60 protein-coding genes (1 of these 60 running past the window's edge) are annotated in these 54,908 nt (G+C 66.9%); 48 read left to right on the top strand and 12 right to left on the bottom strand.

Annotation, left to right across the window (positions count from 1 at the left end; all coding sequences use genetic code 11):
• Both BLQ14_RS14230 and BLQ14_RS15325 read right to left on the bottom strand, forming a co-directional pair.
• Positions 1-1,264 carry the 5' end (the start) of a DEAD/DEAH box helicase gene (locus BLQ14_RS14230; RefSeq protein WP_092501240.1) on the bottom strand. Its footprint begins 3,350 nt before the window's first position, so the window shows 1,264 of its 4,614 coding nt (coding positions 1-1,264); its start codon is at positions 1,262-1,264; its stop codon lies off the left edge, out of view.
• Complete coding sequence (locus BLQ14_RS15325) at positions 1,261-4,539, bottom strand: hypothetical protein (RefSeq protein WP_143004505.1); 3,279 nt, start codon at positions 4,537-4,539, stop codon at positions 1,261-1,263. Before BLQ14_RS15325 ends, BLQ14_RS14230 begins: the two co-directional genes overlap by 4 nt.
• Before the next feature lie 131 nt (positions 4,540-4,670).
• Between BLQ14_RS15325 and BLQ14_RS14210 the strand changes: the two genes are divergently transcribed.
• From BLQ14_RS14210 to BLQ14_RS14110, 20 genes are all read left to right on the top strand, one after another.
• Positions 4,671-4,997, top strand: coding sequence for a helix-turn-helix domain-containing protein (locus BLQ14_RS14210; protein ID WP_092501236.1), 327 nt, complete (start codon positions 4,671-4,673; stop codon positions 4,995-4,997).
• 10 nt (positions 4,998-5,007) lie between these two features.
• Positions 5,008-5,727 carry an ImmA/IrrE family metallo-endopeptidase gene (locus BLQ14_RS14205; protein ID WP_092501235.1) on the top strand — a complete coding sequence of 240 codons (720 nt, stop codon included), beginning with the start codon at positions 5,008-5,010 and terminating at the stop codon, positions 5,725-5,727.
• A 109-nt stretch (positions 5,728-5,836) separates the two neighbouring features.
• Positions 5,837-7,024 (top strand): hypothetical protein, encoded by a 1,188-nt coding sequence (locus tag BLQ14_RS14200; RefSeq protein ID WP_092501234.1) that lies wholly within the window; start codon positions 5,837-5,839, stop codon positions 7,022-7,024.
• Positions 6,999-7,943 (top strand): hypothetical protein, encoded by a 945-nt coding sequence (locus BLQ14_RS14195; RefSeq protein ID WP_092501233.1) that lies wholly within the window; start codon positions 6,999-7,001, stop codon positions 7,941-7,943. The genes BLQ14_RS14200 and BLQ14_RS14195 overlap by 26 nt, the downstream gene beginning before the upstream one ends.
• Before the next feature lie 168 nt (positions 7,944-8,111).
• Positions 8,112-8,321, top strand: a complete 210-nt coding sequence (locus BLQ14_RS14190; RefSeq protein ID WP_092501232.1) for a helix-turn-helix transcriptional regulator — start codon at positions 8,112-8,114, stop codon at positions 8,319-8,321.
• Between the two features lie 10 nt (positions 8,322-8,331).
• Positions 8,332-8,817 (top strand): hypothetical protein, encoded by a 486-nt coding sequence (locus tag BLQ14_RS14185; protein WP_092501231.1) that lies wholly within the window; start codon positions 8,332-8,334, stop codon positions 8,815-8,817.
• Positions 8,817-9,605 carry an ATP-binding protein gene (locus BLQ14_RS14180; protein ID WP_092501230.1) on the top strand — a complete coding sequence of 263 codons (789 nt, stop codon included), beginning with the start codon at positions 8,817-8,819 and terminating at the stop codon, positions 9,603-9,605. Before BLQ14_RS14185 ends, BLQ14_RS14180 begins: the two co-directional genes overlap by 1 nt.
• Before the next feature lie 24 nt (positions 9,606-9,629).
• On the top strand, positions 9,630-10,136 hold the full coding sequence (locus tag BLQ14_RS14175) for a DUF669 domain-containing protein (protein ID WP_092501229.1): 507 nt from the start codon (positions 9,630-9,632) through the stop codon (positions 10,134-10,136).
• A 68-nt stretch (positions 10,137-10,204) separates the two neighbouring features.
• Positions 10,205-10,570 carry a hypothetical protein gene (locus BLQ14_RS14170; RefSeq protein WP_092501228.1) on the top strand — a complete coding sequence of 122 codons (366 nt, stop codon included), beginning with the start codon at positions 10,205-10,207 and terminating at the stop codon, positions 10,568-10,570.
• A complete protein-coding gene (locus BLQ14_RS14165; RefSeq protein WP_092501227.1) occupies positions 10,570-11,574 on the top strand; it encodes a PD-(D/E)XK nuclease family protein in 1,005 nt (334 codons plus the stop codon). Before BLQ14_RS14170 ends, BLQ14_RS14165 begins: the two co-directional genes overlap by 1 nt.
• On the top strand, positions 11,568-13,307 hold the full coding sequence (locus BLQ14_RS14160) for a DEAD/DEAH box helicase (protein WP_092501226.1): 1,740 nt from the start codon (positions 11,568-11,570) through the stop codon (positions 13,305-13,307). Before BLQ14_RS14165 ends, BLQ14_RS14160 begins: the two co-directional genes overlap by 7 nt.
• Positions 13,304-13,528: a DUF6511 domain-containing protein gene (locus tag BLQ14_RS14155; protein WP_092501225.1), complete on the top strand. Its 225-nt coding sequence runs from the start codon at positions 13,304-13,306 to the stop codon at positions 13,526-13,528. The genes BLQ14_RS14160 and BLQ14_RS14155 overlap by 4 nt, the downstream gene beginning before the upstream one ends.
• Positions 13,528-15,807 carry a PriCT-2 domain-containing protein gene (locus tag BLQ14_RS14150; RefSeq protein WP_092501224.1) on the top strand — a complete coding sequence of 760 codons (2,280 nt, stop codon included), beginning with the start codon at positions 13,528-13,530 and terminating at the stop codon, positions 15,805-15,807. The genes BLQ14_RS14155 and BLQ14_RS14150 overlap by 1 nt, the downstream gene beginning before the upstream one ends.
• A gap of 392 nt (positions 15,808-16,199) precedes the next feature.
• Positions 16,200-16,721 (top strand): crossover junction endodeoxyribonuclease RuvC, encoded by a 522-nt coding sequence (locus BLQ14_RS14145; protein WP_211295365.1) that lies wholly within the window; start codon positions 16,200-16,202, stop codon positions 16,719-16,721.
• A 189-nt stretch (positions 16,722-16,910) separates the two neighbouring features.
• The gene (locus tag BLQ14_RS14135) at positions 16,911-17,339 is read left to right on the top strand and encodes a DUF6362 family protein (protein ID WP_092501223.1); all 429 of its coding nucleotides are present in this window, start codon (positions 16,911-16,913) and stop codon (positions 17,337-17,339) included.
• 166 nt (positions 17,340-17,505) lie between these two features.
• Positions 17,506-17,730 (top strand): AbrB/MazE/SpoVT family DNA-binding domain-containing protein, encoded by a 225-nt coding sequence (locus tag BLQ14_RS14130; RefSeq protein WP_092501222.1) that lies wholly within the window; start codon positions 17,506-17,508, stop codon positions 17,728-17,730.
• Positions 17,727-18,119 (top strand): type II toxin-antitoxin system death-on-curing family toxin, encoded by a 393-nt coding sequence (locus BLQ14_RS14125; RefSeq protein ID WP_092501221.1) that lies wholly within the window; start codon positions 17,727-17,729, stop codon positions 18,117-18,119. Before BLQ14_RS14130 ends, BLQ14_RS14125 begins: the two co-directional genes overlap by 4 nt.
• A gap of 254 nt (positions 18,120-18,373) precedes the next feature.
• The gene (locus BLQ14_RS14120; protein WP_092501220.1) at positions 18,374-19,708 is read left to right on the top strand and encodes a site-specific DNA-methyltransferase; all 1,335 of its coding nucleotides are present in this window, start codon (positions 18,374-18,376) and stop codon (positions 19,706-19,708) included.
• Positions 19,708-20,682, top strand: a complete 975-nt coding sequence (locus tag BLQ14_RS14115) for a DNA cytosine methyltransferase (RefSeq protein ID WP_092501219.1) — start codon at positions 19,708-19,710, stop codon at positions 20,680-20,682. The genes BLQ14_RS14120 and BLQ14_RS14115 overlap by 1 nt, the downstream gene beginning before the upstream one ends.
• 22 nt (positions 20,683-20,704) lie before the next feature.
• Positions 20,705-20,929 (top strand): DUF7220 family protein, encoded by a 225-nt coding sequence (locus tag BLQ14_RS14110; RefSeq protein ID WP_092501218.1) that lies wholly within the window; start codon positions 20,705-20,707, stop codon positions 20,927-20,929.
• A 54-nt stretch (positions 20,930-20,983) separates the two neighbouring features.
• Here BLQ14_RS14110 and BLQ14_RS14105 read toward each other — a convergent pair whose 3' ends face one another.
• On the bottom strand, positions 20,984-21,499 hold the full coding sequence (locus BLQ14_RS14105) for a DUF3489 domain-containing protein (RefSeq protein WP_092501217.1): 516 nt from the start codon (positions 21,497-21,499) through the stop codon (positions 20,984-20,986).
• Positions 21,500-21,595: 96 nt separating this feature from the next.
• Positions 21,596-21,901 (bottom strand): hypothetical protein, encoded by a 306-nt coding sequence (locus BLQ14_RS14100; protein ID WP_092501216.1) that lies wholly within the window; start codon positions 21,899-21,901, stop codon positions 21,596-21,598.
• Between the two features lie 109 nt (positions 21,902-22,010).
• Here BLQ14_RS14100 and BLQ14_RS14095 point away from each other — a divergent pair, with 109 nt between their 5' ends.
• The 16 genes from BLQ14_RS14095 to BLQ14_RS15690 all read left to right on the top strand — a co-directional run bounded on the left by BLQ14_RS14095 (position 22,011) and on the right by BLQ14_RS15690 (position 33,132).
• Complete coding sequence (locus BLQ14_RS14095; RefSeq protein ID WP_092501215.1) at positions 22,011-22,574, top strand: hypothetical protein; 564 nt, start codon at positions 22,011-22,013, stop codon at positions 22,572-22,574.
• A complete protein-coding gene (locus tag BLQ14_RS14090; protein WP_092501214.1) occupies positions 22,525-24,522 on the top strand; it encodes a phage terminase large subunit family protein in 1,998 nt (665 codons plus the stop codon). The genes BLQ14_RS14095 and BLQ14_RS14090 overlap by 50 nt, the downstream gene beginning before the upstream one ends.
• A gap of 3 nt (positions 24,523-24,525) precedes the next feature.
• Entirely contained in the window at positions 24,526-24,738 is a 213-nt protein-coding gene (locus tag BLQ14_RS14085) for a phage head-tail joining protein (protein WP_092501213.1), read from the top strand.
• A complete protein-coding gene (locus BLQ14_RS14080; RefSeq protein ID WP_092501212.1) occupies positions 24,739-26,190 on the top strand; it encodes a phage portal protein in 1,452 nt (483 codons plus the stop codon).
• Between the two features lie 4 nt (positions 26,191-26,194).
• Positions 26,195-27,463 (top strand): S49 family peptidase, encoded by a 1,269-nt coding sequence (locus tag BLQ14_RS14075; RefSeq protein ID WP_092501211.1) that lies wholly within the window; start codon positions 26,195-26,197, stop codon positions 27,461-27,463.
• An 8-nt stretch (positions 27,464-27,471) separates the two neighbouring features.
• Positions 27,472-27,861 carry a head decoration protein gene (locus tag BLQ14_RS14070; RefSeq protein ID WP_092501210.1) on the top strand — a complete coding sequence of 130 codons (390 nt, stop codon included), beginning with the start codon at positions 27,472-27,474 and terminating at the stop codon, positions 27,859-27,861.
• Between the two features lie 20 nt (positions 27,862-27,881).
• Positions 27,882-28,904, top strand: a complete 1,023-nt coding sequence (locus tag BLQ14_RS14065) for a major capsid protein (RefSeq protein WP_092501209.1) — start codon at positions 27,882-27,884, stop codon at positions 28,902-28,904.
• Positions 28,904-29,215, top strand: coding sequence for a head-tail joining protein (locus BLQ14_RS14060; protein WP_092501208.1), 312 nt, complete (start codon positions 28,904-28,906; stop codon positions 29,213-29,215). Before BLQ14_RS14065 ends, BLQ14_RS14060 begins: the two co-directional genes overlap by 1 nt.
• A 41-nt stretch (positions 29,216-29,256) precedes the next feature.
• A complete protein-coding gene (locus BLQ14_RS14055) occupies positions 29,257-29,724 on the top strand; it encodes a hypothetical protein (RefSeq protein WP_092501207.1) in 468 nt (155 codons plus the stop codon).
• Positions 29,725-29,741: 17 nt separating this feature from the next.
• A complete protein-coding gene (locus tag BLQ14_RS14050) occupies positions 29,742-30,371 on the top strand; it encodes a DUF6441 family protein (RefSeq protein ID WP_092501206.1) in 630 nt (209 codons plus the stop codon).
• Between the two features lie 59 nt (positions 30,372-30,430).
• Positions 30,431-30,688 (top strand): type II toxin-antitoxin system ParD family antitoxin, encoded by a 258-nt coding sequence (locus BLQ14_RS14045; RefSeq protein WP_092501205.1) that lies wholly within the window; start codon positions 30,431-30,433, stop codon positions 30,686-30,688.
• A complete protein-coding gene (locus tag BLQ14_RS14040) occupies positions 30,685-31,020 on the top strand; it encodes a type II toxin-antitoxin system RelE/ParE family toxin (protein WP_245657122.1) in 336 nt (111 codons plus the stop codon). The genes BLQ14_RS14045 and BLQ14_RS14040 overlap by 4 nt, the downstream gene beginning before the upstream one ends.
• Positions 31,021-31,049: 29 nt before the next feature.
• The gene (locus tag BLQ14_RS14035; RefSeq protein ID WP_092501204.1) at positions 31,050-31,469 is read left to right on the top strand and encodes an acyl-CoA transferase; all 420 of its coding nucleotides are present in this window, start codon (positions 31,050-31,052) and stop codon (positions 31,467-31,469) included.
• Between the two features lie 24 nt (positions 31,470-31,493).
• Positions 31,494-32,432, top strand: coding sequence for a phage tail tube protein (locus tag BLQ14_RS14030; protein WP_092501203.1), 939 nt, complete (start codon positions 31,494-31,496; stop codon positions 32,430-32,432).
• A 2-nt stretch (positions 32,433-32,434) separates the two neighbouring features.
• The gene (locus BLQ14_RS14025; RefSeq protein ID WP_092501202.1) at positions 32,435-32,872 is read left to right on the top strand and encodes a hypothetical protein; all 438 of its coding nucleotides are present in this window, start codon (positions 32,435-32,437) and stop codon (positions 32,870-32,872) included.
• Positions 32,873-32,940: 68 nt separating this feature from the next.
• Positions 32,941-33,132, top strand: a complete 192-nt coding sequence (locus tag BLQ14_RS15690) for a DUF7697 family protein (protein WP_425412116.1) — start codon at positions 32,941-32,943, stop codon at positions 33,130-33,132.
• Here BLQ14_RS15690 and BLQ14_RS14015 read toward each other — a convergent pair.
• A complete protein-coding gene (locus BLQ14_RS14015; RefSeq protein WP_092501200.1) occupies positions 33,104-33,484 on the bottom strand; it encodes a type II toxin-antitoxin system VapC family toxin in 381 nt (126 codons plus the stop codon). The genes BLQ14_RS15690 and BLQ14_RS14015 overlap by 29 nt on opposite strands.
• Complete coding sequence (locus tag BLQ14_RS14010) at positions 33,484-33,696, bottom strand: AbrB/MazE/SpoVT family DNA-binding domain-containing protein (RefSeq protein WP_092501199.1); 213 nt, start codon at positions 33,694-33,696, stop codon at positions 33,484-33,486. Before BLQ14_RS14010 ends, BLQ14_RS14015 begins: the two co-directional genes overlap by 1 nt.
• A gap of 70 nt (positions 33,697-33,766) precedes the next feature.
• On the opposite strand from BLQ14_RS14010, the gene BLQ14_RS14005 reads away from it, so the two are divergent.
• The 11 genes from BLQ14_RS14005 (at position 33,767) to BLQ14_RS13960 (ending at position 45,126) form a co-directional block, all read left to right on the top strand.
• A complete protein-coding gene (locus BLQ14_RS14005; protein WP_092501198.1) occupies positions 33,767-35,911 on the top strand; it encodes a phage tail tape measure C-terminal domain-containing protein in 2,145 nt (714 codons plus the stop codon).
• A 3-nt stretch (positions 35,912-35,914) separates the two neighbouring features.
• Positions 35,915-36,541 carry a DUF2460 domain-containing protein gene (locus BLQ14_RS14000; RefSeq protein WP_092501197.1) on the top strand — a complete coding sequence of 209 codons (627 nt, stop codon included), beginning with the start codon at positions 35,915-35,917 and terminating at the stop codon, positions 36,539-36,541.
• Positions 36,538-36,885, top strand: coding sequence for a Clp protease/crotonase-like domain-containing protein (locus BLQ14_RS13995; protein WP_092501196.1), 348 nt, complete (start codon positions 36,538-36,540; stop codon positions 36,883-36,885). Before BLQ14_RS14000 ends, BLQ14_RS13995 begins: the two co-directional genes overlap by 4 nt.
• Positions 36,878-37,009 (top strand): hypothetical protein, encoded by a 132-nt coding sequence (locus tag BLQ14_RS15645; RefSeq protein WP_281220858.1) that lies wholly within the window; start codon positions 36,878-36,880, stop codon positions 37,007-37,009. Before BLQ14_RS13995 ends, BLQ14_RS15645 begins: the two co-directional genes overlap by 8 nt.
• Positions 37,010-37,013: 4 nt before the next feature.
• Positions 37,014-37,655: a lysozyme gene (locus BLQ14_RS13990; protein ID WP_092501195.1), complete on the top strand. Its 642-nt coding sequence runs from the start codon at positions 37,014-37,016 to the stop codon at positions 37,653-37,655.
• 5 nt (positions 37,656-37,660) lie between these two features.
• Positions 37,661-37,891 carry a hypothetical protein gene (locus BLQ14_RS13985; RefSeq protein WP_092501194.1) on the top strand — a complete coding sequence of 77 codons (231 nt, stop codon included), beginning with the start codon at positions 37,661-37,663 and terminating at the stop codon, positions 37,889-37,891.
• Entirely contained in the window at positions 37,881-38,126 is a 246-nt protein-coding gene (locus BLQ14_RS13980) for a hypothetical protein (RefSeq protein ID WP_092501193.1), read from the top strand. Before BLQ14_RS13985 ends, BLQ14_RS13980 begins: the two co-directional genes overlap by 11 nt.
• A gap of 126 nt (positions 38,127-38,252) precedes the next feature.
• The gene (locus BLQ14_RS13975; RefSeq protein ID WP_092501192.1) at positions 38,253-39,137 is read left to right on the top strand and encodes a DUF2163 domain-containing protein; all 885 of its coding nucleotides are present in this window, start codon (positions 38,253-38,255) and stop codon (positions 39,135-39,137) included.
• Positions 39,134-39,595: a C40 family peptidase gene (locus BLQ14_RS13970; protein WP_245657121.1), complete on the top strand. Its 462-nt coding sequence runs from the start codon at positions 39,134-39,136 to the stop codon at positions 39,593-39,595. The genes BLQ14_RS13975 and BLQ14_RS13970 overlap by 4 nt, the downstream gene beginning before the upstream one ends.
• On the top strand, positions 39,595-44,043 hold the full coding sequence (locus BLQ14_RS15565) for a baseplate multidomain protein megatron (protein ID WP_245657120.1): 4,449 nt from the start codon (positions 39,595-39,597) through the stop codon (positions 44,041-44,043). The genes BLQ14_RS13970 and BLQ14_RS15565 overlap by 1 nt, the downstream gene beginning before the upstream one ends.
• A gap of 9 nt (positions 44,044-44,052) precedes the next feature.
• Positions 44,053-45,126, top strand: a complete 1,074-nt coding sequence (locus BLQ14_RS13960) for a DUF2793 domain-containing protein (protein WP_425412115.1) — start codon at positions 44,053-44,055, stop codon at positions 45,124-45,126.
• Between the two features lie 24 nt (positions 45,127-45,150).
• Here the strand turns inward: BLQ14_RS13960 and BLQ14_RS13955 are convergent, their stop codons facing one another.
• On the bottom strand, positions 45,151-45,615 hold the full coding sequence (locus BLQ14_RS13955; RefSeq protein ID WP_092501242.1) for a very short patch repair endonuclease: 465 nt from the start codon (positions 45,613-45,615) through the stop codon (positions 45,151-45,153).
• 67 nt (positions 45,616-45,682) lie between these two features.
• Between BLQ14_RS13955 and BLQ14_RS13950 the strand changes: the two genes are divergently transcribed.
• On the top strand, positions 45,683-47,215 hold the full coding sequence (locus tag BLQ14_RS13950; RefSeq protein WP_176759553.1) for a DNA cytosine methyltransferase: 1,533 nt from the start codon (positions 45,683-45,685) through the stop codon (positions 47,213-47,215).
• Positions 47,216-47,226: 11 nt separating this feature from the next.
• Here the strand turns inward: BLQ14_RS13950 and BLQ14_RS13945 are convergent, their stop codons facing one another.
• The 5 genes from BLQ14_RS13945 to BLQ14_RS13930 form a co-directional block, all read right to left on the bottom strand.
• Entirely contained in the window at positions 47,227-48,912 is a 1,686-nt protein-coding gene (locus BLQ14_RS13945; protein WP_092501189.1) for a nuclease-related domain-containing DEAD/DEAH box helicase, read from the bottom strand.
• Positions 48,912-50,771: a DUF1998 domain-containing protein gene (gene drmB, locus BLQ14_RS13940; RefSeq protein ID WP_092501188.1), complete on the bottom strand. Its 1,860-nt coding sequence runs from the start codon at positions 50,769-50,771 to the stop codon at positions 48,912-48,914. The genes BLQ14_RS13945 and drmB overlap by 1 nt, the downstream gene beginning before the upstream one ends.
• Entirely contained in the window at positions 50,761-53,955 is a 3,195-nt protein-coding gene (locus BLQ14_RS13935) for a helicase-related protein (RefSeq protein ID WP_092501187.1), read from the bottom strand. The genes drmB and BLQ14_RS13935 overlap by 11 nt, the downstream gene beginning before the upstream one ends.
• Positions 53,956-53,963: 8 nt before the next feature.
• Positions 53,964-54,401, bottom strand: coding sequence for a hypothetical protein (locus tag BLQ14_RS15320; protein WP_143004504.1), 438 nt, complete (start codon positions 54,399-54,401; stop codon positions 53,964-53,966).
• A 196-nt stretch (positions 54,402-54,597) separates the two neighbouring features.
• On the bottom strand, positions 54,598-54,908 hold a 311-nt coding region (locus BLQ14_RS13930; protein ID WP_143004503.1), incomplete at its 5' end, for an integrase core domain-containing protein.

The following is a 54,908-nucleotide window of genomic DNA, read 5'->3' as shown; positions in this document are numbered from 1 at the left end:
TGGCCACGTCGCGCACCTGCTTGATGCGAGCGAGCCGCTCGATGAGCCCCTCTCCGAAGGGCTGGGAAGCGTCGAGGGTCAGCGCTTCGAGGCCAGCCTCCCTTACGGCCTCGTTCCAATCTTCCGTCAGGTAGTCGGCGTTGTCGGGCGCAAGGCATCCTTGCTCTCGCAATGAAGAGAGCACTCGTCCAGCTTCAACCCAATCCGAAGCGGCGAGCACAACAAGCTCCGCGTCATCGCACAAGGCTGGATGCAGCTTTCGCTCGGCGGTGATCACTGCGCCGTCGCCGCTGGGAAACGGCTCGCCGAACAAATCTTCGGCAAAGCGGGCCAACTCTTCGCGCCGAGCCGGGTCAAGGCTTGCGGAGGTGCCTACACAGCGGATCTGCCCTTGGGGTATTCCGAGACGCGCCTTCAACTTTCGCAGAAGAAAGGCCACTTCAATGGCTTGAGCGCCCGAATAGGTATGCACCTCATCGAGCACTAGCCAGCGCAGGTCCGCTCCGGCCAGGAGGGCACGATTGCGCGGCAAGAGCAAAATATGCTCGAGCATGGCATAGTTGGTGACAAGGATATGCGGCGGCTTTTCAAGCATCTCGCCCCTGGCGAGAAGCCAGTTGCGCGGTGCATGGCGGGCATCCGGGAAATCCGCCTGAAAGGTGGGTGTGGCAATCAGATGGGCTTCTTCGTCGGCTCGTGTTGCGTTGGAGCGAACCTGTCCGGTGAAGCGCCCGAGTGTGATTCCAGGATCACCCAGATCTCGAAACAAGAGCCGAGCAATACGGTGCATCTGGTCATTTGCGAGAGCGTTGAGTGGATAAACCAGGATTGCGCGGACACCAGGCCGCTCCAATTCTCCTCGGCGCAGCAAATCGTCGATCAGCGGAAAGAGAAACGACTCCGTCTTGCCCGAGCCGGTGCCCGTGGCCACGAGGTAGTTTTCCTCGCGCCCAATGGCAGCGGCCTGGTGCAGATGGAGTGGTCGATGCCACAACGACCGGCCCTCCGCGCTTTCGGAAAGCGCTGACCAGGCGCCGTGCAGCGCTCCGTCTGCAACCAGTTCTTCGATGCTTCCGCCCTTCTCAAAGTCAGGCAAGCTCTCGACAAATGGGCCGCGAACCAATGCCGCGCGCGCGCAGGCTTCAGCGACAGCACGCGACAGCCTTGGGGCCCGCGCGGCAGAGACAGCGGCGGCCGTTGTGATATAGCGCGCCAGTGTCGCACCAAGGTCTTCCTTGAAACGCATTGGATCGAGTTCGGTCATGGACGCTCCTTGGCGATCTGCCAGAGTAACAGATGGAATGCGAAAAGTTCCGGCGCGAGGCGTAGCATGAAGGCGATGCTGGTCAGAGCTTGCTCAGGCGACATCTCTGCTCGAGCGGAAATGGCATCAACATATTGCGCCACCTCATTGAACCGGCTTGCCTTGGCAAAACCGCACAGCAGCGCCGAGGCCCACAGATCGACCTGGTCTGGTTCCTGTGCTTCTTGTCTCCGCCGTGGAACCGGTGGGCGAAGGGTCTCGGGCGCAAACTTCCAGGCGGCATGCATCAATCGCTGCAAGGATTGCTGGCGCCGGCTGTTCGGCCCCTCCTCGGCCGTGTCTTCGACAAACAGCCCAGCGGCATCAAGGCGCTCGATAAGCCGGATATGTGCCGCCCGCCAATGGTCAGGCCCCAGCAATGGTGTCCCGCGCCAGAACCAACCCGCCGATGGATCCGTATCGAAGATCTGAAGAAACTGGAAATATCGACCTGGACTGAACCTTTCCAAACGAGCCCCGGTTTCATTTGCTTGCTTCCAGTTTTCGAAGCCAGGGAAGATGGCTGCATGAAGGTGAGACAGATCGCGCAGGCGCGCTGTATCGAGCGTCGCCAGCGCGGCCATTTCGGCAATGCCGTGGTCGCTGGAGGCCGCCAGAGTCGCGAATGCCCGAGGGGCGGCGGCGTAAAGATCGGGTGCGAAGCACAGAGGGTGCAGGATCGGCACCCAGCCGGGAGCTGCGTGATCAGGAGGGGGTATTGAAGCTGCGCGCATTATGGCGCTGTCACCGCCGGGCAGCGCACGCAGGCGAAGTCCGAGCGCCTTCCAGCGCGACACAATCGTACGCTCCAGCGTTGGCCAGCACTCTACCGCATAGCAATCGGACAGCCAGCGACAGAGGGTCTCGAAACGACGCTGAATCTCGTCGTCGCGCACGAATTTGTCCGCCGCCGGGTTGGAAATGGCGATCGCAAAGCTGTCGCCTCTAGAATTGCGAAGCGGACGCCAGCCTTCACGCCCTTCGGGGCGAATCAAAAGTTGGGCGAGGCGCGGCCCATCATCAAGCCAATCCGTGTCAATGGTGAGATCGACCGCGTGCGCGTTGTTGTCACGCACATCGGCGTGAAACCATTCTGGTCGGCGCGTTGCCACCGGCCGATAACGCAGCGCGGCCTCGGCGAGAACGATCTCCCCGATTTCATTCTCAATCTCAACCGCCACCGCATCGACTGGCTCGGCAAATTTCAACCGTAGCCGAATTGCGTCGCTAGCGGGCAGAAGATTGATTTCAAGAGGGGCAAGTGCCGCGACGAGTTCGAACAGCAAGACCTCCGAGCCATTGCTGCGCCGCAACATCACGCGTTCATCGGCCGAAGGCGTCAGAAGATCGCGAACAGCGAGATTGCGGGTCAGACCGCCGATGAACGGTGCCTCTTCCCGTCTTCCACGGATGATCAATTGCGCCTTTTGGTCGGGGCATCGAACGCAAATCGTATCGAAACGATCATCTTCACCAACCGAGAGCCGGGTACCCAGCGGGAGCGGGGCAACGCTTCCATCCGCGCGTCGCCACACGACAGTGACGTCTGGCCAGGGCAGATCGAATGGAACGTGAACGCCTTCGATGTCGAATACGGCTCGGGCAATGCTGTATCCACCGCCCGGCTCAAGGCAAAGTTGTCCGTGGTCGTCGCGACCAACGTGAAGGCATTCGTCCTGGACAAGATTGCTGACGGCACTCTCACTTTCGAGCACTATGCCGTCCGTGCCGCGGAATCCCGGCCAAACCCATGCGGACAGACCGATTCCCGAGCCATGAACATCGGCACTCCCTGCGTTTGGCGCCATCAACTCAGCCCTGAGGCGAATCGGGTCTTCGGCTTCGGCCCCTTCGAATTCGGTCAGGATTTCCCCAATGCCGATATCTCCAAAACCATCAGCCGAAATGGGGATCTGTATAAGTCGCGATTGCGCGCCGAGGGTGACGCGTACTGCACGTATTTCGGAACGTCCCAATCCGGTTTCGACACGAAGGCGTGAGGAACGCCCATAAAGCGGCCCCCGTGGTCCGTCCGCGATTGGAGAGCCCGTTAGCAAAAGACGTCTTCTCGGACGGGCTTTGAGACCGGTCTGCGTGCCATCGTGGTCGACCGTTACAGCGTGCGGTCCAAGAGTTGCGAAGCCAACAAAGCTATCGGATTCCGGTTCAAAAGCGGCTTCTCCAGCTACCGAAAAGGGCTCGCGCGCCAGGATTATGATGTCTCTTGAGTCGATTTCGACGTCGCCTGCGCCGCGCGGGATCTCGCGCAGATAATGGCCGGTGATCCTGTCGAAAACCGCGCAACCTCCGCGCGCGAGGAACTCAAGCTGACCTGTCTGCCCGGAGATTTCCCAACGTATCTCACTTGGCCACGGCTGCGGGAGTGGCCAGTCTTCACCGCCACGTAACCGCAGAGGACGTTGCGCGCCATCGAAACAAAGGCGAATACGTCCCTCGGTTCGGGGCAGCCGCAATACAAGCCCACCGGACTGCCAATGCAGCTTCGGTCGCGGTGCGAGCGCCTCTCTTCCTCGCCGGCTTGGTGCCGAATTCGTCTCCTTCAACCGTTCTTCAAGAACTGCCTTGAACTGCCTCTCGAATTCTATCGCAGGAACAAAGCCCTCTGGGTCTTGGCGTAACCGCGCGAACAAAGCGGCATGCCAAGCGGTTTCATCCCAAAGGATTGCTCGGCGAAGCACGTTGACCGACGGAGGGAGAAAATAGAGGGCGTCGTCCTCCCAACGATTCAGCTCTGCTGTCGACTCGGTTGGTGGCGGGCCGAAAGCTTTCTCCTGCCTCAAGAATGCGTCAACCAAGTGCGGAAGTTGTGCCTGACTGACGCCGGCATGAAGAAGGTAGACGTCGACATCGCGTTCAAAGCCCCGCGTGGGCAGGCCGAACCGCTCGCATGTCGTGCAGAAGGAATTGAACAAAGCTTTCCGATGCTGCTGGTATTGCAAAGGTACGCAGAGCGTATTTTCGATGTGCGGATAGACCGCATGTCCATCGTCGCCATAGCCTTCGCTCAGGGAGTGCGTCACCAACCAGGTCGCCAAGTTGGGAAACTTTCGAAAGAACGCGTCGATCCGATCCGCTCGACGGTCCAGAAATTGCCGCGCCTCATCAAGTGCTCGCTTGAATGCCCCATCCTCCAATGGCAGCAATCCGATGAATGGCGGCGCGCCTACGGATCGTCTGCGAGTGCTGAGCAAAAAGTCGGCTGTTCTGCAGCTCATTGCCCCCCCTTGGACAATTACGCACCGAGAGGTTGATTCTCTGCGAAGTTGCTTCTCTCCGCATTCATGGGTAACAATTCGCCTATCCGCGAACAAGCGGATTGACAGGGGAATGCAGCGATGATCCGGCCATGTCCAGCGACGGGATGACCTTCGGGCGCGCTATCGCGCAGGCGCGCAAGGCGGCTGGCATGAGCCAGAAGGAGCTCGCTGCGCGGGTGATGAAGGAAGAGGGGGGCGGGTCTATCTCCCCGCAGTACCTCAACGACATCGAGCATGACCGCCGCAGCCCCAGCTCCAGCCACCTGATTCGGCAGTTTTCCGGCATCCTGAACATACCGGAGGACTACCTCTTCGCGCTCGCGGGGCGGCTGCCGGACGACCTGCGCCGGGAAGCGTCGGATCCCGAGAAGGTGGTCAGGGCCTTCGCGAACTTCAGGAAGACGCTTAAGGAGTGAGGGCGGGGCCATGGTGCGGATGATCCCGGACAACACCGGGCGCTTTCCGCGGCGCCCCTACTTTGAAGCACGCGAGCTCGACGCCGAATGCGAACGGCTGATCCAGGAGTTCCTGCTCTCCCACAAGAAGAGGGTCGCCTATCCGGTCAGCACCGATGACCTGACTGTGCTCGTCGAGGCGCATGTCGAGGATCTCGACACCTATGCCGACCTTTCCGGCTACGGCGACGATGTCGAAGGGGTGACCGAATTCTTCGCCGACCGGATGCCGAGAGTGGCGATCTCGGAACGCATCTCGGCCGATGATCGGCGCGAGAACCGCTTCAGAACGACGCTCACCCACGAATTCGGCCACGTGAAATTCCACGGGCCGCTCTGGGCCGAGAAGTTCGCGACCGGCGACCTGCTAGACCGCGACCCGAACGCCAACAAGGCCATCTCCAGGCGCGACAACATTCTCGGCGCACCGCAGACCGACTGGATGGAATGGCAGGCCGGATACATCAGCGGCGCGATCCTGATGCCGGCCACGCCGTTGCGGCGCCTGGTTTCCGACTACTGCGCGCCGCGCGAGCTGCACGGCAACATCCACGTGGCCTCCGAACACGCCGCGGAGCTGATCCGAAGGGTGATGGCGCAGTTCGCGGTCTCCGAGGAGGCGGCGCGCGTGCGGCTGCTTAAGCTCAACCTGATCACGACGGTGCAGGGCCAGCCGTCGCTTTTCGACTGATATACGCCAATCCGCGGTGGCGCGTATTTTTGCGATTGACTCCCTTCTGGTGCGATATACGCTGATTAGCAGATCAGCCGACAATGGAATCGCCAGAAAGGAGAACCCGGTGACCGCACTTTCCACTTTCCTTCGCAAGACGCCGGGTGAGGCGCTGCGCGACTATTTCGACCGGCCGGAAATCGGCCTTCCCGCCGGCTTCGACTGGAGCCTGCCCGAGACGGAGCTCCCGAGGCCGTTGCTTGGCGCCATCGAGGAGATGACCCGGTCCCAGCGGGACCGCATCTCGAACGATGCCGAGCGTGTGAACGCCCTGGCGGACGAGGCGGGGCAGGCGGCCATCTACAGTGTTGCCGAGAACCCCGCCGTGCTCGACGGGCTCTCGAATGCCCATGCCCGAGCGCTCTGGATGTTCCTGAATGCGCCGGAGCGTTTTCGCCATGCCGAGGAGGTCCGCTTCACGGAGGACCGCCGGCGCGGACGGATGTGGGCAGGCTTCATGACGGAAGCCGGCCGCGCCGTGCGGCGCGAGGAGGGCGCGATCGAGGCGTTCGTCTCAGCGCTCAAGGCATTCTCGGGCGCCACGCATGTCCATGTGGACATCTTCGACCGCGTGCGCACGACCCTCGAAGGCGACGAATGCGACCTGGTGCAGGTGACGATCTACCGCGAGGGACGGCCCGACGATCTGCTCCGCTTCGACGACAAGGGGTCGCTTGTCCGGCAGGCCTATCGTCCGGTGTTCGAGGCCGCGGTGACCTATGAAGCGGCAACCGGCGGCATCGAGGTTGTCGCCGGCGACAGGGCGACGCGCAGCGAGATCGTCAAGGCGACGGTCACGCATCTCCTTGGGATCGCGTTCGAGGAAAACCGCCTGCCGCTGCGGTGTTATGACCTGTCCGTTCTGCTCTCGCACCACGAATTCCCCGTCGATCCGGAGGACGGGATCGAGGCGGTCGAGGTGCGTGAGCTGCGCGTGATGCCGATCGACGACAGCGATTTCAGGGTGACGCTGGAGAAACCCGCGCGCGCAGACGAGACGATCTGGATGAAGGCGGAGGAGCGCTTCGGTGATCGCACGCCGCTGAGCGACGCCTACGTCGCCACGCGCGCGAGGATCGCCGTGAAGCTCGCCCGGCGCCCGGGGAGCGGACGGCGACGGACGCTGAGCTTCACCGTCACCTGGCCGCATGGCTGCGATCTGAAGGATCGGACCGCGACCGAACAGCTGATCGGCGAGAAATACCTGCGGCGCTGGGGGATCCTCGTCGATGACCCGCAACTCTTCGAGGATTGATCGCGCCGCCCGTCGGCTGCTCTCGTCCATCGCCGGGACCCGCGGCGCGCGGGTCTCGGCCTTCGCGCTGGCGCAGATGGGCGGCGCGGGCGAGGCGCTGATGGAAGCGGGGCTGCTCGTGCCGCATGGCAGCAGCACATGCATCGTCGCGTCGGACGATCTTGACGACACGCCCGTGGCGGTGATCACCCACCCGCTCACCGGGCGTGCGGGTCACCTGGGCAATTGGGCCTGGCAGGACGAGCGCACGAGCGAGCGCCGCCGCGTCCATGCGTTGGACATGGCGGCAGGAGCTCGGCGAGTTGTCGCCAAGCTCGATTGTTCGCTCGGAAATGACCCGGTGCCGTATCTCGACGACGCGGCGCTGGATTTCGGGACGGCGCGGCTGCCAAGGCGTGCCGCTCGGGTGGGGATATGGGTGGCGCGGGGGCTGACCAGGCCGGAGGGTTTCGCGGCCTTTCGCGAACTCGTCCAGCGTCGGCCATCCGACGGTCTTCGCGTGGTCATCGTTCTCGACCCGCCGGGACGAATGCCCGTTCCGTTCATCCGGGGTCACGAGCTCGTCGCGCTGGAGGATGTGGTCGAACACGAGGACGGGCTTGCGGTCGCCCCCGAAATCCTTGCGGCACGGCTGCTCAAGGGCCCGTCGCACCAGGGGCCCGTCTGGGTCTCCGGCGATGGCGGTGTGCTGATTGTCCACGGCAAATGGCACGAGTTCACCGGCGGCAAGCAGAAGATCGCCGTCGCCATGCTGGCCGAGGCCTGGCTTGACGGCGACCCGGTCCTGCCGGTTGCACGCATTCTCGAGGAAGCCGAATGCGGGCCTTCGGTGAAGAGATTGAAGGACCTCTTCGGGGGCCACCCGACATGGCGGGAGGTCATTCGGGAAAGCGGCTCCAACTGCTGGCTCGAAGTCTGACGCCGCACAATCCCGGCGATCCGGCCGCCCTTCGGGGCGGCCGTTTTCGTTTTCGGGCGCCTCAAGCCGCATTCCTCCCGTTCCCGCTCCCTCTGACCTCCCCATCTCCTCCCCGCGCATGCCCCAGTCTCCTTCGCAGGCATTCGGCTAATCGCGAAGGAGACGACGATGTCAGTCACACATCTCAACCAGGTCGAGCTGGCGGCTCGATGGAAGATCAGCCCGCGCACGCTGGAGCGCTGGCGTTGGAGCGGCGAAGGTCCCGCCTTCATCAAGATCGGGGGCCGGGTCGTGTACCGGCTCGAGGATGTCGAGGCCTACGAGGCCAACCGGCACTGCTCGAGCACGGCCGACAAGCCCACCGCGAAACTGGCGTGAGGGGGCGGCCATGACGATTTCCAACCGCATCACCCTCGACGACCTTCCCACCCTGCCGGTGGGCGAGATCGCCGCGCTGCCGGGCGATCAGCTGGCGCTCCTGAAACATGACGCCGACGAGCGGCTGCGCTCTGCGAAGACCCTCTGCGACTGGCTCGATGGCGCGATCGCCCTGAAATACGGCGACCGGGCACAGGCCGCCCGCCGTGCGGAAGGCAGGGACACCGGCACCGTGCGTTTCCAGGACGGCCCGGTCACGGTGGTCGCGGAGCTGCCCAAGCGCGTCGATTGGGACCAGGCGTTGCTCGCCGGTCTGGTCGAGCGCATCGGGGCCGATGGCGCCAACCCCGCCGACTACGTCGGCATTGTGTTGAGCGTACCCGAGCGCAAATACACCGCCTGGCCCAAGGACCTCCGCCAAGAGTTCGAGCCCGCGCGCACGGTGCGGGCGGGCAAGCCGAAGTTCCGGCTGCTCATCGGCGAGGAGGCGCGCTGATGGCCATCTCGCTTGCATCCCTGCAAACCTCGTCGGTTCTGCGCCCGCCGCGCGTGCTCATTCACGGCGTCGCCGGCATCGGCAAGTCCACCTTCGCCGCGTCGGCCGACGCGCCGGTGTTCGTCCTCACCGAGGATGGTCTCGGCAAGCTGCAGGTGCCGCATTTCCCGCTGGCGACGAGCTATGCCGAGGTCGCCGAGGCGCTGGACGCCCTGCTCGAGGAGGACCATAGCTATTCCACGGTGGTGGTCGACAGCGTGGACTGGCTGGAGCCGCTGATCTGGGCCGAGGCCTGCCGGCGCAACGGCTGGCAGTCGATCGAAAGCCCCGGCTTCGGCAAGGGCTACGCCGAGGCGCTGACCATCTGGCGCGAGTACATCGACCGGCTGAACGCGCTCCGCGACCGCAATGGCATGGCGGTCATCCAGATCGCCCACACCGACGTCAGGCGCTTCGACAGCCCCGAGCACGAGCCCTACGACCGCTACGTGATCAAGCTGCAGGCGCGCGCCTCGGCGCTCTTGCAGGAGCACTCGGACGTCGTGCTCTTCGCGAACTACCGGATCTCGGTCAGCAAGTCCGACGTCGGCTTCAACAAGAAGGTGACCCGGGCGCTCGGGTCCGGTGCGCGCGTCATGCACACCGAGGAGCGTCCCGCCTTCCTCGCCAAGAACCGCTACGGCCTGCCGGAAACCCTGCCTCTCGAGTGGTCGGCCTTCGTCGCCGCCATGGAGGGCGGTTCCGCCGAGGCTTCCCCACCCGCTCCGGCCGCGCCGGCCACCGAATGATCCAGACAGACAAGGAACAGAACCATGGCACGTTTTGACACCGCCTTTGACGCCACCGGCATCGAGCCCGCCACCGCCTACGAGATCCTGCCCGCCGGCAGGTACCGCGCCCAGATCGTCGAGAGCGAGATGCGCGTCACCAAGAACGGGATGGGGCAGTATCTCTGGCTGATGCTCGACATCCTCGAGGGGCCGCACAAAGGGCGCAAGATCTTCGACCAGCTGAACCTGGTGAACGCCAACCCCACCACGGTCGAGATCGCGCAGCGCACGCTGTCGGCGATCTGCCACGCCACGGGCAAGCTTCAGGTGAACGACAGCGAGGAGCTGCACCTGATCCCGATGACGATCCAGGTCGGCGTGAAGCCCCCGAAGAACGGTTATGGCGAGCGCAACACGATCCGCTACATGGTCCCGGAAACCCCGGCGCAGGCGGCCCCGCCCAAGCCCGCCGCCACGCAGCCGGCCAGCGCGCCCGCCCAGTCGGCACCCGCCCGCCCGGCCACCGCGCCCTGGAACCGCAAGAGCTGACGCCCTCGGCCGCCGCGAGCTGAGACACGGCTCGCGGCCCGCACATCGCCAGACCCGAGAGACAGACCATGACCAACACTACCGACGCGGCCAGCGCGGCCGCGAACACCCCCGGCTTGCCTGACGACACAAGGCGCCTGATCGAGATCGAGGACGCCATCGCGAAGATCCGCACGCAGATCGCGACGGCCGATCTGGCGCGGCAACGCACGGCCAGGCCGATCGACCCCGACTGGTTTCACCGCGCGCGCACGGCGCTGCGCCACCTCAACCGCGAGCGCGCCGAGATCGTCGCCCGTCAGGGCGGCCGCCGCCGGCGCGAACGGCTAAAGGACACGATCATCGCCGTCCTGCGCGAACGCCATGATAGCGCCGCCTGGACCGCGGTGCTGGCGGAGGCGCGGGCACGGCTCGAGCGGGAGGAGGCATGCTGATGGCCGAGCTTCCCGAACCCCCGACGCCGACCCTTTCCGCGATCTACGCCTCCTACGAGGCCCGGCAGGGCGACGGCTTCCGCGACCACCTCGGCGCCTCGCTGATCGGCAAGTCCTGCGCCCGTGCGCTCTGGTACGACTTCCGCTGGGCAACGCCCGCGCGGCACACGGGCCGCATCCTGCGGCTGTTCGAGACCGGCCAGCTGGAGGAGTCCCGGCTCGTCCGCGATCTGCGCGCCACCGGCGCCACGGTGCTGGAGGTCGATCCCGAGACCGGACGGCAGTTCCGCGTCGAAGCCCATGGCGGTCACTTCGGCGGCTCGCTCGACGCCGTCGCCCTCGGCCTGCTCGAGGCGCCGAAGACCTGGCACGTCGTCGAGTTCAAGACGCATTCCGCGAAGAGCTTCGCCGAGCTGGTCGCCAAGGGCGTCGCGCTCGCCAAGCCCCAGCACGCGGCGCAGATGCAGGTCTACATGCACCTGACCGGCATCACGCGGGCGCTCTACGTCGCGGTCTGCAAGGACACCGACGCGCTGCACATCGAGCGCGTGCCGGCCGACCCCGAGATGGGCGAGCGCCTGCTGGAAAAGGCGCGGCGGATCATCTTCGCCCAGCATCCGCCCGAGCGGATCAGCGCGGATCCCGCCTGGTTTGAATGCCGCTTCTGCGACCACCACGAGCTCTGCCACGGCGAGGGGGCCGCGGCCGTCACCTGCCGGTCCTGCCTGCATTCGACGCCCATCGAAGCGCTTCCAGAAGAAGCGGGCGCCGGTTCTTCGTCCGGAAGCGCGACCAACAGGGATGTGGGCGGCTGGCACTGCGCGCGCCACGACCGGCTGCTCGACCCGGCGGACCAGCGCCGCGCCTGCCCGCGGCACCTTTTCATCCCCGATCTCGTCCCCGGCGAGGTGACCGACGCAGGCGAGGACTTCGTCTCCTACCGCATGCGCGACGGCTCGGCCTGGACCAACGACGCCCGCGAAGAGGAGGCCGCCGCATGCTGACCCTGCGCCCCTACCAGCAGGCCGCGATCGCCTCGATCTACGGCTATTTCGAGAAGGAGAGCGGCAACCCGCTCGTCGTGATCCCCACCGCCGGCGGCAAGAGCCTCGTCATGGCCGCCTTCATCGAGGGCGTACTCAAGGCCTGGCCCGACCAGCGCGTGCTGGTCGTCACCCACGTCCGCGAGCTGATCGCGCAGAACCATGCCGAGATGCTGGGGCTCTGGCCCGAGGCACCGGCTGGCATCTACTCGGCCGGACTCGGCCGCCGCGATGCGCGGGCCCGGATCCTCTTCGCCGGCATCCAGTCGATCCACGACAAGGCGACGCGTATCGGCCATGCCGATCTGGTGCTGATCGACGAGGCCCATCTCATTCCGGGCCGGTCGAACACCATGTATCGCCGCTTCCTCAACGATCTGCAGGCGATCAACCCCGCGCTCAAGGTGATCGGTCTGACGGCGACGCCGTTCCGGCTCGACAGCGGGATGCTGCACGAGGGCGAGAACGCGCTCTTCACCGACATCGCCTACGAGGTGTCGGTCCGGGACCTGATCGATCAGGGCTATCTCTCCCCGCTCATCTCGAAGCAGACCAAGACCCGCCTCGACGTGACCGGCGTGGGATCGCGCGGTGGCGAGTTCATCGCGCGCGATCTCGAGGACGCGGTCGACCAGGACGCGATCACGCGCGCGGCCGTGGACGAGGTCATCGCCCATGGCGAGACGCGGCGGTCCTGGCTCGCCTTCTGCTCGGGTGTCCGCCACGCCACCCATGTCGCCGAGGAGTTCCGCCGCCGCGGGGTCAGCTGCGCGACGATCTTCGGCAAGACGCCGAAGGACGAGCGTGACGCGATCATCGCCGCCTTCAAGCGCGGCGAGATTCGGGCGCTGGCCTCCATGGGCGTGCTGACGACGGGTTTCAACGCGCCGGCCGTGGACCTGATCGCCATGCTGCGGCCCACGAAGTCGGCGGGGCTCTATGTCCAGATGGCCGGTCGGGGCACACGGCTCGCCGCGGGCAAGGAGAACTGCCTCGTTCTCGACTTCGCGGGCAATGTCCGCCGACATGGCCCCATCGATCTGGTGCGCCCCAAACGGCCGGGCGGTCCGGGCGACGGGCCGCCGCCCACGAAGATCTGCCCGAAATGCGGGACCATCGTGGCTGCGGCGGCTCTCGAATGCCCCGGTTGCGGCTTCGAGTTCCCCGGCCGCGAGGTGAAGCTCGAGCCGACCGCCTCGACGCTGGAGGTGCTGTCGACCGGCAAACCGCAATGGGTCGGCGTCACCGACGTCACCTACAGCCGCCACGAGAAGCGCGGCGGGCGGGTCTCGCTCAAGGTCACCTACCGCTGCGGGTTCGCCTTCCACACGGAATGGGTCTGCTTCGAGCACGAGGGCTATCCGCGCCGGAAGGCCGCGAGCTGGTGGCGCGAGCGGGCGCCCGAGCTGGAGATCCCTGCGTCCGTCGACGAGGCGCTCATCCTCGCGGACCGGCTCCGCCGCCCCACCGAGATCGCCGTCCGCCCCGCGGGCCGCTTCACCGAAATCACCGCCTACAGGTTCGCCCCATGCCTTACGTCCGTGCCGGGCTCTGCGCCGTCTGCCATCGAGAACCCCGCGGCTGGGGCTGGTTCGACGCGCGCTTTGCCGTCTCCGACCCGCGACGCGACACGAGCCGCCGAGACCTCTGCAGCCGGGCTTGCCAGGACATCTGCCACCGGAGGTCGGGCATGATCGATCCGACCCCCAATGAGACGGCGGCCATGGTCGAGGGCGGCAAGGCCGGCGGCGCCTATCTCGACAGCCTCGGCCGGACCGATCTTGCCCTGCTCACCGAGGATGAGTGGGACGCCTTCGTCGAGGTGATCGTCACTGGCTACTGCGACCACCTACGCGACCAGGCGGCGAAGGACCGCGCGCGGCTCGATGGCATGATCCCGGAGGTGCCCTTCTGATGGCGGACACCTCGTGGATGGCGCGCGTGGGCGCGCGGCTCGTGACCAACGGCTACGCGATCCTGCCGATCGCGCCCGGCACCAAGAAACCCGGCCAGTTCGCCCGTGCGGCCTGGCACGACTACCCGCAGTGGAACCGGCATGCCAGCCGCGCCACGACCGAGATCGAGGTCGCGACCTGGTCGACCTGGCCCGACTGTGGGGTCGGGATCGTCGGGGGTGCGGTCGCAGCACTCGACATCGACATCGCCGAGGATGGTGATCTCGCGCTGCGCATCGAGCGGCTGGCCCGCGAACGGCTGGGCGATACGCCGGCGCTCAGGATCGGAAAGGCGCCGAAGCGGCTCCTCGTCTATCGGACGACCCAGCCATTCGCCGGGATCCGGCGCGCGCCGCTCGAGATGCTCTGCCTCGGACAGCAGTTCGTGGCCTATGCCAAGCATCCCGACACCGGCCGGCCCTACGCCTGGCCGGAGGAGGGGCTCGCGGATCTCGACATCGAGAGCCTGCCCGAAATCGACGCCGAACAGGCAGCGGCCTTCCTCGACGAGGCGTTGGCGCTGATCCCGCCCGAGCTGCGCCCGAAGAGCCTCGGCGCGAAGGGGGCGAACGTGGCGGCCCAGCAGTGTCTGCCGGGTCACGCGCAGGCCGGCACGCAGGCCGCGATCCGAAGCGCGCTCGCCTGGCTGCCCAACGCCGAGCTCGATTACGACAGCTGGATGCGCATCGGCATGGCACTGAAGGGTGCCTTGGGCGATGAGGGCGCGACGCTCTTCACCGAATGGTCGGCGCAGGCGGCCAAGAACGACCCGGCCGCGACGGCGAAGGCTTGGGCGAGCTTCAGGCCCGCGCGGATCGGCGCCGGCACGATCTATCACCTCGCCATGGAGAAGGGCTGGCGTCCCGACCCCGACCTGCTGCTCGACGGCAGTCAGAAGGCGTGTGCGGCCGACGAGCATCCCGCGGCCGGCCTCCTCGCGCGGCTCGCCCAGCCCGAAGCCCCGCCGCCGATCCTCCCGCCGGCACCGTCCTTCACACTGACGATCCCGGGCGGGCTCGTGGGCGATCTCGCGCGCTACATGATCGAGACGGCGCGCAGACCGCAGCCGCTTCTCGCGGTGGGCGCGAGCCTCTGCGCCCTCGGCGCACTGATGGGGCGGCGCTACCGCACCGAGTCAGACCTGCGCACCAACCTCTACATCGTCGGCATCGCCGACAGCGGCTCGGGCAAGAACCATGCCCGCGAGGTGGTGAACCGTCTCTTCTTCGAGGCGGGGCTCGCGCATCACCTCGGCGGCAACAAGATCGCCTCGGGCGCGGGGCTGCTGACCGCGCTCCACCGCCAGCCGGCGATCCTGTTCCAGCTCGACGAGTTCGGGATGTTCCTCTCGGCCGCGGCCGACCGCAAACGCAGCCCGCGCCACGTCACCGAAATCCTCGATAACATGACGGAGCTCTACAGCGCGGCGAGCGGCGTGTTCCTCGGTGCGGAATACGCCAACCGGGACGGCTCGAACGAGCGGCGCGACATCGTCCAGCCCTGCCTCTGCGTCTATGGCACGACGACGCCGCTGCATTTCTGGGGGGCGCTTCAGGGCGCCAATGTCGTCGACGGCTCGCTCGCCCGGTTCATCATCCTTGCGACCGAGGAGGACTACCCCGACGAGAACCGCGCGGCGCGCTTGCAGCCCTCGCCGCCGGCGCTGATCGAGGGGCTCCAGCGCATTGCGGGCGGCACAGGGGGCGGGAACCTCACCGGGCGGACGGCCGGTCCCGAGACCGCGGTGGAGCCGATGACCGTGCCGATGCACGAGGACGCGCGAGCGCGCTTCGATACGCTCGGCGACGAGATCACGGCCAAGCTCAGGGCCGCGGCCGGCACGTTCCAGACCCCGATCCTCGCGCGGATCGCGGAGAACGCGGCCAAGGTCGCGCTCGTCCTGGCCGTGGGGCGGGATGCGGTCCGGCCCGTCATTCGGATGGAAGACGCCGTCTGGGCGATCGAGTTCGTGCGCCACTTCGCCCGGCGCACCATCGACGCGGTCGAGCGCCATGTCGCCGACACCGAGACCGAGGCGCATCTGAAGCGCCTGCGCGAGATCATCCGCAAGGCTGGGGCGGCGGGGATGACCAAGTCCGAACTCACCCGCGCCTCGCAATGGCTCCGGGCGCGCGACCGCGACGACATCCTGCTCACGCTGGTCGAGAGCGGCGACATCGTCACGGTCGAGCAGGAGACCGGGGGCCGGAAGGCCATGCGCTTCCGGGCGCTGCGGTGAGGGCCGGCGCGATGCTTCCTTCAAGACGCCCCATCCTTCACTTGAAGGAAGTTTCCGCCCAAGCCCCTGTCGTGACGCGAAAAATCCGGCGAGAGGGACTTCTTTCAATATTTCACGCAAAGACCCTCGCGCGTGGGAGAGGAGGGGTATGCCACACATACCCATTGAAGAAACTGAAATATTGAAAGAAGATATGAAATGCCTTTCTCTCAATGGCTTACAGCCCCACTTCCTTCAAGCGGAGGGACTGAAGCCGTTGAAGAAAGCCTTGGGCGCTCACCACGCCCCGACCATGACCCTGACCCGATCTCGCGATCCCGGTCCGGGCGCGCGTGCTGCCTTCGATCCAGGCAGGCGTGGGCCTTGGCCGATCACTCGAAGAGGAGGTCGTCATGGACCGCTCCCCACACATCGCTCCGGCGCCTTCCATGGCCGCCGGCGCTCTCGACCGCTGCATTCTCGCGCTGGATCTCGGCACCAGCACCGGCTGGGCGCTGCGCTCGGCCGAAGGGCTGATCACCAGCGGGACCGCGAGCTTCAGGCCAGGCCGCTATGATGGCGGCGGCATGCGCTACCTGCGCTTCACCAACTGGCTCACCGAGATCGACCGCTTGTCCGGCCCAATCGCCGCCATTTGGTTCGAGGAGGTGCGCCGCCATGCCGGTACGGACGCGGCCCATGTCCATGGCGGGCTGATGGCTACGCTGACCGCATGGGCGGAACTGCGCGGCGTGCCTTACGAGGGCGTTCCCGTCGGCACGATCAAGCGGCACGCCACCGGCAAGGGCAACGCGCCGAAGGAGGCAATGATCGCGTCTGCGCGTGCCCGGGGCTTCAGCCCCGCCGACGATAACGAGGCCGATGCCATCGCGATCCTCGTTTGGGCGATCGAGACGAATGGAGGTGTCGCATGAGGTGGCATCCCAAGGGCTACGGTGGCCGTCGTCGCGACCCCGAGCAGGTGAAGCGCGAGGGTTGGCAGGAGCAGGGAGTGCTGGCGGTGTCAGTGGATGATGACCGGTTGAGCTGGCCTGAACGGGAGCTCGTTCGCCAGTTGGGCGAACGGCTCTACGGACCGCGTGCTGCCGACGATGGAGGGTGCCATGGATAAGTGGACCCCGTCTCTCGTCGAGGCCCGCCTGGCCGAGGCCGCCTGGGTGCTCAAGCGCCTGCCGGAGCCGCGCCGGCAAGGCTACTTCAGCACCTGGCCCGAGATCATCCATTCCTTCGGCGACAAGGTGGGCCAGGAGCCAAGGCCCATGCGCGTGCTGCCCTCGCCGCAGGCGATCAGCCGGATGGAGGAGACGCTCTCCTGGACGGTGGGCCTCGATCCCGTAGACGGCAGGATCATCTGGATGCGCGCTTACGGGGAGCGGTGGAAAACCATCTGCTGGACGGTCGGGCTGCAGCGCTCGGCCGCCCACCAGCACTGGCTCTACGGGCTCTGCGTCATCGCGCTGAGGCTCAACCGGCGGCGGTTCAACCGCAACCTGTCGAAGCGGAAGGTGATCGAGCTGGCCCGCGGCGCGTGATGGAGCGCAAGAGCGGGAAAGATGTGCGGCGGACACATTTCGACGGGACGAAAACGCCTCTCCCGGGGTAGAAAACGGGTATCCTCGGGAGAGGCGCGCGCGGGGACGCCTTGAAAGGCGGCGTTATAACGCATATTATAACGCGGGTGTTCACGGAGGCGCCGCCATGTCCAGCCTGAAGCTCACCAGCATCGGAAATTCCGTGGGGGTCGTCTTGCCGAAGGAGCTTCTGGCGAAGCTTCGCGTCGGCAAGGGCGACCGTCTCTATGCTGTGGAAACGCCGAACGGGATCGAGCTGACGCCCTACGACCCGGAGTTCGCGGCACAGATGGATCTCGCCGAAGAGATCATGCGCGAGGATCGCGACGTGCTGAAGAAGCTCGCTGAATGAGCGATCGGATCGCATGGGTGCGCCCCGACGTGGTCGAGGCCATCCACAACCGGCAGCTTGCCGAACACGGTGGCAGGCCGGGTATCAGGGGTCGCGGGGCGCTCGCTTCGGCCTTGCAGCGTCCGAAGGACAGGCTGGCCTATGCCGACCCGGCGCCGGACCTGGCCGAGCTCGCCGCGGCCTACGGGTTCGGCATCGCCCGCAATCATCCCTTCGTGGATGGCAACAAGCGCACGGCGCTGGTGGTGATGCGGCTCTTCCTGCGGCTGAACGGCGCCGATCTGGTGGCGTCGCCCGAGGAAAAATACGCCGCCATGATGGCGCTTGCCGCCGGCAGGATGGACGAGGTCGGTCTCGCGGACTGGCTGCGGCAGCACATCGTCGTCTAACCCTTTGAAACAACGGTTCCTTTCGGGCCGAGATCGTATGCTGGCGGGCTTGGCGCGGGATTTCGCCAGCGACAGGGCCGGATTTTTGGGAAGCCACCCGGAATCCGGATCCACCCTCGGCGTCGAAAAATCGTCGTAACATCAAATACATGACCGGCCGCGCGGGGTGGATACCCCGTGGATGCCGGAGTCCAGCACGCAAGCCGGTGGACTCCGCTTTGCCGGAATCCACCACCATTCACGGAACACCGCCCATGACGCTGAGCTTCGCCCCCGAGCGGATCGAGATGTGGCCGCTGTCAAAGCTCCAGCCCTACGCCAAAAACGCGAAGGTGCACGGGTCCGACCAGGTGGCGAAGATCGCCGCCAGCATGGCCGAGTTCGGCTGGACCGTGCCTTGCCTCGTGGGCGAGGACGGCGAGCTGATCGCGGGCCATGGCCGGGTGCTGGCCGCGACGCAGCTCGGGCTGACCGAGGCACCGGTGATCGTGCTGGGGCATCTGACCGAGGCGCAGCGGCGGGCCTATCGTCTGGCCGACAACAAGCTCACGGAACTCGGCGACTGGAACGAAGCCGTTCTTTCGGCGGAACTGCAGGATCTGCTCGCTGACGATTTCGACCTGTCGCTGGTCGGTTTCTCGGATGGCGAACTCGACAAGCTGCTGGCCTTCGATCCGGACGGGGTCGGTGAAGAAGAAGGCGGCGCCGGGGGCTCGGTGCCTCCGGTGACCATCCCCGAGCCGCCGCGTAATCCCGCATCGCGGATGGGCGACCTGTGGATCCTCGGTGATCATCGCCTGCTCTGCGGGGACTCGACCAACCATGAGGACGTCCGCCGCCTGATGAACGGCGAACGCGCGGTGCTGTTCGCGACCGATCCGCCGTACCTCGTCGATTACGACGGCTCGAACCACCCGACCCGCAACAAGGACTGGTCGGCCTCCTACGGCACGACCTGGGACGACAGCTCGCAGGGCGCGGAGCTCTACGACGGTTTCATCGCCGCCGCTGTCGCCGAGGCGATCACCGAGGATGCCGCCTGGTATTGCTGGCACGCCTCGCGCCGCCAGGCGATGCTGGAAGAGTGCTGGGAAAGGGCGGGCGCCTTCGTGCACCAGCAGATCATCTGGGTGAAGGACCGCGGGGTTCTCACCCGGTCGCATTACCTCTGGAAGCACGAGCCCTGCTTCATGGGCTGGCGCCGCCCGAACCGCCCGCCGAAGGTGGCCGAGGAAACGCTTCCTTCGACCTGGGAAATGCCGAGCTTTGCCAGGGACGAGCGCCCGGATCATCCGACGCCGAAGCCGCTCGACGCCTTCGGGATCCCCATGCGCCAGCACGTCGCGCGCGGCGGGCTCTGCTACGAGCCATTCTCGGGCTCCGGCTCGCAGATCATGGCGGGCGAGGCCAACGGCCGCCGCGTCTTCGCGATGGAAATCAGCCCGGCCTATGTCGACGTCGCCGTGGAGCGCTGGCAGGCCGAAACCGGCAAGGACGCGATCCTCGACGGCGACGGCCGGACCTTCGCTGAGGTGAAGGCCGAGCGGCTGGGCGATACCGCCGCCACTGGGGCCGATGCCCCTGCCTGATGGCCGTCTACTACAACGATGCCGATCCCGCGGCCTGCGCATGGCTGCGGGAGCTGATCGCGGCCGGGTTGCTGCCGGACGGTGAGGTGGACGACCGGTCCATTCTCGAGGTGGAGCCCCCGGACCTGCACGGCTTCACGCAATGTCATTTCTTCGCCGGGATCGGCGGCTGGCCCTATGCGCTGCGCCTCGCGGGCGTCGCGGAGGACCTGTCCGTCTGGACCGGATCGCCACCCTGCCAGCCTTTCAGCCAGGCCGGGCAGCGCAAGGGACAGGACGATGACCGCCATCTCGCGCCAGCCTTCCTGCGGCTCGTCGCCGCCTGCCGACCGAAGCTCGTCTTCGGCGAGCAGGTCGCGAGCGCGGCGGTGCTCGGAAAGGTTGGCGGCACGGCTCGAACGGCAGCTGAAGGTTCGGCTGGCTGGGCGTGGTTCGACGCTCTGGCGGCAGACCTGGAAGCGGCATCTTACGCCGTCGCGGCGGCCGATCTGCCGGCTGCGGGCATTGGCGCGCCGCACATCCGCCAGCGACTGTTCTTCGGCGCCGTCGCTCTGGAACCGGGCGGGCTGGGCGACAGCCTCGGCGCGGGATCACAAGGACGGATCGGAATGCCGGGCGGTGCCGATCAATGCGCTGCTCGGCAGGCAGGTCTGGCTGGCGGGCTGGCCAACGGCGATGGCGGGTTCGCCCGCGACGGCAGCGTACAACGCGGCGGGCAACACGGATGCAAGCCGCAGGACGGTGAAGCTGGTCGACTGGTCGAAAGCGCCGACCCCAGCGGGACCGATGCGACGGACGGCGTCTGGCGAGATCCGGACTGGCTCCTCTGCAGGGATGGGAAGTGGAGGCCCGTTGAACCCGGAACATTCCCGCTGGCTGATGGGATACCCGGCCGCATGGGGCTTTTGCGGGGCTACGGCAATGCGATCGTGCCGCCGCTCGCGGCGGAGTTCGTGACGGCGTTTCTGGCGTGACGGCGTTTCTGGAGAGCCTAGGATGAAGCAGAGCCGCGCCATGTCGCTGGTCGAGGCGGTAACGAACGTCATCGTCGGCTACGTTCTGGCCATCGCCACGCAGATCGTCGTGTTCCCGTGGTTCGGGATCGAGACGGGCCTCGCGGAGCATCTGACCATCGGCCTCGCCTTCGTCGGCGTCTCGCTGGCGCGCGGCTACCTGCTGCGTCGCCTGTTCGAGGCGATCCGAATCCGGGGCGCGCAATGAAGAACCGCCGCCCGGGGTTGGACGGCGGCATCGGGTCCGTCGTGGTGTGCGGCGTCAGTCGTCAACGATCATGTAGGTCCTGCCGCGCCTCTCGACCTTCTCGGAGGTGATCGTCAGGCCCAGCTTCTTCCTGAGGACGCCCGACATGGCGCCCCGAACCGTATGCGGCTTCCATCCGGTGGCTTCGACAATCTCGTCGATGGTCGCGCCGCCTTCGGCGCGGAGCATCTCGATGAGGATTTCCTGTTTGGTGCCTTTCCGTCGCCGGACCGGGGTGGGCGGCGCGTCCGCCGGAGTCTCGTCCTGCGAGTCGGTGATCCCGAGGGCGCTGTAGGCGAGCGGGGTGGCGCGCAGCGTGATCGGGCCGCGCTCCTCGTCGTGCCGCCAGACGGTCTCGAGATCGGTCGCCGGGACCTCCTCGATCAGCCCGCGCTTCAGCAGGCTCTTGCAGACATTGCCGACGGCGCCGCCCTTGAGGCTGGCGGTGACGGGGAAGATGGACCCGTCCTCGCGCGCGCAGGCGGTGGAGAGGATGACGGCTTGGGCGTCGGAAAGCTGGATCTGGGTCATGGGGTCGTCTCCTTCATCGGGGCCGCGACCATCGCGACCCTTCCACGACCCCAGGCCGCGCCTCGGCGCGGCGGGAGTTCCGGCGGGGGGTGCCGGTCACGCGTCGGGAGCGTCCTCGCCGAAGGCGAAGGCGCAGAGCTCGCGCAGCCGCTCGGCGATGTGGCCGAGACTGCCGACATGGCCCCAGTTCACCTCGTCGGGGCCGACGTTGAAATGCTCGTCGCTGAGCGCCTGCAGGCGGGCGAGCATCTCGTCGATCTCGGCCTTCTTGCCGATGAAGGCGGCGAGCGCGTTCGACCGGTTCCTCGAACCGTTGGCGGAACCGGTCTCACCACGGTTGCGGCGGGCCTTCTCGGCGCGAAGTTCATGCCGGGGTGTGGTCTCGGGGATCAGGCGGGTCATGGCTGGCTCCGGGTGAGTTGCATCGTCCTCGTGGGATGGACGTTTGCTCCACACGCCCCGCTTATCAAGCGGATAAACACCTGACTTTGAATGATAATCGGAGCCCGTCATGCAGGGCATGAGCGAGCGCCGGTATGCTGCCCGTGTGGGACTGTCGCGCGGCGCGATCCAGAAGGCCAAGGCGACGGGGCGGCTGGTGCTGCACGAGGACGGCAGCATCGACGCGGAGGCGTCCGACAGGCTGCGCGCGCAGGCGACCGACCCGTCGAAGACCAGGAAGGCGCCGAAGAATGAACCTAAACTGAAGCCGGTGCCCGAAGCCGCGGTGTCCGCCGTTGGCGAGACTCTCAAGGAACAGGGCCTCGCCGCCCCCGCGACGGGCGGCGGCACCACCTTCCTGCAGGCGAAGATCGCGCATGAGGTGCTGAAGGCGCAGGAGCGGCGCATCCGGCTGCAAAGGCTCAAGGGCGAGCTCGTCGATCGCGCCCGGGCAGAGACGCTGGTGTTCCGGCTCGCGCGCGAGGAGCGCGATGCCTGGGTGAACTGGCCGGCGCGGGTGGCCGCGCTGATGGCGGCGGAACTGGGAACGGATACGGCGGCCATGCAGAAGGTTCTGGAGGCCCATGTCCGCGCCCATCTCGAGGAACTCGCCCAGCCAAGGATCGCTTTCTGACGAGGCCGCACGGTTCGAGGGCGCCGAGGCGCTGCTGCGGGCCTGGAGCCGCGGGCTCACGCCCGATCCCTGGCTCACGGTCTCGGAATGGGCCGACCGGCATCGCTGGCTGAGCTCGCGGGCGAGCGCCGAGCCGGGCCGCTACCGGACGGACCGCACGCCCTACATGCGGGCGATCATGGACGCGCTCTCGCCCGGTCACCCAGCCCAGCGGGTGGTGTTCCAGAAGGCCGCGCAGGTCGGCGCGACGGAAGCCGGCAACAACTGGATCGGCTTCGTGATCCACCAGGCGCCGGGGCCGATGCTGGCGGTCCAGCCGACGGTGGAGCTGGCCAAGCGCAACTCGCGCCAACGGATCGACCCGCTGATCGAGGAGAGCCCGGCGCTGAGAAAGCGCGTCCGTCCGGCGCGGGCGCGCGACAGCGGCAACACGCAGCTCTCGAAGGACTTCCCCGGCGGCGTGCTGGTGCTGACCGGCGCGAACTCGGCGGTGGGGCTGCGCTCGATGCCGGCGCGCTACGTCTTCCTCGACGAGGTCGACGCCTATCCGGCCTCGGCCGACGAGGAAGGCGATCCGGTCGCGCTCGCCGAGGCGCGCTCGCTGACCTTCGCGCACCGGCGCAAGGTGTTCCTGGTCTCGACGCCCACGATCCGCGGCGTCAGCCGGATCGAGCGCGAATACGAGGCGTCCGACCAGCGCCGCTTCTTCGTGCCGTGCCCGCATTGCGGCGCGATGCAGTGGCTGCGGTTCGAGCGGCTGCGCTGGGAAAAGGGCAGACCGGAGACGGCGGCGTACCACTGCGATGCCTGCGAGGAGCGGATCGAGGAGCACCACAAGACGGCGATGCTGGCGGCAGGTGAGTGGCGGGCCACCGCAGAGGCCCACGATGCGCGGACGGTGGGGTTCCATCTCTCGGCGCTCTATTCGCCGCCGGGGTGGAAGAGCTGGGCCGACATCGCGCGGGACAAGGAGACGGCGGCGGGGTCCGACGAGGCAGAGCGGGTGTTTCGCAACACGGTGCTCGGGGAGACCTGGATCGAGACGGGCGACGCGCCGGACTGGCAGCGGATCGCCGAGCGGCGCGAGGACTGGCCGGCGGGCACGGTGCCGCACAAGGGTCTGTTCCTGACCGCCGGCGCCGACGTGCAGAAGGACCGGATCGAGGTCGATGTCTGGGCCTGGGGCCGGGGCCTGGAAAGCTGGCTCGTCGATCATGTCGTGATCGAGGGCGGGCCGGCGCGCCCGGAGAGCTGGGAGGCGCTGACCGACTTGCTCGGCCGCAGCTGGCGGCATGCCGGCGGCGCGGAGCTGGGGCTGGCGCGGCTCGCCATCGACACGGGCTACGAGACCGCGGCGGTTTACGCTTGGGCGCGCTCGGTCGGCTTCGCGCAAGTGGCGCCGGTCAAGGGGGTCGAAGGCTTCAACCGGTCCAGTCCCGTCTCCGGGCCGACCTATGTCGATGCGACCGTCTCGGGCAAGCGCCTGCGCCGCGGCGCGCGGCTCTGGACGGTGGCGGTGCCGACCTTCAAGGCCGAGACCTACCGCTTCCTGCGGCTGGCGCGGCCGACGGCGGAGGAACTGAGCGAGGGCGCGGCGTTCCCGCCCGGGACGGTGCATCTGCCCGGCTGGGCCGACACCGAGTGGATCCGGCAGCTCGTGGCCGAGCAGCTGGTGACGGTGCGCAACCGGCGCGGCTTCGCGAAGCTCGAATGGCAGAAGCTCCGCGAGCGCAACGAGGCGCTCGATTGCCGGGTGTATGCCCGCGCCGCCGCCTGGATCGCCGGCGCCGATCGCTGGGGCGAGGCGACATGGGCCGACCTGGAGGAGCAGGTGGGCATCAAGGGAACGGAACCGGACCGGGCCGAGGGGCAGGCGCCCGCGGGCCGGATCCACCGCACACCGGGGCGGCGCGCGCGGCGCGTCTTCCGCTCGAGCTACATGGGGTGAGCCATGCTTGTCGATGACCTGATCGCCCGGCGCGAGGCGCTGCTCGAGGCGCGCTATCGCGGCGTGCGCACCGTCGAGGTGGAGGGACGGCGCATCACCTATGCCACGGACGCCGAGATGGCCGCGGCGCTTGCCGATATCGAACGCCGCATCGCCGATGCCAGTGCCGGCCGGCGCCGGCGCATCGTGCGGGCCACCGCCAGCAAGGGGCTCTGAATGCGGCGCGCGCTCGGCCATCTGCGCCGGCAGATCGGCGCCCTCGTCGGCGGCTTCGATGCCGGCCAGGGCGGGCGGCGGCTGCGGCACTTCCAGCCCTCGCGCGCCCATCTCAACACGCTGGTCGCGGCGGCGGGCGCCGACATCACCGCCCGTGCGCGCTGGCTCTCGCGCAACAACGGCTATGCGGTCAACGCCGTCGAAAGCTGGGCCGGCAACGTGGTCGGCGCCGGGATCAAGCCCTCCTCGCTCATCGCCGATGCCGATCTGAAGGCACAGGTCCAGCGGCTCTGGCTCGACTGGACCGACGCGGCGGACGCCGAGGGCTTGACCGACTTCTACGGGCTGCAGCGGCGTGCCGCGCGTGAGGTGTTCATCGCGGGCGAAGTGTTCTTCCGCTTCCGCCCGCGCCGGCCAGAGGACGGGCTGTCGGTACCCCTGCAATTGCAGATGATCCCCTCGGAGATGCTGCCGCTCACCCGCAACGACCCCTTGCCCGGCGGCGGGGCGATCAGGCAAGGGATCGAGTTTGACGCCATCGGCCGGCGCGTCGCCTATCACTTCCTGCGCCGCCATCCGGGCGACGTGACCGATCCGGGGCTGGCGGGCGAGACCGTGCGGATCCCCGCCTCGGAGATCGTGCATGTGGTCGATCCGGTCGATGCCGGGCAGCTCAGGGGCGTGTCGCGCTTCGCGCCGGCGGTGGCGAAGCTGTTCCTCCTCGACCAGTATGACGATGCCGAGCTCGACCGGAAGAAGGTCGCGGCGATGCACGCGCTCTTCATCACCACGCCGGCGCCGGCCGAGGCGTTCGATGCGGCCGAGAGCGACGAGGACGGCGCGCGGGTGCTCGACCTGCAACCGGGCAGCGTGACGATGCTGGCGCCCGGCGAGGAAATCCAGACCTCGAGCCCCGCCGATGTCGGCCAGACCTACGAGCCCTTCCAGTATCGCACGCTCCTGCAGGTCTCGGCCGCGCTCGGGGTGCCGTACGCCTACCTCACCAACGACATGGTGCGCGCCAACTACTCGAACTCGCGGCTGGCGCTTCTGGAGTTCCGCCGCCGGGTCGAGGCCTACCAGCACGCGGTGATGGTGTACCAGCTCTGCCGTCCGGTCTGGGCGCGCTGGATGGACAGCGCGGTGATGGCCGGCGCGCTGAAGATGCCCGGCTACGCCCGGCGGCGCGGGGAGTATCTCGCCTGTTCCTGGCTTCCCCCGAAATGGGACTGGGTCGATCCCCTGAAGGATGCCCGCGCCGAGATCGAGCAGATCGAGGCGGGGCTGAAGAGCCGGGCGCAGGCGCTCTCGGAACGCGGCTACGACGCCGAACAGGTGGATGCCGAGATCGCGGCCGATCGCGCGCGCGAGCGGCGGCTGGGGCTCGCCTTCGGCGCCGTCGGGCAGACGGCCGCGAGCCCGGACGCCCCGTCCGCAACCACGGAAGACTGACGCCATGACCATCGCACCCCTTGCCGAGCGGCTTGCCGGTCGGCCGCTGGCGCTCGGCCCGACGGCGCTCTCCGCGCTCTGCCGCAGCGGCCCGGTCGAGGCCGGACCCGCCGGCTTTCCGCCGCGGGCCGCGCCCGATCCGGGCTACACCGTGACTGGCGACGGCATCGCCGTCGTGCCGATCCTCGGGCCGATGCTGGCGCGCGGCGACTGGCTGACGGCGGCGCTCGGGCTCGCCGATTACCACGCGCTCGGGGCGACGCTTGCCGAGGCCTTCGCCGACGCTTCCGTGCGTGCCGTGCTGATGGAGATCGACTCGCCCGGCGGCGAGGTGGGCGGGCTCTTCGATCTGGTCGACGAGATCCGCCGCCTTGCCACCGAGACCGGCAAGCCGGTCTGGGCTGTCGCCTCCGAGGCCGCGCTCTCGGCCGCCTGCGCCATCGCCTCGGCCGCGGGCCGGATCTACGTCACCCGCACCGGCGAGATGGGCTCCATCGGCGTCGTCGCGCTCCATGTCGACGAGAGCGCCGCCGATGCCATGGCCGGGCGGCAGTACACCCTGATCCATGCCGGGGCGCGCAAGATCGACGGCCATCCCCATGCGCCGCTCGACCCCACCGCCCATGCCGCGATCCAGGCCGATGTGGACGCGCTGCACGGCGAACTCGTGGCCCTCGTCGCGCGCAATCGCGGCCTCGCGCCTGAAGCGATCCGCGCGATGGAAGCGGCGACGTATCGCGGCGCGTATGCCGTCGAGGCCGGGCTGGCCGATGCGGTCGGCGCCACCCGCCAGGCGCTGGCCGATCTTGCCGGTCACATCGGCGCGCCGTCGCGCGCAACCCGCAGACCAAACCTTGAGAGGAGACCCTCCGCCATGAGTGAAGACATGAGCCCCGATCCCGTCGCGACCGAGGACAGCCCCGTCGCGGCTGCCGCGACCGACGCCCCGGACACCCTGCCGCCCGAACCCGCCCCGCCAGTCAGCGATACCGCCGGCGCCGAAAGTGCACCCGACCCGGCCGCCGCGCTCAGGGCCGAGTTTGCCGAGATCGCCGCCATCGCCGCGCAGGCCGCCCGGCTCGGGCTGACCGTCGATGCCGCCGCCGCGCTGGCGCAAGGGATCGGCGCCGATGCGCTCCGCCGGTCGGTGCTCGAGGCGCTCGCCACCCGCGCCGAGGCGACGGCCATCGTCTCCACCGCGCCCTCGGGCGGCGCCGGCGCCGAGAGCCCGATCATCCGCCGCGCCCGCCAGCGCGCGGCCCGCAACACGTGAGGTAAGCCATGCCGACCCTGACCAGCCCGCCCACCCTGGGCGATCTCCTGAAATACGAGATCAACGGCAATTACTGCCGCGAGACCGTGACCCTGCGCGGCGGCGCGAGCTATCCGCTCGGCGCGGTGCTCGGCGAGGTCACCGCCAGCGGCAAGTACATCCTCTCGCCGGCCGCCGCCGTGGTGGGCGACGAGGGGGCCGAGGTGGCGCGCGCCGTTCTCCTCGAAGCGGTCGATGCCACCGGGGGCGACGCCACCGGCCTCGTTCTCGCCCGCGGCCCCGCCATCGTCGCGAAATCCGCCCTCGGCTTCGACGCTTCCGTCGATCAGCCCGCCGAGATCGCCGCCAAGCACGCCGAACTGGCCGCGCAGGGCATCGTTGCCCGCGATGCGGCCTGAGCCCGGAAGGACCCCAGATCATGACCGTCATCACCAACCCGTTCGACGCGGGCGGCTACACGCTCGCGGAGATGACCGAGGCCATCAACATCCTGCCCAATGTCTATTCCAGGCTCGGGCAGATGGGCCTCTTCCGCTTCGAAGGCATCACCCAGCGTTCGGTGATCATCGAACAGGCCGAGGGGGTGCTGAACCTCCTGCCCACCGTGCCGCTCGGCGGCCCGGCCACCGTCGCCGGGCGCGACACCCGCGCCATGCGCTCCTTCACCGTGCCCTGGATCCCCCATGACGACGTGATCACGCCGCAGGACATCCAGGGGGTGCGGGGCTTCGGCGTGGCGGACGCCGCCGATCCGCTGGCCACCGTCATGGAGCGCAAGCTCACGCGGATGCGCATCAAGCACGCCCAGACCCGCGAGTTCATGGAGGTCAACGCCCTGCGCGGCATCGTCCGGGACGGAGCCGGCACCACGCTCTACGACTACTTCGCCGAGTTCGGCATCACCCGGCTCGAGACCGACTTCGTGCTCGGCACCGCCTCGACCAACGTGCAGGCGAAGATCCGCGCCGTGCTGCGCCAGGTCGAGACCGAGCTCAAGGGCGAGACCATGTCCGGCGTGCTGGCGCTGGTGAGCCCCGAGTTCTTCGACAAGCTGATCGGGCATGCCAAGGTCGAGGACGCCTGGAAATACTTCTCGTCCACCGGGGCCCAGCCCCTGCGCGAGGACACCCGGCGGCGCTTCCCCTTTGGCGGCATCGTCTTCGAGGAGTACAACGCCACCGTCACGCTCTCGACGGGCGCGACCGAGACGCTGATCCCCGCCGGCGAAGGCATCGCCTTCCCGCTCGGAACCACCGACACCTTCGTCACCTTTGGGGCGCCCGCGAACCTCGTCGAGACGGTCAACACGGTCGGCGTGCCGATCTACGCCCGCCAGCTCGCCCGGCCCGACGGCAGCGCCATCGACGTCAAGACCGAGGCCTCGATCCTGCCGGTGAACAAGCGCCCGCGGCTTGCCGTGCGGATCTTCTCGAGCAACTGATGAGCGTGTTCGCCGCGGCGGTGGAGGTGCTCTTCGCGGACCCGCATCTCGGCCGCGACGTGGTCTACTCCGCCGAGGGTGGCGTGCCGGTTCTCGTGCGCGCCATCCTGCGCCGGCCGGACGAGGTGACGGGCTTCGGCGAGGCGCGCATCTGGTCGGAGACCACCAGGCTGGACCTGCGCGTGGCCGAAGTTCCAGCCCCGCGCCCCGGCGACCGGATCGAGATCGACGGCGAGGCGTTCCTCATCCAGGGCGAGCCCGTCCGCGACCGCGAGCGGCTGGTCTGGACCGTGGACCTGCGGCCGTCCTAGAACGAGGTGGGCGAAAGGTGCAGGGACACACAGGAGGCCAGATGCGACACGATTGGAGCCGTCTCAATCACATGCAAATCGGCCGCTATGCGGAGTATTTCGCCAAGATGCATCTCGTGCTGCTCGGTCTCGACGTTTACTCCGCGGAGGTTGACGACCGTGGGATCGATTTCGTGGTGCGTCAGGAGCCGGACAGGTATTGGGATGTGCAGGTCAAATCGGTTCGCAAGCTGAACTATGTGTTCATGCGGAAGGAGGTCTTTCGCCCGCGGCACAACCTCCTTCTCGCCCTTGTCCTTTTCGAGGAGGAAAGGGAGCCGGACCTTTATCTGATCCCAGCCTCGCGCTGGGAGACGCCGGACGGGCTGTTCGTCGACCGCGACTATGACGGAAAGGCCAGCAAACCCGAATATGGTCTGAACCTGTCCCGCAAACGGCTTCCTGAACTCGATCCGTTCCGTTTCGATCATGCCGGGGCCAGCATTTTTGGTCCAAGCGCTCCGGCCTGATCGCCTGCGTCACTACGATGAAGCTGAAGCTCGACATCACCCCGGACCTCGTCGCCGCCATGGCCGCCGAGGTGAAGGCGGGCGAGAAGGCCGTCACCGCCGCCATGCGCGAGGCCGGGACCGGGCTCAAGACCGCCTGGCGCGGCCAGATCACCGGCGCCGGGCTCGGGCGGCGGCTCGCGAACTCGATCCGGAGCCAGACCTACCCGAAAGCCGGCGAGAGCCTGAACGCGGCGGCGCTGGTCTGGTCCAAGGCGCCGGTCATCGTAGGCGCCCACGACACCGGCCCGCTGATCCGCTCCCGCGATGGCTTCTGGCTGGCGATCCCGCTGCCCGCCGCCGGAAAGGGGCGGCGTGGCGCGAAACTGACCCCCGGCGAATGGGAACGCCGCCGCGGCCTGCGCCTGCGCTTCGTTTATCGCCGGCGTGGCCCCAGCCTGCTGGTCGCCGACGGGCGGCTCAACACGAATGGCCTCGGGGTCGCTTCCCGTTCCAAAACCGAACGCGGCCGCACCACCGTGCCGATCTTCCTGCTGGTCCCGCAGGTCAAGCTGCCGAAGCGGCTCGACCTGGACCGGGACGCCGAGCGGGCACTCGACAGCGTGCCGGGGCTGATCGTGGCGAACTGGGTAGAAACCCGCCTCTGAAGCCCATGGTCGACAGCTGCCTCTGATTGGCATATATTGCCAATGAAGGAGAAAGCACCATGGCCACGAGAAACGTCGTCCTCACCGAAAGCCAGTCCGCGCTGGTCGATCGCCTGGTCGCCACTGGGCGATATCAGAATGCCAGCGAGGCCCTGCGCGCGGGGCTGCGGCTCCTGGAAAGCGAGGAAGCACAACTCGATGCTCTGCGCGCGCGGCTCGAGACCGGCCTCGACCAGGCCCGTCGCGGCGATCTTGCCGAGGGCTCGGGTGAGGACGCCATCCGGCGGGCCTTCCGCGCCGCGCGGTCCGATCGGTGAGTGGCAAGCCGTGGCGGCTGACACGGGCAGCCGAAGCATCGCTCGTCGACATCGCGCTCTGGACCATCGAGACCTTCGGCCCGCGACAGGCCGAGGCCTATGAGGCCGACCTGATCGAGCGCTGCGCGGCAATCGCGCGGGACGAGGCGCCTTGGCAGAGCTGCAGCAAGGTCATCGATCCGCGCCTGCCCGAGGATCTGCGGTTCACCCGCTGCGGCGAGCATCTGATCGTGTTCGTGGACGAGCCCGACCGCGTGATCATCGTCGATTTTCTGCACGGCCGGCGGGATCTGCCCGCGCGGCTGACGGACCGGCTGCGTCGGGGCGACTGAACGGCCTATCTCAACCATTCGAGACCTCGATGCCCACCCCACGCGAAACCATCCTCGCCGCGCTGCATGCGCGGCTCTCGGCGCTGCCCGCCACCGTACTGCGCGGCGATGTGCTGCCCGAGCGCGTGCCGGCAGAGGGCCTCCTGATCCTTCGCGATGGCGAGCCGGGGGAACCCGAGGTGACGCTGTCGCCGCTGGCCTACCACTTCCAGCATCGCGCCGAGATCGAGGCGGTTGTGCAGGGCGCGGGCCGTGACGGGGCCTTCGACGCGCTGATCGCCAGCATCGGCACCGCCATCGCCGCCGACCGCACGCTGGGCGGGCTCTGCGACTGGGTCGAGGCGGAAGCGCCGCGGCCGGTCGATCTGCCCGTCGAGGGGGCTGCGAGCCTCAAGGCCGCCGTCATCCCGGTAGTGCTGCACTATTCCACGGCCGACCCGCTGGTCTGACCGCAACAACCTCAGGAGACTACCATGGCACGCGCCCAGGGGGCGCGGTCGCAGCTGGCGGCCGCGTTCGAGACGACCTATGGCACCGCCCCGGCCTCGGGCTTCATGCAGATGCCTTTTGCCAGCGCCTCGCTCGGGGCCGAGCAGCCGCTGCTGGCCTCCGAGCTTCTCGGCTATGGCCGCGATCCGCTCGCGCCGATCAAGGACGCGGTGACGGCCGATGGTGACATCACCGTCCCGCTCGATGCCGAGGCTTTCGGCTTCTGGCTGAAGGCAGCCTTCGGCGCGCCGACCACGACCGGCACCACCAACAAGACCCACACCTTCAAGTCGGGATCGTGGTCGCTGCCCAGCATGGCGATCGAGGTGGCGATGCCGGAGATCCCGCGCTTCGCGATGTATACGGGCTGCGTGCTGGATCAGTTGAGCCTGCAGATGCAGCGTTCGGGGCTGCTGACGGCGGATGTGAAGCTGGTCGCGCAGGGAGAGAACGTCGCCACCGCCACGGCGGCGGGAACGCCCACGGGTTATGCCCTGCAACGGTTCGGCCATTTCAACGGGGCGATCAAGCGCAACGGCACCGCGCTTGGCAACATCGTCTCGGCCGATCTGACCTACGCGAACAATGTCGAGCGCATCGAGACCATCCGCAACGACGGGCGCATCGACGGGGCGGACCCTTCGATCGCCGCGCTGACCGGGAAGATCGACGTGCGCTTTGCCGACACGACGCTGATGGATCAGGCGCTGAACGGCACATCGGCGAGCCTCGAGTTCTCATGGGTGATCTCGGCCAATGTGAGCCTGACGATCACTGCCCATGCCGTCTACCTGCCGCGGCCCCGGGTCGAGATCCAGGGGCCGCAGGGCATCCAGGCCAGCTTCGACTGGCAGGCGGCGTACGATTCCGTGGCCGGGCAGATGTGCACGGTCGTTTTGAAGAACGCAGTCGCGAGTTACTGATCATGCTGACCCTCGATCTTTCCAATGAGCCGCGCTGGTACGAGCTCGCGCCCGGCGTCCGGGTGCAACTGCGCCCTCTGACCACCGCCCTGATGGTCGCGACGCGAAGCGACCCGGCTGTGGAAACCGTGCCCGAAGAGGCCTCCGACGAGGAACGTGCGCTTTCATTTGCCAAGGCGCTGGCCCGCCGCGCGGTGCTCGCCTGGGAGGGCATCGGCGATCCCGACGGCAATTCCATCGACCCCAGCCCGGAGGCCATCGATGCCCTTCTCGACATCTGGCGGATCTTCGAGGCTTTTCAGTTGGCGTATGTCTCGAAGGGCCTGCTGCTGGAACAGGAAAAAAACGCCTCCGCGCCCTTGCCGAGTGGTCCTTCGGCGGGGGCGATAGATACTGCGAGGGATGCGAAGGGCCGTGCCCCAACTGCCCGGCGCGGCTGAACCGGCCGCTGACTTTTGAGGGCTGGCAGGTCTGGGATCTTGTCGGCCGGCTCGGCGGCCAGCTGCGCGTGCTGCCCGGCGCCGTCGTTGGGTGGGACATGGCGGCAGCGTTGGCCCTTGGGAATGCACTGGGCGTGCCGCCCGCGGCCACGGCCGAACTCTTGCCGGTCATCGAAGCGGTGATGGTCGCCAAGCTCAACGAACAGATGGCAGCGTCCGGAGAGGGCCGACTCAGCCCGATTCTTTCGGGATCAACGTGACACCGGGCAGGCCCTCGAAATGCCCGTCGCAGGTCACCAACCTGGCGCCGTGGGCGCGCGCCGTCGCGAAGATGATCGCGTCCGCCGTTGCGAGCCGGTGCTCGCGGCAGGCCTCGGCGGCGGCCAGCGCGGTTTCGGTGTCGAGAGGCACGACACGGCAGACTTGCGTGAAGGCGATGACCTGATCGGCCCGGTCCTCGCCGACCTCGCGGGTGAGCCACTTGGCCAGCTCGAGCTGTACCATGGTCGGCACCAGCCAGTCGGCCGGTTCGGGCAGATGCGCCTCGAGCCTGTCGCCCGTGGGGGAGCCGATCAGCCACTCGATCCAGGCCGAGGTATCGACGAGAACCATCAGAACCGGTCCGCGTGATCGCGGTAATCGGCCGGGTTGGCGCCCTTCGCCAGTCCCTTGAGATCGTCCCGCCTCGGCACCGGCACGACGAGCACCCCGGTCCCCTTGGGGATGAAGGCGAAGGTCTGGCCAGCCTTCCACCCTTGGGCCTCGCGCACCGCCTTGGGGATCGAGATCTGGAATTTCGAAGACAGCTTCGCGGTCTCGGGCATGTTTCTTACTCTGGGCTGATCGACACACGGAACGTAAGGCGATCCGTCCTGCGCTTCAAGGGAGCACGCAATGGCCGAGAAGAGGGTCAGCGTCCGCCTCGCTGCGGTCGGCGGCAGGCAGGTGCGCGCCGAACTGGAAGGTGTCGGCGAAGCCAGCGCCCGTGGCTTCGGGCGCCTCAGCCGCGAGATGGAGGCGGCCAACGCGCGCCTCGCGGGGTTCGCACGGCGCGTGCGCGTGGCCGCTGCCGCCGCCGTCGCGGCTGCCACGACGGCAGGCGTCGCCATGGTGCGGTCCGGCCTGCAAACCGTCGATGCGCAGGCCAAGCTGGCCCAGTCTCTGGGCACCACCGTCGCCTCGATCCAGACGCTGAAACGGGCGGGCGAGCTGGCCGGCGTGTCCATGTCCGGCATCGAGCAGGCGACGAAGGATCTGACGCGGCGGCTGAGCCAGGCGGCTGCGGGTGGCGGTCCCGCCGCGCAGGTGCTCGATCGGCTCGGGCTCTCGGCGTCCGATCTGCTGGCCCTCCCGCTCGACGAACGCGTCGGCGCGATCAACGCCGCGATCGAGGCGTTCGTGCCAGTCGCCGAACGTGCAGCGGTCGCCGGGCAGCTCTTCGGCGAGGAAGGCTCCATCGCCATGGGCCGGATCGACACCGCCACGCTGCGCCAGGCGACCGAGGACGTGCGCGCTTTCGGCGTCGTGGTTTCCGAAGCCGACGCCGACCAGATCGAGCGCACCAATGACGCGATCTCCCGGTTGGGCCTGATCTGGCGCGGTTTCTCGAACCAGCTGGCCGTCGCCGCTGCGCCAGCGCTGGAAGCGGTGGCCGACGCCATGGCCACGCTCTCGAGCCGCACCGGACCGCTCGGTCAAGCGATCACGGGACTGTTCGACAATATCGGCCGGCTGACCACCTACGCCGCCACCTTTGCGGGGTTCCTCGCCAGCCGCTGGGTGGCCGGTCTTGCCGCCGCCGCGCTGTCCGTGCGCGGCCTCGCCACGGCGCTCGTGGTCTTGCGCGGGGCGCTCGTCCGCACCGGCATCGGTTCGCTGATCGTCGGCGCGGGCGAGTTGATCTACCAGTTCACCCGGCTGGTGCGCGGCGCCGGCGGCTTTGGCGAGGCGCTGGAACTCATGGGCAATGTGGCGAAGGCGGTCTGGGACGAGATCAAGGTGACCGTCACCTCCTTCGTCGATGACTTCCGCGCCATGCGCGCCGACATCGAGGCGGTCTGGCTGCGCCTGATGGCGTTTCTGTCCCAGAAGTGGGCCGACTTCCTCGCCCAGATCGGGCCGACCTTCAACGCGGTTTCCGAACGGCTCGGAGCGGATGCCCGGATCGATGTCTTCGGGGCGCAGAGCTACGCCTCCTACCTCGACCACGCCGCGAGCAACGCCGGCCACCAGGCCGACGCGCTGCGTGCCCGCGCGTCGGACACCCGCGCCCACGCCTTCGACGGCGTGCGCGAGGCGGTCGACGCGCTGAGGGCCGCCATGCGCGCAAGCGGCGAGGACGGGGCGGATGCGCTCGACGAGGCGAGGGCGGCGGCCGACCGGGTGACGGAGGCGCTGGACACAGCCGGTCAGGCGGGCCGGGCAGCGGGCGCGGCCAATGCCGACGGCGCGGATCAGGCCGCGAGCGGCTGGGCGGCGGTCACCGCGACGCTGGCCGATTACGCCGCCAGGGCCCGCGACATCGGCGCCGATATCGGCCAGAGCCTCGTGGGCGCCTTCCGCAGCGCCGAGGACGCGGTGGCCGAGTTTGTGAAGTCCGGCAAGCTCGACTTCCGCGATCTCGTGACCTCGCTCATTGCCGATCTGGCGCGGCTCGCGGCCCGGCGCTTCATCCTTGGCCCCATGGCCAGCGCCCTTGGCGGCATTCTTGGCGGCGCGGGCGGGCTGTTTGCCGAGGTCAAGCACGCAGGCGGCCTGGTGGGATCGGGCGGACCAACCCGCATGGTCCCTGCCATGGCCTTCGCGGCGGCGCCCCGGATGCATTCGGGCGGTTGGGCCGGGCTGCGTCCTGACGAGGTGCCCGCGATCCTCCAGCGCGGCGAGCGGGTGCTCTCGCGCCGCGAAGCGCAGGCCTACAGCGCGGGCGGCGGCGTCACCATCAACATCACCGCCCGCGACGCCGAGAGCTTCCGGCAATCCCGTACCCAGATCGCGGCGGACATTGCCCGCGCTGTCTCGCTTGGCCGTAGGGGGCTCTGAGCCATGGCGTTTCACGAGGTTCGGTTTCCGGACGACATCAGCCGCGGCGCGCGGGGTGGGCCGGAGCGGCGCACGCAGATCGTCGAGCTCGCCTCAGGCGACGAACAGCGCAACGCCAGCTGGGCCAGTTCGCGCCGCCGCTATGACGTTGCCTATGGCATCCGCCGTGTGGACGATCTCGCCGCCGTCGTCGCATTCTTCGAGGCACGGAACGGGCGGCTCTACGGGTTTCGGTTCAAGGACTGGGCCGATTACAAGTCCTGTACACCGTCGCAGACGCCGTCGGCGACGGATCAGGTCATTGGCACCGGGGATGGCACCACCACCGACTTCCAGCTGGTGAAGGCCTACGCCTCGGGCGGCCAAGCCTGGACCCGGACCATCGCCAAGCCGGTCGCGGGAAGCGTGACGGTTGCGATCGACGGGGTTGAGCAGGCGAGCGGCTGGTCGGTGGACACCACCACCGGCCTCGTTACCTTCAACGCCGCCCCGGCCTCCGGCGTCTCCATCACTGCCGGCTTCGAATTCGACGTGCCAGTCCGCTTCGACACCGACACGCTCGACGTGACGCTCGATCTCGAGCGGCTCGGCTCCATCACCTCCATCCCGCTTCTGGAGATCCGGCGATGAACGACAATTCCGGTTTCGTCGCGACCGTGCTGCGCGATCTCGCGGCCTCGACGGCCGTGATCCTCGCCGCCTGGGGCGCGCTCGGCGGCGCCACCAACGCCCTGACCACCAAGATGCGTCTGCGCGACGCGCTGCGCCACATCCTGCTCGGCGGGATGATTGCGGCCGGCATGGGGAGCCTCTCCATGGCCGTCATCACCAGCTGGCTCGGCCTGCCGCCGCAGGCGATCCCGGCCGGGGGCGCTGCCGGCTCCGCCGCCTATCTCGTGGGCGTCTTTGGCCCGGCCGTGATCGAGCTGGTGCTGGCGCGCCTTCGCCAGGCACGGGAGGGCGGCGATGACTGAGCTCGTCCGTGTCCTGCGTGGCCTGCGGCGCCTGACCGACGACCCGCGCGACGCTTTCGCTCACCGTCTGCGCATCGGCCTCGCGGTCGCCGCGCTGATCCTGATCCTCTCGCTTCTCGGATAGTTCCATGCACATGACAGACCGAGGGCTTCTGGCCCTTGCCCGGCACGAAGGGGTCGTGCCCGGGCCCTACCGCGATTCAACCGGCGCCTGGACCTTCGGCATCGGCCACACCGCCGCCGCCGGGCCGCCCGATCCGGCCACCATGCCGCGTGGAATGCCGGACGATCTGGAGGCGCGCGTCGGCGAGGCGTTCCGGGTCTTTCGCGCAGATCTGGCCCGCTACGAGGCCGACGTCCTGCGCGCCGTGACCGTGCCGCTCGAACCCCACGAGTTCGATGCGCTGGTTTCGTTCCACTACAACACCGGCGGCATCGCCCGTGCTGCGCTGACCCGGCACCTCAATGTCGGCAATCGCGTTGCGGCTGCCGACGCGTTTCTCAACTGGCGCAAGCCTGCGTCCGTCATTCCGCGCCGGGAGGCCGAGCGCGACCTGTTCCGCCATGGCAGGTATCCCAGCGGCGCCATCCCGGTCTGGTCCGTGGACCGCACGGGATGCGTGGACTTCTCGCGCCCGGTTCGGCGGCTTGCCGAAAGCGAAGCGCTGGCGCTGCTGCGCCCCGCCAAACCCGAACCCAGCCCAGACGCGCCCACAGGCTGGCTCGCCCGGCTGGCTGCAATCCTCACCCGCCTGTTCAGAAGGAGTTGAACCCGATGCGCTATATCCGTCCAAACTCGCTCACCTGGTGGGCGGGACTTTTCGCCATGCTCACCGGCGTTGCCTCCGTCGCGCTGCCCGCCACCGGCCCGCTCGCCGAACTGTCCCGCCTCGTCGCCCTTCTGGCCGGCTCGGGCGACGCTTCGCCCGCCGGGCTCATCTTCCTCGGCCTCGGCCTGATCGGTCTGCGCGATCGGCTGGAGAGGGGGTTTCGGGGTGATCGGTGAGCTCGGACAGCTTCTGACCTGGGCGCTGGGCGCGGCGGGGCTGTTTGTGGGGCTGCTCGCCGGCCGGCTGCTCGGCCGGGCGCAGGGGCGCCGCGAGGGCCGGCGGGAGGCGGAGCGCGATGCGTTGGAGGATATGCATGAGCGGATGGAGCGGGGCCGCGCGGCGGTGGCGGAGGGCCGCGCCGGCGGCGATGATCCTGCTGAGCGGCTGCGGCGCAACGACGGTGCCTGGTGATGCGGGCTGCGAGGCTTATGCCGAGGCACGTCTGGCGCGCCCGTCTGCAGCATCGGTGGTGGAGGTGCCGCACGCATGGGCGGCGTGGATCGCGGATCTCGATGACCGCATGACCGGGGTTTGCCGATGAAGGCGCTAGACGCCGCGCTGCAGGCGCATCTCGAGGAGGGCACGACCACGCTTGCCTGGTGCTGGCGCATCACGCGGGCGGATGCCCAGGTGTTCGGCTTCACCGACCACGACCGGGTGCTTTCCTTCGACGGGACGAGCTTCGAGCCCGACAGCGGCTTCGCGGCCTCGGAGCTCCGCGCGGGCTCCGATCTCGCGGTCGATGCCCAGGACGCGGAGGGCGTGCTGCGCTCGGATGTGATCACCGAGACCGACATCCTCGACGGGCGCTGGGACAACGCCACGGTCGAGGTCTGGCGCGTCAACTGGCAGGACGTCTCGCAGCGGGTGCTGATGCGGCTCGGCTCAATCGGCCAGGTCCGGCGCGGCCGGCTCGCCTTCGTGGCCGAGGTTCGGAGCCTTGCGCATGTTCTGAACCAGACGGTCGGGCGTACCTACCAGCTCTCCTGCGACGCCGAGCTCGGTGACGCGCGCTGCGGGGTGAATCTCGAGGATCCCGCCTTCAAGGGCACGGGCAGCGTGGCGGAGGTGTTGCGGGACCGGGCCTTCTCCGCCTCTGGCCTCTCGGGCTTCGATGCGGGCTGGTTCTCCTTCGGCACGGTGACCTGGACGTCCGGCGCCAATGCCGGCCGGCGCGCGGAGGTGTCGATGCATTCGGTGACGAGCTCGGGCGTGACGATCACGCTTCTGGAGAAGCCCGTTCGCGGCATCGCGCCGGGCGACGCATTCGAGATCCGCGCGGGTTGCGACAAGGCGCTGGGCACATGCGCGGCGAAGTTCGCCAATGCGCTCAACTTCCGGGGCTTTCCGCACATTCCGGGTGACGACACGGTGCTGCGCTATGCGCGGACCGGCGCCGGCCATGACGGGAGCGTGCTGTGAGCTCGGGGTTCATCCGGCGCCCGGCGGCGCGGGCGCGTGTCATCGCGGCGGCGCGGTCCTGGCTGGGGACGCCATACCACGATCAGGCGAGCGTGCGCGGCGCGGGCTGCGACTGCCTCGGGCTTGCGCGCGGCGTCTGGCGCGAGGTGGTGGGGCCGGAGCCGTTCCCGATCCCGCCCTATTCCCGTGATTGGGCGGAGGTCGGTGCGGTCGAGGTCATGGCGGAGGGCGCGCGCGGCTGCATGATCGAGGTGGCGCCCGCTGAGGCGCCTCCGGGCGCGCTCCTGATATTCCGCATGCGCGAGCGGGCCATCGCAAAGCATCTCGGCATCCTGTCGGAGTCGGGCACGCTCATTCATGCGCGCGAGCGGCTTGGCGTGATCGAGGAACCCTTCATCCGATCCTGGCGGCGGCGCCTGGCCTTCGCCTTTCTCTACCCGCAACCCCGGAGGCGCTGATGGCGACCTTGGTTCTCGGCGCGGTGGGCTCGGCGGTTGGCGCCGGTTTTGGCGGCGCGATCCTCGGGCTGTCCGGCGCGACCATCGGCGGCATGATCGGCTCGGCGGTCGGCTCGGTCGTCGACAGCTGGATCATCGGCTCGCTGCAGCCCGACCAGCGGTATGAGGGCGCGCGGCTCGAATCCCTTCGCGTGACGTCCTCGACGGAGGGCGCGGTGCTGCCGCGCGCCTTCGGGCGCATGCGGATCGGGGGCAACGTAATCTGGGCGACCGACTTCACCGAGCATGTCAGCACCACCACCCAAGGCGGCGGCAAGGGCGGCGGGCCGACGATCACGACCACGGAGTATTCCTATTCGGCCTCCTTCGCGATCGCGCTCTGCGAAGGCCCGATCACCGGCATCGGCCGGATCTGGGCGGATGCGGAGCCTCTTGACCTGACCGGCGTGACCTGGCGCTGGTATCCCGGCGACGAGGCGCAGCTGCCCGATCCCTTCATCGAGGCGAAGATGGGCGCCGGCCAGACGCCGGCCTATCGCGGCACGGCCTATGTGGTGTTCGAGGAGCTCGATCTCACGCCTTTCGGGAATCGCATCCCGCAGCTGACCTTCGAGGTGTTCCGGCCTTTGGCCGATCCGGACACGGCGGAGGGCCTCTGCCGGGCGGTCACCATGATCCCGGCCTCGGGCGAGTTCGCCTATGCCACGGCGCCCATCCGCAAGGTGCTTGGCGAGGGCGAGGAGGTCGCGGAGAACCAGAACGGCTCAAGCGTCAACACGGACATCGTGGAATCGCTCGACCGGCTCGAGGCGCTGGCGCCGGCGGTCGAGAGCGTGAGCCTCGTGGTGTCCTGGTTCGGCAACGACCTGCGTGCCGGGGAGTGCGAGATCATGCCGGGGGTGGAGCTTGCCGCGAAGACCACGACGCCGCAGGAGTGGTCCGTCAACGGCATCTCCCGTGCGGAGGCGCATGTCGTCTCGACGGGTGACGAGGGCCGGCCTGTCTATGGCGGCACGCCGGCGGACTTCGCGGTGGTACAGGCGATCCGCGAGCTCAAGGCGCGGGGCTACCGGGTGACCTTCTATCCTTTCATTCTCATGGACATCCCGCCCGGCAATGCGCTGGCCGATCCCTACTCGGACGGCGCCGGGGCCACGGGGCAGCCGGCCTATCCCTGGCGCGGGCGGATCACCTGTTCCCCGGCGGCGGGTTACGCCGGCACGGTGGACAAGACGGCGACGGCCACGTGGCAGGTCTCCGCCTTCTTCGGAGAGGCGACACCGGCGGACTTCGCGGTCTCGGGCGAGTCGGTCAGCTACACGGGGTTGTCGGGGGATTGGGGCCTGCGGCGGATGATCCTGCACTATGCCCATCTTTGCGCGGCGGCTGGCGGTGTCGATGCCTTCCTGATCGGCTCCGAACTGCGCGGGCTGACCACCATCCGCGGCAGCGCCACCACCTATCCTGCGGTGGCCGAGCTCCGGAGCCTTGCGGCCGATGTGCGCGCGATCCTCGGGCCCAGCACCGCGATCAGCTACGCGGCGGATTGGTCGGAGTACTTCGGCCATGATCCGGGGGACGGCTCGGGAGACCGCTTCTTCCATCTCGATCCCTTGTGGGCCGATGCCAACATCGATTTCGTCGGCATCGACAACTACATGCCGATCTCCGACTGGCGCGACGGCTTCGAGCACGCGGATGCGGTTGCGGGCGCGCCGACGGTATATGACCGCGCCTACCTGCAATCGAACATCGCCGGAGGCGAGGGCTTCGACTGGTTCTATGCGAGCCAGGCGGACCGCGAGGCGCAGCTGCGCAGCCCAATCTCGGATTCGGCCTACGGTGAGGACTGGATCTGGCGCTTCAAGGATCTGCGCTCCTGGTGGAGCGAGCCGCATCACGACCGACCGGCCGGCATGCGCCTTGGCATCGCGAGCCAGGGCGCCGATCCCATCGGCTGGAATCCCATTGGCACGGGCGTCACGCTCACGGCCGGCAGCGGCAGTCACCGCGGCTTCACGGCGCCGGCGCTGATCGCAAGCGGCGGGGCGACCTGGCATGGCGCGACGCCGGGCTTCTTCAGCTTCGCGCCGGGCGAGCGGGTCGCGATCTCGGCTTACGTCTCGGCCGGCAGCTCCGGCAAGGCCATGCTCGACTTCGCAGCCTCCGGCGCGGGCGACACGGGCGTCGTGGTCAACCTCGCCACCGGCTCCATCGAGAGCTGGTTCGCCGGCCCGAACCCGATGGTCTCGAAGGCGCTCGTCGATCTCGGCGGCGGCGTCTGGCGCATCGACATGGTGGTGGACGTGACCATTGCCGCCACCAACTACCAGCTGCGCCTCGGCCCACGCTCGGCCATGGTGGGCGAGGATGTGCTCGCCTTCGGCATCGAGGCGGTGATCGAGGGGCGCTCGAGCACGGATTGGGTGGTGGAGTCGAAGCCCATCCGCTTCACGGAGCTCGGCTGCCCGGCGGTGGATCGCGGCACCAATCAGCCGAACGTGTTCGTCGATCCGAAATCCTCGGAGAGCGCGCTGCCATACTTCTCCCGCGGCTGGCGGGACGACGCCATCCAGCGGGCCTATCTCGAGGCGAGCTGGCTCTATTGGGGTGATCCGTCGAACAATCCCGCCTCGGGCGTCTACGGCGCGCCCATGGTGGAGGTGGCGGAGTGCGCCGCGTGGACATGGGACGCGCGGCCGTATCCCTTCTTCCCGGCGCTTACCGACGTGTGGGCGGATGGCGACAACTGGCGGCTGGGGCATTGGCTCACGGGGCGGCTCGGGGCGGTCTCGCTTGCGGCGCTCGTGCGTCATCTCTGCCTGCGTGCCGGGCTGGCGGAGGAGCGGATCGACGTCTCGGGGCTGTGGGGCGCGGTGGAGGGCTATGTCATCACGGCGCTCGAGTCGCCGCGCACGTCGATCTCCATGCTGGCGCGGCATTTCGGCTTCGACGCGGTCGAGAGCGAGGGCGTGATCCGCTTCCGGATGCGCGCGCAGGCGCCGGTGGCCACGCTGTCGGAGGACGATCTTGTTGCCGCGCGCGAGGGCGAGGCCTTCGAGATCCTGCGGGCTCAGGAGACGGAGCTGCCGCAGGCGCTCAAGTGGCGCGTCGCCCGCGCTGACGGCGACTATGACGCCGCGCTTGTGGAGGCGCGGCGCATCACGGTGGATTCGGCCCGCATCGGCTCGGAGAGCTTTCCGGTGGCGGTTGTGCCGGAGGAGGCGGAGCGCCGCTGCCGTCGGGCGCTGATGGAGGCATGGACGGGGCGCGACGGGGTGTCCTTCCGCCTGCCGCCTTCCCGGCTCGCGCTCGAGCCGTCCGATCCCGTTGCCTTCACGGCCGGGGGGCATGCGCGGGATCTGCGGATCGTCTCGACGGCGGATGCGGAGGCGCGCGGGATCGAGGCGGTCGCGGTGGACCGCGAGGCCTATGACCTGCCTCCGGGGCCGGCACGGCAAAGCGCGGTCGCCACGCCGGCGGTGTTCGGCGCGCCCGCGATGCGCATCCTCGATCTGCCGCAGCTGCGCGAGGACATCCCGGCGCATCGGCCGTGGGTGGTGGCGGATGCCTCGCCCTGGCCGGGCGAGATGGCGGTGTTCCGCAGCCTGACGCTGGACGGCTGGACGCTTAACCGGACGGTGACGCGGCGGGCGCGGCTCGGGCGGCTCGGCTCCGATCTTTACGCGGGGCCGACATCGCGCTTCGACCACGGCAACGAGGTGATCCTCGATCTGGCATATGGAAGCCTCGCGAGCGTGAGCGACCTGGAGCTCTTCGCGGGCGCCAATGCCTTAGCGGTCGAGAGCGCGGCGGACGTCTGGGAGATCCTGCAGGCCGGCACGGCCGAGCTGCAGGCGCCGGGGCGGTATCGGCTCACGCGGCTTCTTCGCGGCCAGCGCGGCACGGAATGGGCCATGGGCAATCCGGCGCCGGCCGGGGCGCGGGTGGTGGTGCTCGATCAGGCGCTGTTCCCGCTCGAGGTGTCGGAGGCGGAGATCGGCACGGCCTTCAACTGGCGGATCGGCCCGTCGGTGCGGCCGGTTGATGATGCCTCCTACGCAGCGCTTGCCTTCACGCCGGCGGGCGTCGGTCTCAGGCCCTTCGCGCCGGTGCATGTCGAGCAGCCCTGGCGGCGCGGTCGCGTGCCGGGCGACTTCGCCATCCGCTGGGTGCGGCGCTCGCGGGCGCTCTCGGCCGACAGCTGGGAGGGGCTGGATGTGCCGCTCCTGGAGGAGGCGGAGGCGTGGGAGGTCGAGATCCTAGACGGCACCACGGTGAAGCGGGTGCTGAGCTCGTCGACCACCAGCGTGCTCTACGCGGAGGCGGGTCAGGTTGCGGATTGGGGCGCGCCTCTCGGGCCGGGCGACAGCCTCGACATCCGCATCCATCAGCTCTCGCAGGCGGTCGGGCGCGGGACGCCGGCCGCGGTCACTCTCTGGTTCTGAGGTATGGTCATGGCCACCAGCACGCATCTTCTTCTGCCCTTCCTCGAGGCTGCCCAGGCGCAAAAGCACGTCACGCACAACGAGGCGCTCCGGCTGCTCGATGGCCTCGTGCAGCTCTCGGTCAAGGACCGGGATCTGGCGGCGCCACCCGCGAGCCCCGCCGAGGGCGATCGTTACCTGGTGGCCTCGGGCGGCAGCGCGGAGTGGTCGGGCTGGGATCTGAACGTCGCGCTCTGGACGGACGGCGCCTGGATGCGCCTGCCGCCGCGCGTGGGCTGGCGCGTGTGGGTCGAGGACGAGGGCGAGCTGCTGGCATACGATGGCGTAGACTGGATCAGCACCACACCCGCGGCGCTGCAGAACCTCGCGCTGCTCGGGCTCGGAACGCCAGCGGATGCCTCGAACCCGTTCGCTGCAAAGCTGAACGCCGCGCTCTGGACTGCAAGGACCGTGGCCGAGGGTGGGACGGGCGATCTCTTCTACACCATGAACAAGGAGGCCGCAGGCGACGATCTCGGGCTGACGCTGCAGACCGGCTTTTCTACCCGCGCGCTGCTGGGGCTGTTCGGCTCGGACAGGTTCCGGCTCGCGGTCTCGGCCGATGGGAGCACCTTCTTCGACGGGCTCAGCGTCGACAACGCCACCGGCATCGTCGATCAACCCCGGCTGCCGCGGTTCAAGGCCTACACAAATTACGACAACTACGTCGGCGTCGGGACCTGGACTAAGATCGGGATCAACAACACCGACCATAACGATCAGAGCGCCTTCGACGCCGCGAACAACCGCTTCGTGGCCCCGGTCGACGGCACCTACCTCTTCGGCGCGACGCTGCTCTACAAAATCAACGCCAGCACATCCGCGCGGATGAGCGGACGGCTCGTGCTGAACGGCTCAACCGAGATCCGCGGGTCGCGCGGCGAGATCAGCGGGGCGCACGAGTCCGAAGCGACGGCGCTCTGGCTGCAGACGATGGTAGCCCTCAGCGCCGGCGATACCGTCGAACTGCAGGGGTACTTCCGGGTGGCTGACGGGTATTTCGCGGCCGGGCAGACCTCGTTATGGGGGGCGAAGGTGGGGTGAATGAGCACCTAAATCTAGGGGGCATCAGGGTGCTTGTACCTCTGGGGCGCCGATTTCGATCATATAGTTCCCGGATCTTATCCATGCGGAAATTATGCCTGCGGACGCGGCGATCTGACTCGGTTTTCTGAGCGCGCATTCCCAAACTGTTGCAACGCGCCATCCGGAATCAAGAAGCGTCTCGCGAACCGCTAAATCCCGAGCGATGTTCGCCTCGAACTTTGCCTGCCAGAACTCGGGGCGCGATGCCGGAGTAGTCGCGTAGCGACACTCTTCGTGGCGATGCCAGAAGCAGCCATGGACGAATATGGCGGCACGGTATTTCGGGAGTACCAGGTCGGGCTTTCCCGGGACATTGCTCGGATGCAGGCGATATCGAAATCCGCGTGCATGCAGGGCGCGGCGCAGGGCAAGTTCGGGCTTCGTGTCCTTGCCCTTGATCCCCGCCATCATCCGCGAGCGGGTCGCCTTGTCCACGATGTCAGCCATTTGCCCCCTGGCCTCGTTTCCCGAACCTGGTATACACCAGTCGAACCCCATTGTTCAGGAGCCTGATTTGCCTTCCACTTTCGGTGTCGTCGACCTCTTTGCCGGCCCGGGCGGACTGGGCGAGGGATTTGCATCTCTCGCATTGGACGGCCATCTGCCATTCCGGATCGGCATTTCGGTGGAGAAGGAGGCCTCCGCTCACCGTACGCTGACCTTGCGTGCATTTCTGAGGGAGTTCCGGTCGCGGCACGGAAGGCTGCCAGGCGAGTTCATCGATTTCCATGCCGGCATGACGCCCGAGCCGGACTGGTCGGATGTTGATCGCCAGGCGTGGAACATCGCGACGGAGGAGGCTCGCGCGCTGGAGCTGGGCACGGATGCTGCTGCGAGTGCAATCGACGATGCGATCGGGAAGCTGAGGCGCAAATTCGACGACACGATCCTGATCGGTGGTCCGCCATGTCAGGCCTATTCCCTCGTGGGACGCGCGCGGTCCAGGGGAAAGGTCGGCTATGTGCCGGAGGAAGATGAGCGGCACTACCTTTTCCGCGAATACATTCGTGTTCTCGACAGGCTCCGGCCGGCTGCCTTCGTCATGGAAAACGTGAAGGGAATGCTTTCCTCCACTGTCGAGAGCCGGCTGGTCTTCGAGATGCTGATGGAGGATCTATCCTCGTTGGGTACCGGAAGCGGCCATCTTTACGAACTTCGCGCAATCCGCGTTGAAGATGGGCAAGCCCGCCTGAAGGAAGCGACGCGGGCGTCCGATTTCATTGTTCGCGCCGAAGAATTCGGCGTTCCACAGCGACGGCACAGGGTGATCATCATCGGTATCCGCTCTGACCTGGCTGGAAGGGCCGGTGGTGCCCGCATTCAGGTCCCCGGGCGATCGCGCACCGTTCAGGATGCGATCGGAAACATGCCCGTTCTTCGGAGCGGCATCAGTCGCGGTGGCGACGGCGCAGAGCTTTGGCGCGATGTTGTCGTTGATGCGGCACGTGACCTCGCCGCCATTTTCAGGGATCGGGGACCGGCCGCGTTACACAAGGAATTTGACAGCCTTGCGAAGCGGATGAGGCGTTCGGCAACGCGCCGCCGAATTGCGACCGAGCTTCCGGATGGCTACGGCCAATCAAACAACGAACTGCTGGCCTGGATCGAGAGGCCGGAACTGCGCGCAATCGCCCAGCACGAGACGCGGGGCCACATGCGCTCGGACCTCGGGCGCTACCTCTTTGCCAGCGTCTTTGCCAAGGTGCATGGATACAGCCCGAAGGCGGTCGACTTCCCCCCGGAACTGAAGCCTGATCACAAGAATTGGGACACGGGCGTGTTTAACGATCGTTTCCGGGTGCAACTCTCCGACGAACCGTCGACGACGGTTACGAGTCATATATCGAAGGATGGCCACTACTTCATTCATCCAGACCCGAGGCAATGCCGCAGCCTCACGGTGCGCGAAGCCGCGCGTCTTCAGACATTTCCCGATGATTACCTTTTTCTTGGCAATCGGACACAGCAGTACGTTCAGGTCGGAAATGCGGTGCCTCCCTACCTCGCGCGCCAGATTGCAAGGCTTATCGCAACCGTCTTGGAATGAGCACCGGGTGCTTAGGCATCTGCAACTCTCTCGGACAACCACTTTGCCTCTTTTGCTGATGACACAACGCAAAGATACGCACGCGCCCTCGAAAACGCGACATAGGCAAGCTCGCGTCGGTCCATCTCGTCGCCGCTGACGATGAGTATCACGGCTGGCCGTTCGAGCCCTTTGAAACGGCGCACGGTGTCCACGACCACCTCCTCCAGAGCCATTGTTTCGGCGTCCGTGAATGGAATGCTGGTCCCGCTGCTTCTCTCCAGAAAGCTCGCCTGCGCAGCAGAGCCGTTGACAAGCACAGCTATGTCACCGGGGGCTACTTCCTCGTTGAAAACAAGCCTTCTAAGCTCCCGGTACGCCGCCTCGACCTTCGCCTCTGGGCTCTCTGCGCTGACCCAAGACACCTCTAGGCCATCAGGCCCGTCCGCGATGATGTCGGGCCCCGAATAATGAACCGACGCCGCCTTGTGAATATTCTTCGTGTTCCGAAGGTTGCGGGATAGGCGAACAGGAACCACGCTCAGATCGCGAACGCCGTTTCCAGCGCTCTCGTAGACCCGTTGATTGCTGTCCATGAAGACGCGGATACGTCCGTCGGGCACAAGGCACGCATCCAGAGCGATCCACCATTCATCGCGGAAATCCTGACCTTCGTCGACAATGATGGTATCCCATCGGAGTCCAGGCTGAACCTCCATCGCGTGATAGAGAGCGTTCGGCAGCGCGCTCTCGTAGAGTTCGCTTTCGCTTATTCCGGCAGGAGGCAAGACGCCTGCCTTCCTCGACATCCGCCCGCACAGGGCGTGAAATCCGGCGACTGTGAGGTTCTCGACGTTCTTCAACTTTCGTTCGAGGTCGCTTGCCAGCGGACGGCTGTGACAGGTCAGCAGGGTCTTTCGCCCGGCAGCCGCGGATCTGAGAGCTTCCTCGATGGCTACAACCGTCTTGCCGGTCCCTGCACCACCTCGAACAAGTGCTCGCGGGATATCGGCGATGATATCGAGGATCTGGTACTGCGACGGCTCAAGGACACGAAACTCCGTATCGGCTTCAGCCAATGCGGCCCCAATCCGGAAACTCAGCGTGAACGGATGTGCGAGTAGGCGTTCCAGCGCAGCAATGCCGTCGCGCCCCAGCGGCTCACAGTTGTCTGGGCGCTGGCCAGCCTTCAGCCGTTGGGCGATCCAATCGCCGAACGCTTCGCGAAATTGCCGTGAGCAGCAGAAGATTCGGGCTGGCCGATCGGCGCCAAGATCTCCAAGAGGCGAGCCGGCGCTGGGAAAGACGACCCCGTGAGCGGCATGAATGAAGCGACGTCGCCACTTCGGTGAAGCATTCAGCCTTCTCAGGATCTCATGTTTTGCGCTGCGCGCTTGTTCAACGGGATCCTTGATCTTGTGTACGAAACCCCCGTGATCCGCGCTGCGCCACTGGCCGTCCTGCGGGTCGAAAGAGATTTCCCTGCCGCCTTTGACCTCAATTGCGAGGATGCCGTGATCGGGATGAGCGATCAGGAAATCGCATTCGCCGTCCTTCTCGTTTCCGAGCCTGTCGGTGCCCAGCCAGGGACTCGAATAAAAGACATGGAAACTGTCGTCGAGGACCTCGGCGAGACGATCATAGACGCGGACCTCTGCACTTCTTCTGGGATCATCCCGTATGGAACGTGGAAGCTGCCGTGGCCAAAGGACAGCCATCAATCCCTCCGGAGCATGTCTTCAAAAAAGCCGAGGCCGTTGCCGCTTCCATCGCCAATGAGCAGGCCTCTGTCGAGGAAGCAGTTGAAGGTCTCACAAGATGTTTCGGGAGCCAGGCAGCAGGCGTGGCAGACCGACCGAGAGTAGCTGTTGATCGCACCCATCATGTCGGTGATGCACAGCGGGTCCGACGAGCACCACTCAACGGCGCTGATTGCACGCTGAAGAATCCTCGCTATGCGCTCTCCTTTGCCCTGCCGCTCAAGTCCCCCGAGCGTCCCGTCTGCGTCTGGGGTCGCGGTATAGATCAGAATTCCGGCCATCTTTTCATCGCCTGTCGCCGCATAGATCCTCTCCCGCAGCGAGGCAGAAGAGTAGCCGCATTCAAGAGTTAGCTGACGCATGAGAACATGCGCGAGCGTGTGGCATAGCATGTAGCGTGGGGTGATCGCTTGGGGTGGCTTCGCATCCGCTCCGTACCGTTCCTTCCAGTCGGCTTGGTGCCGCGCCTCGCACTCGGAGACGCGCGCTATGACGTCCGGCCGGCTTTCCCAGCTCGACAGGCGCTCCTCGTTTAGGGCGAGAAAGATCCCCTCACCGCGGACCTCGATTGCGGGCAGCCATTCAAGCGGCTCCTTGGAGAGACGTGCCACCTCTGGCGAGTCCGGATCGCCTGGTGGGTTGATGCGGGTGAAGCCCTTGATAGCCCGAACCTCCCTCAGTCGGACGGCTCTCACTACCCGGGAAATCCATGGCGCTATCTCCGCACTGACTTTCTCCCGGCGTGTCTCGAAGTCGATGTCGGGTGTTCGACTGCGACCGGGTTCCGTCACGAACTGTCGAAACTCCGCCGGTCTCAGATCATCGGTTCGCAGTTGTTCGTAAGACGTGAGACGGGCGCGGATAGCATCCGCCAGTTCGGCGGGGGACATTTCGAGTTCCTTGAGAATGCTCTCAAGATCGCCCTTGGCAAGAAACTCAATGTAGTCCTCGAGCTTCGACAGGTCGTCGAGGCTCGTCAGGGAACTCCACCAATCACCCAGCACCTCTTGAAGGCGGTCCGACCACGGTGGAATGCTCAGCGCGGACTCAGTCACGGGGAAATACAGGTTCGACGCGCCTCTTTGAACGGCATACTGCCCCTTGCCGCAGCTCTCGTCGCCATCTGCCAGCCATGGACGATGGCCACGGCATTTTGGACCGCGTTCCCACGTCTGCTTGGAAAAGATACCATCCATCGATCGGCGTGCTCCGCACTTCGGGCAGCTGAGGATCAGACCGGCGAGACCCGGCCTCTCGGACCGCAGGACAAGCCCCGGATGGCGATCCGTGTTTTCCCGCTTCGCGACCGAGCATCCCGGCTTGTGTCCGACCCACCAGTCCCACGGAAACTCGTCAACATGCCCATGCTTGCAAGCCATGACGAAGCGGACGGGAATGACAAAGACCTTGCTGTCGCCATATGCCTTTTCGGTGCACGTCGGACAGTAACGGTAGGCCTTTCCCGGGTCGTTCTTCCATCGGCGCTCCGGCTTGATGACATCGCAGCTTGGGCATTGCAGCCATTTCGGGAAGCGCACGGCAACAAGACGCCGGGTATCCGGATCGTCATCCTTTCCCCGCTCAAGGGTCACAGGGGGCGCTCTGAATCCCTTGACTCCGAGCTTCTTCTGCAGGCGCGTCTCGCGGATGACCTGCGGGTGCGCCAGTCCCGCCGGAGGGAAGGAGCGATCCCATTCCTCGAGCCCCGCGGCGATGCCGGAAACAGCTCCTCCACCTGCTCTGAAATCCACGACGGAGCCGGGACCAAATGTGGAAACGACTGCGCTTCGCCGCAGCTCCTGCAATTCATTCTTCATGCGTATCGTCCTTTGCCCTCAGTACTGGGGCCATTCTGAAGGGTGTTCCGGCCTCGACGGTCCGCATGGAGTTGAGGGTGGGCCAGGCGGCGCCAGCATCGCGACCGGCAGCTCGACGAGCGGCGGCGCGCTCGGCACTCTGAAGAAGGGATTTGCCCCCCTTGTAGTCGCTCCAGTAGACCGTCGGCGATCTCGCTCGCCATGAATCGAGACGGCGTTCCAGCTCTTCCTGCACGGCGGTCTCTTCCGGATCTATCCGTTTCGCCCGCTCGACGATGCGGTCGATGAGATCCATTGCCTCGTCTTCCGCCTCGTCGTCCATGACGGGGGAGTCCAGCATGCCCGGAACGAGGTGGCGCACTGCCGCCACAAGCGCGGCGTGGAGTGCTCTGTCACGAGCGCGTGCTGCAAATGGAGTAACGCTTGTCGCCTCGACATCGCGGTAGAGGGTGCGATGCAAGCTGCAGAACGTCTCGTAATGCGAACGGTCTCTTGCCTTGGCGTTGTTGAGGACAGAGACGACGAGACCGCTCACGTCACCGCGCCCGACGCGGCTTGTCGACTGAATGTACTCTGCGATCGTCTTTGGTTGCCCGTTGACCAGCATCAGACCCAGCCGGGAGATGTCGACGCCAACACTGACCATGTTCGTCGCCAGCACTGCATCGACTGCGCCGGGAGAACCAGCCTTGAGATCAAGAAGGTCGAGCATCTCTCGAACCTCTTCCTGGGTCCGGCGAGAGGTGAGTTCTTCGACATTGCTTAGAGGCCGCTTCTCTTCCGACCGAGCGTTCGCGTAGAGAGCGATACTGTCTGAGACGTCATCCTGCATCAGCACAAGGGCGCCACCGAGTTCGCGAAGCGAGTTGAAGTATCCGACAAGCGTCCAGTAGGCGTCTCGGCTGTCAGCTTCGCTGAATGCACCGAAGGCAGACTGAAGCAGGGATCCGGCGACGGCCTGCAACGTGAACTTGGCGGATCGCCCTGCGGTCGTGACACCGATGTAACGTCGACCCCTAGCGGTTGGTCGTGTGTCCCTGACGGCGAAACACGAGTCATCGTGGTCAATTCCTGGTGGCGGAAATTGAAACGCTTCTCGATCGAAAAGGGCTCGAACCTGCTCCGTCGCCCTGCGGATGGTAGCCGTCGAGCCTATTACTTTGGTGCGATATCCGCGCGCCGCGAACATCAGATCGAATGCCGATTCATAAATGCCAGCTATTGTTCCGAGCGGACCCGAAATGAGATGCAGCTCGTCCTGGATGATGAGGTCCGGAGGTGACCCTTCTGAGACGGCAAACAGACGGTTGGTGCGCTTTTCGCGAACAACCTGGGCGAATTTGTCGGCCGTACCGATGAGGAGCGTCGGGCGTTTGTCGTAGACATCCTCATCCACTGTATGAACCGGGAGCAGCCCGGAAATCACGCAGTCGGAGTTCTCGCACGAAACCTCCACAGGCGATGTCGGGTTTGGCATCGCCCAGTTAAGCTTCGAATCGCAGGCAGGACAACGTGCGAGTTGTTTTGGCGATGCCACCTCCTGCGAACGCTGGACGATGGAAGCGAAAGCGGCGGTCCGCTTGTTTGGGGTAGCATCACCACCAACCCACAGGCCGATCGAGAAAGGCTCTTCACCCCGAAGTGGCAGTCCCTCGGGAGCGGCTACGCGGCCAGAGCGAATAGCCTCGAGGGCCAGGATCATGGCGGCGGAACGCGCAAACTGCTGGGTTGTAAGTAGCCGCAATGTATAGCGCATCAGTGCGCAAACACCGCTGTGGTCGTCGGCATTGTCTGAAAGACGGCGATAAACCGCGATACAAGCGATCAGCGCCAGATAAGCTTCGGTCTTGCCGCCCCCCGTCGGGAACCAGAGCAGGTCCATGATTCCTCGGTGCTGGTGATCCCGGATCACCGACGACGGAGCGCTCAGAAGCAGAAAGCCCAGCTGGAACGGTCGCCAGCGGAGGGGACCATGACGGCTTTTCGGCTTGTCCCACGAGTGCTGCAGGTGCATGGCGAAGTTTGCCAGCTGGAATGCTCTGCGGAGCTTCGGTTTTGCGCCGAGTTCTTCGACGGAAGCTCGCATTCGGCTTAACGCCTTGCTGCACTGATTGAGGTGTGCCTCGGCAACATACTTCAGTTCCGGAGCGACGTCCGAGGGGTCGTCCAGTCGCTTCTTCTGTTCCGCGATCCAACGTTCGTAGGCACTGCAGAAGGCAAGAAGCCCTTCCCGCAATGTGTCTTGATCGGCGGTGGCCAGCGCCTCCGCCAAGAGGGGATCAAAACTCCCTTGCTCCCTCCCAAGTTCGGCGAAATACGGATGACCATTGGGATCAATACCCTCGACGATGGCCGATGGAAGCCATGTCGTCGCGACCCATCGTGCATGGGGTTGTGAGCCTGCAGAAGTCTCTGCCTCTTCCCACTCGGCCGAACAGACGTGGCCGACGGCAAATTCTGCGACGTTCCTGTAGAGAAGCGCTCCGCTTTCCTCGTCCGTAACACTGCCAGTTTCGCTGTTGCCGGTTGAGTCTACTGGAATGGCCCGCCCCAAAGGCTTCGGTACCAGGAGAGTTCCCTCGCAGGGCTCGATGCGGAGAGAGGTCTGAAAGAGAGAAGCCTCCTCGATCTCGTTTCTTTCCTTCTCCGGAGTTGCCGAGTTGACGAGGGCAAGGGTCACCAGGACGGTATCCGCAGCCTTGATGCATCTGACGCTCAGGGAAGCGTCAGGCAACTCGTCTCCGTATTCAGCCAGCTGAACCTTGCGCGTCGGACCAGGTGTCAGTTCAAGAGCGGGGATCTCGACTCTATGAGATTTCCGAACCCATACGTTGTTGTCATCGCGCGTCTCGGCCCGATAGGTGCCGAAGCTGCAGACGACGCGTACGTTCGGGGTACCGTCTGCCTTTGCGCTGAAAGAGATACCAGCGACCGAAGGCTTCTGCACCGATCCAGTTCGGATCGCATCGCCTTCGGCATCGTTGTCCTCTGCGTTGCCTGCTCCCGCAGTGCCAAGACGCTCGTCATCCTCGCCCGACATGGCGGTGCGCTGTGGCCACAGGATGCCGGTAAGGTAGACATCGGACGGTCGCGCGGGGAGTTCCTCGTCGTCCGCGCGCGGGCCCACAAGATCCTCGGCAAGCCTGAGGGCAACGATATCCCTGTCTTCTGATCTGTCCTGCATGAGAGTTATTACCGACGATAGAAGTAGAATGGCGGGAAAGCTGCGATTCTCGGCGCGAGGACGAAGCCTGAGGAAGCCCAAGGTTCGTTCAGCGTTTCGAGGTCACTGTCGTCGGGATCCAGCACGATCGTTGCGCTGCCCTGACCCCGCACATATTTCAAATAGGTTGGTGGCTTGTGAGTGTGCCGCTGTCTCCTGTTCGCCAATATTTCCCAAAGGTCGAACGTCAGATTGCGCGACAGAACTCCCACGCAAGGGTCTTCGTCACCGTTCCAAATTCGATACCGCCAATCCAGATCGGGATCTGCTTCCAGCTTGTATGTGGTGACCACACCCGCACGCTTCGCAAGGAAAGCCTGAGCAGCTCTTGCCAAGTCCTCGGTGAACTCGCGGCGGCCTACCAGTCCGCGAGCAGTAATGTCACCGTCTCGGCCGACTTCAACCATCGTCTTCCCGTTCCTCACCGTTCGAAAGGTGCGTCCCGAGGGAAGTGTTGAAGCACGGATATTGCCGCTTTGCCCGACAATGAGGGAAGTGCGAGCGCGTGTCGCACCTACAAAGAGTACTTTCGCTTCCTCTACCTCGTCCTCGACGGACTCGAATTCGGCACCGTTAGTGACCTGCCCCCCGCTGGTCCCTCATTCATAACGAGAGTCTGCGGGTTTGGGTTTGATAGTCTTCGGTTTCGGTTTGGGCAAGCGCGCCGGGCGCGGAGCCGTCGATTTGCTCAAGCGCTCGGCGCGCTTGCAGCGGCGTCCGGTTTCCGAGTGACGAGTGCGGCCTGATGGTGTTGTAGTCGTAGCGCCAAAGGGCCAGCTTCCGGCGGGCATCGTCCAGGGTGTCAAATATCTCCTCGTTCAGCAGCTCGTCGCGCAGGCTGCCGTTGAAAGACTCGATGTAGGCGTTCTGCTGCGGCTTTCCGGGGTCGATGTAATGCCACGGCACATCGTTCT

Source organism: Meinhardsimonia xiamenensis (assembly GCF_900102905.1).
Lineage (GTDB): Bacteria > Pseudomonadota > Alphaproteobacteria > Rhodobacterales > Rhodobacteraceae > Meinhardsimonia > Meinhardsimonia xiamenensis.
This window is presented reverse-complemented; position numbering and strand designations above follow the sequence as displayed.

Excerpts from the sequence above, each read along its gene's own strand:
- BLQ14_RS15325 (WP_143004505.1), bottom strand. The coding sequence starts at position 4,539 with ATGAGCTGCAGAACAGCCGACTTTTTGCTCAGCACTCGCAGACGATCC.
- BLQ14_RS14210 (WP_092501236.1), top strand. The coding sequence starts at position 4,671 with ATGTCCAGCGACGGGATGACCTTCGGGCGCGCTATCGCGCAGGCGCGC.
- BLQ14_RS14205 (WP_092501235.1), top strand. The coding sequence starts at position 5,008 with ATGGTGCGGATGATCCCGGACAACACCGGGCGCTTTCCGCGGCGCCCC.
- BLQ14_RS14195 (WP_092501233.1), top strand. The coding sequence starts at position 6,999 with ATGACCCGCAACTCTTCGAGGATTGATCGCGCCGCCCGTCGGCTGCTC.
- BLQ14_RS14190 (WP_092501232.1), top strand. The coding sequence starts at position 8,112 with ATGTCAGTCACACATCTCAACCAGGTCGAGCTGGCGGCTCGATGGAAG.
- BLQ14_RS14185 (WP_092501231.1), top strand. The coding sequence starts at position 8,332 with ATGACGATTTCCAACCGCATCACCCTCGACGACCTTCCCACCCTGCCG.
- BLQ14_RS14180 (WP_092501230.1), top strand. The coding sequence starts at position 8,817 with ATGGCCATCTCGCTTGCATCCCTGCAAACCTCGTCGGTTCTGCGCCCG.
- BLQ14_RS14175 (WP_092501229.1), top strand. The coding sequence starts at position 9,630 with ATGGCACGTTTTGACACCGCCTTTGACGCCACCGGCATCGAGCCCGCC.
- BLQ14_RS14170 (WP_092501228.1), top strand. The coding sequence starts at position 10,205 with ATGACCAACACTACCGACGCGGCCAGCGCGGCCGCGAACACCCCCGGC.
- BLQ14_RS14165 (WP_092501227.1), top strand. The coding sequence starts at position 10,570 with ATGGCCGAGCTTCCCGAACCCCCGACGCCGACCCTTTCCGCGATCTAC.
- BLQ14_RS14160 (WP_092501226.1), top strand. The coding sequence starts at position 11,568 with ATGCTGACCCTGCGCCCCTACCAGCAGGCCGCGATCGCCTCGATCTAC.
- BLQ14_RS14155 (WP_092501225.1), top strand. The coding sequence starts at position 13,304 with ATGATCGATCCGACCCCCAATGAGACGGCGGCCATGGTCGAGGGCGGC.
- BLQ14_RS14150 (WP_092501224.1), top strand. The coding sequence starts at position 13,528 with ATGGCGGACACCTCGTGGATGGCGCGCGTGGGCGCGCGGCTCGTGACC.
- BLQ14_RS14145 (WP_211295365.1), top strand. The coding sequence starts at position 16,200 with ATGGACCGCTCCCCACACATCGCTCCGGCGCCTTCCATGGCCGCCGGC.
- BLQ14_RS14135 (WP_092501223.1), top strand. The coding sequence starts at position 16,911 with ATGGATAAGTGGACCCCGTCTCTCGTCGAGGCCCGCCTGGCCGAGGCC.
- BLQ14_RS14130 (WP_092501222.1), top strand. The coding sequence starts at position 17,506 with ATGTCCAGCCTGAAGCTCACCAGCATCGGAAATTCCGTGGGGGTCGTC.
- BLQ14_RS14125 (WP_092501221.1), top strand. The coding sequence starts at position 17,727 with ATGAGCGATCGGATCGCATGGGTGCGCCCCGACGTGGTCGAGGCCATC.
- BLQ14_RS14120 (WP_092501220.1), top strand. The coding sequence starts at position 18,374 with ATGACGCTGAGCTTCGCCCCCGAGCGGATCGAGATGTGGCCGCTGTCA.
- BLQ14_RS14115 (WP_092501219.1), top strand. The coding sequence starts at position 19,708 with ATGGCCGTCTACTACAACGATGCCGATCCCGCGGCCTGCGCATGGCTG.
- BLQ14_RS14110 (WP_092501218.1), top strand. The coding sequence starts at position 20,705 with ATGAAGCAGAGCCGCGCCATGTCGCTGGTCGAGGCGGTAACGAACGTC.
- BLQ14_RS14105 (WP_092501217.1), bottom strand. The coding sequence starts at position 21,499 with ATGACCCAGATCCAGCTTTCCGACGCCCAAGCCGTCATCCTCTCCACC.
- BLQ14_RS14100 (WP_092501216.1), bottom strand. The coding sequence starts at position 21,901 with ATGACCCGCCTGATCCCCGAGACCACACCCCGGCATGAACTTCGCGCC.
- BLQ14_RS14095 (WP_092501215.1), top strand. The coding sequence starts at position 22,011 with ATGCAGGGCATGAGCGAGCGCCGGTATGCTGCCCGTGTGGGACTGTCG.
- BLQ14_RS14090 (WP_092501214.1), top strand. The coding sequence starts at position 22,525 with ATGTCCGCGCCCATCTCGAGGAACTCGCCCAGCCAAGGATCGCTTTCT.
- BLQ14_RS14085 (WP_092501213.1), top strand. The coding sequence starts at position 24,526 with ATGCTTGTCGATGACCTGATCGCCCGGCGCGAGGCGCTGCTCGAGGCG.
- BLQ14_RS14080 (WP_092501212.1), top strand. The coding sequence starts at position 24,739 with ATGCGGCGCGCGCTCGGCCATCTGCGCCGGCAGATCGGCGCCCTCGTC.
- BLQ14_RS14075 (WP_092501211.1), top strand. The coding sequence starts at position 26,195 with ATGACCATCGCACCCCTTGCCGAGCGGCTTGCCGGTCGGCCGCTGGCG.
- BLQ14_RS14070 (WP_092501210.1), top strand. The coding sequence starts at position 27,472 with ATGCCGACCCTGACCAGCCCGCCCACCCTGGGCGATCTCCTGAAATAC.
- BLQ14_RS14065 (WP_092501209.1), top strand. The coding sequence starts at position 27,882 with ATGACCGTCATCACCAACCCGTTCGACGCGGGCGGCTACACGCTCGCG.
- BLQ14_RS14060 (WP_092501208.1), top strand. The coding sequence starts at position 28,904 with ATGAGCGTGTTCGCCGCGGCGGTGGAGGTGCTCTTCGCGGACCCGCAT.
- BLQ14_RS14055 (WP_092501207.1), top strand. The coding sequence starts at position 29,257 with ATGCGACACGATTGGAGCCGTCTCAATCACATGCAAATCGGCCGCTAT.
- BLQ14_RS14050 (WP_092501206.1), top strand. The coding sequence starts at position 29,742 with ATGAAGCTGAAGCTCGACATCACCCCGGACCTCGTCGCCGCCATGGCC.
- BLQ14_RS14045 (WP_092501205.1), top strand. The coding sequence starts at position 30,431 with ATGGCCACGAGAAACGTCGTCCTCACCGAAAGCCAGTCCGCGCTGGTC.
- BLQ14_RS14035 (WP_092501204.1), top strand. The coding sequence starts at position 31,050 with ATGCCCACCCCACGCGAAACCATCCTCGCCGCGCTGCATGCGCGGCTC.
- BLQ14_RS14030 (WP_092501203.1), top strand. The coding sequence starts at position 31,494 with ATGGCACGCGCCCAGGGGGCGCGGTCGCAGCTGGCGGCCGCGTTCGAG.
- BLQ14_RS14025 (WP_092501202.1), top strand. The coding sequence starts at position 32,435 with ATGCTGACCCTCGATCTTTCCAATGAGCCGCGCTGGTACGAGCTCGCG.
- BLQ14_RS14015 (WP_092501200.1), bottom strand. The coding sequence starts at position 33,484 with ATGGTTCTCGTCGATACCTCGGCCTGGATCGAGTGGCTGATCGGCTCC.
- BLQ14_RS14010 (WP_092501199.1), bottom strand. The coding sequence starts at position 33,696 with ATGCCCGAGACCGCGAAGCTGTCTTCGAAATTCCAGATCTCGATCCCC.
- BLQ14_RS14005 (WP_092501198.1), top strand. The coding sequence starts at position 33,767 with ATGGCCGAGAAGAGGGTCAGCGTCCGCCTCGCTGCGGTCGGCGGCAGG.
- BLQ14_RS14000 (WP_092501197.1), top strand. The coding sequence starts at position 35,915 with ATGGCGTTTCACGAGGTTCGGTTTCCGGACGACATCAGCCGCGGCGCG.
- BLQ14_RS13995 (WP_092501196.1), top strand. The coding sequence starts at position 36,538 with ATGAACGACAATTCCGGTTTCGTCGCGACCGTGCTGCGCGATCTCGCG.
- BLQ14_RS15645 (WP_281220858.1), top strand. The coding sequence starts at position 36,878 with ATGACTGAGCTCGTCCGTGTCCTGCGTGGCCTGCGGCGCCTGACCGAC.
- BLQ14_RS13990 (WP_092501195.1), top strand. The coding sequence starts at position 37,014 with ATGCACATGACAGACCGAGGGCTTCTGGCCCTTGCCCGGCACGAAGGG.
- BLQ14_RS13985 (WP_092501194.1), top strand. The coding sequence starts at position 37,661 with ATGCGCTATATCCGTCCAAACTCGCTCACCTGGTGGGCGGGACTTTTC.
- BLQ14_RS13975 (WP_092501192.1), top strand. The coding sequence starts at position 38,253 with ATGAAGGCGCTAGACGCCGCGCTGCAGGCGCATCTCGAGGAGGGCACG.
- BLQ14_RS15565 (WP_245657120.1), top strand. The coding sequence starts at position 39,595 with ATGGCGACCTTGGTTCTCGGCGCGGTGGGCTCGGCGGTTGGCGCCGGT.
- BLQ14_RS13960 (WP_425412115.1), top strand. The coding sequence starts at position 44,053 with ATGGCCACCAGCACGCATCTTCTTCTGCCCTTCCTCGAGGCTGCCCAG.
- BLQ14_RS13955 (WP_092501242.1), bottom strand. The coding sequence starts at position 45,615 with ATGGCTGACATCGTGGACAAGGCGACCCGCTCGCGGATGATGGCGGGG.
- BLQ14_RS13945 (WP_092501189.1), bottom strand. The coding sequence starts at position 48,912 with ATGGCTGTCCTTTGGCCACGGCAGCTTCCACGTTCCATACGGGATGAT.
- drmB (WP_092501188.1), bottom strand. The coding sequence starts at position 50,771 with ATGAAGAATGAATTGCAGGAGCTGCGGCGAAGCGCAGTCGTTTCCACA.
- BLQ14_RS13935 (WP_092501187.1), bottom strand. The coding sequence starts at position 53,955 with ATGCAGGACAGATCAGAAGACAGGGATATCGTTGCCCTCAGGCTTGCC.
- BLQ14_RS15320 (WP_143004504.1), bottom strand. The coding sequence starts at position 54,401 with ATGGTTGAAGTCGGCCGAGACGGTGACATTACTGCTCGCGGACTGGTA.